This is a genomic window from Nisaea denitrificans DSM 18348 (genome assembly GCF_000426505.1).
Taxonomy (GTDB): domain Bacteria; phylum Pseudomonadota; class Alphaproteobacteria; order Thalassobaculales; family Thalassobaculaceae; genus Nisaea; species Nisaea denitrificans.
This window is the reverse complement of the sequence record NZ_AUFM01000018.1, coordinates 56519-113084: the sequence shown is the minus strand read 5'-3', so window position 1 is coordinate 113084 and position 56566 is coordinate 56519. Positions and strand designations below refer to the sequence as shown.

Annotated in this window: 56 protein-coding genes (1 of these 56 only partly in view); 25 read left to right on the top strand and 31 right to left on the bottom strand. The window is 61.2% G+C overall.

The window, feature by feature from the left end; all coding sequences use genetic code 11:
- Positions 1–74: 74 nt before the first annotated feature.
- Complete coding sequence (locus tag K328_RS25875) at positions 75–869, top strand: DUF3137 domain-containing protein (protein WP_169721211.1); 795 nt, start codon at positions 75–77, stop codon at positions 867–869.
- A gap of 19 nt (positions 870–888) precedes the next feature.
- Here the strand turns inward: K328_RS25875 and mutY are convergent, their stop codons facing one another.
- Positions 889–1947, bottom strand: a complete 1059-nt coding sequence (gene mutY, locus K328_RS0113605) for an A/G-specific adenine glycosylase (RefSeq protein ID WP_051284899.1) — start codon at positions 1945–1947, stop codon at positions 889–891.
- Between the two features lie 60 nt (positions 1948–2007).
- Here mutY and K328_RS24040 point away from each other — a divergent pair, with 60 nt between their 5' ends.
- The 9 genes from K328_RS24040 to K328_RS0113560 all read left to right on the top strand — a co-directional run bounded on the left by K328_RS24040 (position 2008) and on the right by K328_RS0113560 (position 11654).
- Complete coding sequence (locus K328_RS24040; RefSeq protein WP_051284898.1) at positions 2008–2559, top strand: DUF721 domain-containing protein; 552 nt, start codon at positions 2008–2010, stop codon at positions 2557–2559.
- A gap of 126 nt (positions 2560–2685) precedes the next feature.
- Positions 2686–3303, top strand: coding sequence for a DsbA family protein (locus K328_RS24035; RefSeq protein WP_205620663.1), 618 nt, complete (start codon positions 2686–2688; stop codon positions 3301–3303).
- A 46-nt stretch (positions 3304–3349) separates the two neighbouring features.
- Positions 3350–6823: a chromosome segregation protein SMC gene (gene smc / locus K328_RS0113590; protein WP_028466440.1), complete on the top strand. Its 3474-nt coding sequence runs from the start codon at positions 3350–3352 to the stop codon at positions 6821–6823.
- Between the two features lie 235 nt (positions 6824–7058).
- A complete protein-coding gene (locus K328_RS0113585; RefSeq protein WP_245577540.1) occupies positions 7059–7376 on the top strand; it encodes an AtpZ/AtpI family protein in 318 nt (105 codons plus the stop codon).
- An 11-nt stretch (positions 7377–7387) separates the two neighbouring features.
- A complete protein-coding gene (locus tag K328_RS0113580) occupies positions 7388–8122 on the top strand; it encodes a F0F1 ATP synthase subunit A (RefSeq protein ID WP_028466438.1) in 735 nt (244 codons plus the stop codon).
- A 77-nt stretch (positions 8123–8199) separates the two neighbouring features.
- Positions 8200–8424, top strand: coding sequence for an ATP synthase subunit C family protein (locus tag K328_RS0113575; protein ID WP_028466437.1), 225 nt, complete (start codon positions 8200–8202; stop codon positions 8422–8424).
- An 89-nt stretch (positions 8425–8513) separates the two neighbouring features.
- Positions 8514–9107: a F0F1 ATP synthase subunit B family protein gene (locus K328_RS0113570; RefSeq protein ID WP_084608314.1), complete on the top strand. Its 594-nt coding sequence runs from the start codon at positions 8514–8516 to the stop codon at positions 9105–9107.
- Positions 9107–9610, top strand: a complete 504-nt coding sequence (locus K328_RS0113565) for a F0F1 ATP synthase subunit B family protein (RefSeq protein ID WP_028466435.1) — start codon at positions 9107–9109, stop codon at positions 9608–9610. Before K328_RS0113570 ends, K328_RS0113565 begins: the two co-directional genes overlap by 1 nt.
- 199 nt (positions 9611–9809) lie before the next feature.
- Positions 9810–11654 carry a methyl-accepting chemotaxis protein gene (locus K328_RS0113560; protein ID WP_028466434.1) on the top strand — a complete coding sequence of 615 codons (1845 nt, stop codon included), beginning with the start codon at positions 9810–9812 and terminating at the stop codon, positions 11652–11654.
- Positions 11655–11666: 12 nt separating this feature from the next.
- Here the strand turns inward: K328_RS0113560 and K328_RS0113555 are convergent, their stop codons facing one another.
- Genes K328_RS0113555 through K328_RS0113535 form a run of 5 tightly spaced genes read right to left on the bottom strand, consistent with a single transcriptional unit; the run spans position 11667 to position 18783 of the window.
- Entirely contained in the window at positions 11667–13691 is a 2025-nt protein-coding gene (locus K328_RS0113555; RefSeq protein WP_028466433.1) for a CocE/NonD family hydrolase, read from the bottom strand.
- Positions 13692–13713: 22 nt separating this feature from the next.
- On the bottom strand, positions 13714–15378 hold the full coding sequence (locus K328_RS24030; RefSeq protein ID WP_036554299.1) for an ABC transporter ATP-binding protein: 1665 nt from the start codon (positions 15376–15378) through the stop codon (positions 13714–13716).
- Entirely contained in the window at positions 15375–16202 is an 828-nt protein-coding gene (locus tag K328_RS0113545) for an ABC transporter permease (protein WP_036554297.1), read from the bottom strand. Before K328_RS0113545 ends, K328_RS24030 begins: the two co-directional genes overlap by 4 nt.
- A gap of 13 nt (positions 16203–16215) precedes the next feature.
- Positions 16216–17172, bottom strand: a complete 957-nt coding sequence (locus tag K328_RS0113540) for an ABC transporter permease (protein WP_028466431.1) — start codon at positions 17170–17172, stop codon at positions 16216–16218.
- 27 nt (positions 17173–17199) lie between these two features.
- The gene (locus tag K328_RS0113535) at positions 17200–18783 is read right to left on the bottom strand and encodes an ABC transporter substrate-binding protein (protein WP_028466430.1); all 1584 of its coding nucleotides are present in this window, start codon (positions 18781–18783) and stop codon (positions 17200–17202) included.
- A 237-nt stretch (positions 18784–19020) separates the two neighbouring features.
- Between K328_RS0113535 and K328_RS0113530 the strand changes: the two genes are divergently transcribed.
- On the top strand, positions 19021–20868 hold the full coding sequence (locus K328_RS0113530; protein ID WP_036554295.1) for an ABC transporter ATP-binding protein: 1848 nt from the start codon (positions 19021–19023) through the stop codon (positions 20866–20868).
- 39 nt (positions 20869–20907) lie between these two features.
- Here the strand turns inward: K328_RS0113530 and K328_RS0113525 are convergent, their stop codons facing one another.
- The 4 genes from K328_RS0113525 to K328_RS24020 form a co-directional block, all read right to left on the bottom strand.
- The gene (locus K328_RS0113525; RefSeq protein WP_028466428.1) at positions 20908–21792 is read right to left on the bottom strand and encodes a lipid A biosynthesis lauroyl acyltransferase; all 885 of its coding nucleotides are present in this window, start codon (positions 21790–21792) and stop codon (positions 20908–20910) included.
- Positions 21793–21907: 115 nt separating this feature from the next.
- Positions 21908–22474, bottom strand: coding sequence for a peroxiredoxin-like family protein (locus K328_RS0113520; RefSeq protein WP_028466427.1), 567 nt, complete (start codon positions 22472–22474; stop codon positions 21908–21910).
- Between the two features lie 140 nt (positions 22475–22614).
- Positions 22615–23229 carry a TetR/AcrR family transcriptional regulator gene (locus tag K328_RS24025; RefSeq protein WP_051284897.1) on the bottom strand — a complete coding sequence of 205 codons (615 nt, stop codon included), beginning with the start codon at positions 23227–23229 and terminating at the stop codon, positions 22615–22617.
- Positions 23230–23545: 316 nt separating this feature from the next.
- Positions 23546–24028, bottom strand: coding sequence for a tRNA (cytidine(34)-2'-O)-methyltransferase (locus K328_RS24020; RefSeq protein ID WP_036554293.1), 483 nt, complete (start codon positions 24026–24028; stop codon positions 23546–23548).
- A gap of 198 nt (positions 24029–24226) precedes the next feature.
- On the opposite strand from K328_RS24020, the gene petA reads away from it, so the two are divergent.
- From petA to K328_RS0113485, 5 genes are all read left to right on the top strand, one after another.
- Positions 24227–24757, top strand: a complete 531-nt coding sequence (petA, locus tag K328_RS0113505) for a ubiquinol-cytochrome c reductase iron-sulfur subunit (protein WP_028466426.1) — start codon at positions 24227–24229, stop codon at positions 24755–24757.
- A 12-nt stretch (positions 24758–24769) separates the two neighbouring features.
- The gene (locus K328_RS0113500) at positions 24770–26026 is read left to right on the top strand and encodes a cytochrome b (protein ID WP_028466425.1); all 1257 of its coding nucleotides are present in this window, start codon (positions 24770–24772) and stop codon (positions 26024–26026) included.
- The gene (locus K328_RS0113495; protein WP_281169434.1) at positions 26026–26796 is read left to right on the top strand and encodes a cytochrome c1; all 771 of its coding nucleotides are present in this window, start codon (positions 26026–26028) and stop codon (positions 26794–26796) included. The genes K328_RS0113500 and K328_RS0113495 overlap by 1 nt, the downstream gene beginning before the upstream one ends.
- 125 nt (positions 26797–26921) lie before the next feature.
- Positions 26922–27809 carry an S-methyl-5'-thioadenosine phosphorylase gene (locus K328_RS0113490; RefSeq protein ID WP_028466423.1) on the top strand — a complete coding sequence of 296 codons (888 nt, stop codon included), beginning with the start codon at positions 26922–26924 and terminating at the stop codon, positions 27807–27809.
- Positions 27810–27857: 48 nt separating this feature from the next.
- On the top strand, positions 27858–28316 hold the full coding sequence (locus K328_RS0113485; RefSeq protein ID WP_084608302.1) for a tetratricopeptide repeat protein: 459 nt from the start codon (positions 27858–27860) through the stop codon (positions 28314–28316).
- Positions 28317–28535: 219 nt separating this feature from the next.
- Here the strand turns inward: K328_RS0113485 and K328_RS24015 are convergent, their stop codons facing one another.
- The 11 genes from K328_RS24015 to K328_RS25870 form a co-directional block, all read right to left on the bottom strand.
- Positions 28536–29198 (bottom strand): HAD family hydrolase, encoded by a 663-nt coding sequence (locus K328_RS24015; protein WP_036554290.1) that lies wholly within the window; start codon positions 29196–29198, stop codon positions 28536–28538.
- Between the two features lie 180 nt (positions 29199–29378).
- A complete protein-coding gene (locus K328_RS0113475) occupies positions 29379–30521 on the bottom strand; it encodes an acyl-CoA dehydrogenase family protein (RefSeq protein WP_028466421.1) in 1143 nt (380 codons plus the stop codon).
- 12 nt (positions 30522–30533) lie between these two features.
- Positions 30534–31733, bottom strand: a complete 1200-nt coding sequence (locus K328_RS0113470) for an acyl-CoA dehydrogenase family protein (protein WP_028466420.1) — start codon at positions 31731–31733, stop codon at positions 30534–30536.
- Between the two features lie 12 nt (positions 31734–31745).
- Entirely contained in the window at positions 31746–32927 is a 1182-nt protein-coding gene (locus K328_RS0113465) for an acetyl-CoA C-acyltransferase (protein WP_028466419.1), read from the bottom strand.
- 102 nt (positions 32928–33029) lie between these two features.
- Positions 33030–33821 (bottom strand): polyphosphate kinase 2, encoded by a 792-nt coding sequence (gene ppk2, locus K328_RS24010; RefSeq protein WP_051284896.1) that lies wholly within the window; start codon positions 33819–33821, stop codon positions 33030–33032.
- 52 nt (positions 33822–33873) lie between these two features.
- On the bottom strand, positions 33874–34149 hold the full coding sequence (locus tag K328_RS0113455; protein ID WP_028466418.1) for a hypothetical protein: 276 nt from the start codon (positions 34147–34149) through the stop codon (positions 33874–33876).
- A complete protein-coding gene (locus K328_RS0113450; protein WP_028466417.1) occupies positions 34149–34910 on the bottom strand; it encodes a hypothetical protein in 762 nt (253 codons plus the stop codon). The genes K328_RS0113455 and K328_RS0113450 overlap by 1 nt, the downstream gene beginning before the upstream one ends.
- Positions 34907–35962 carry a Rieske 2Fe-2S domain-containing protein gene (locus K328_RS0113445; protein WP_028466416.1) on the bottom strand — a complete coding sequence of 352 codons (1056 nt, stop codon included), beginning with the start codon at positions 35960–35962 and terminating at the stop codon, positions 34907–34909. Before K328_RS0113445 ends, K328_RS0113450 begins: the two co-directional genes overlap by 4 nt.
- A complete protein-coding gene (locus K328_RS26695; RefSeq protein ID WP_156901346.1) occupies positions 35959–36105 on the bottom strand; it encodes a hypothetical protein in 147 nt (48 codons plus the stop codon). Before K328_RS26695 ends, K328_RS0113445 begins: the two co-directional genes overlap by 4 nt.
- Entirely contained in the window at positions 36102–36338 is a 237-nt protein-coding gene (locus K328_RS0113435; protein WP_036554288.1) for a hypothetical protein, read from the bottom strand. Before K328_RS0113435 ends, K328_RS26695 begins: the two co-directional genes overlap by 4 nt.
- Before the next feature lie 28 nt (positions 36339–36366).
- On the bottom strand, positions 36367–37437 hold the full coding sequence (locus K328_RS25870; protein ID WP_028466414.1) for a methyl-accepting chemotaxis protein: 1071 nt from the start codon (positions 37435–37437) through the stop codon (positions 36367–36369).
- Between the two features lie 375 nt (positions 37438–37812).
- Here K328_RS25870 and K328_RS24000 point away from each other — a divergent pair, with 375 nt between their 5' ends.
- Positions 37813–38025 (top strand): hypothetical protein, encoded by a 213-nt coding sequence (locus K328_RS24000; RefSeq protein WP_036554285.1) that lies wholly within the window; start codon positions 37813–37815, stop codon positions 38023–38025.
- A 9-nt stretch (positions 38026–38034) separates the two neighbouring features.
- On the opposite strand, the gene K328_RS0113420 is transcribed toward K328_RS24000, so the two are convergent.
- From K328_RS0113420 to K328_RS0113410, 3 genes are all read right to left on the bottom strand, one after another.
- Positions 38035–38490: a GIY-YIG nuclease family protein gene (locus K328_RS0113420; RefSeq protein ID WP_084608301.1), complete on the bottom strand. Its 456-nt coding sequence runs from the start codon at positions 38488–38490 to the stop codon at positions 38035–38037.
- 9 nt (positions 38491–38499) lie between these two features.
- Positions 38500–40671 carry a malate synthase G gene (locus tag K328_RS0113415; protein WP_028466412.1) on the bottom strand — a complete coding sequence of 724 codons (2172 nt, stop codon included), beginning with the start codon at positions 40669–40671 and terminating at the stop codon, positions 38500–38502.
- Positions 40672–40796: 125 nt separating this feature from the next.
- Positions 40797–41312 carry a D-glycero-alpha-D-manno-heptose-1,7-bisphosphate 7-phosphatase gene (locus K328_RS0113410; protein ID WP_028466411.1) on the bottom strand — a complete coding sequence of 172 codons (516 nt, stop codon included), beginning with the start codon at positions 41310–41312 and terminating at the stop codon, positions 40797–40799.
- 554 nt (positions 41313–41866) lie between these two features.
- Between K328_RS0113410 and K328_RS0113405 the strand changes: the two genes are divergently transcribed.
- The 6 genes from K328_RS0113405 (at position 41867) to K328_RS0113380 (ending at position 48434) form a co-directional block, all read left to right on the top strand.
- A complete protein-coding gene (locus tag K328_RS0113405) occupies positions 41867–42823 on the top strand; it encodes a S1C family serine protease (RefSeq protein WP_028466410.1) in 957 nt (318 codons plus the stop codon).
- 157 nt (positions 42824–42980) lie between these two features.
- Positions 42981–44243: a polyhydroxyalkanoate depolymerase gene (locus tag K328_RS0113400; RefSeq protein ID WP_028466409.1), complete on the top strand. Its 1263-nt coding sequence runs from the start codon at positions 42981–42983 to the stop codon at positions 44241–44243.
- Positions 44244–44360: 117 nt separating this feature from the next.
- Positions 44361–45905 carry an acetolactate synthase large subunit gene (locus K328_RS0113395; protein ID WP_028466408.1) on the top strand — a complete coding sequence of 515 codons (1545 nt, stop codon included), beginning with the start codon at positions 44361–44363 and terminating at the stop codon, positions 45903–45905.
- 21 nt (positions 45906–45926) lie between these two features.
- Entirely contained in the window at positions 45927–47069 is a 1143-nt protein-coding gene (locus K328_RS0113390; protein ID WP_156901344.1) for a hypothetical protein, read from the top strand.
- Between the two features lie 2 nt (positions 47070–47071).
- The gene (locus K328_RS0113385) at positions 47072–48028 is read left to right on the top strand and encodes a PLP-dependent transferase (protein WP_028466406.1); all 957 of its coding nucleotides are present in this window, start codon (positions 47072–47074) and stop codon (positions 48026–48028) included.
- Positions 48029–48137: 109 nt separating this feature from the next.
- On the top strand, positions 48138–48434 hold the full coding sequence (locus tag K328_RS0113380) for a hypothetical protein (protein ID WP_028466405.1): 297 nt from the start codon (positions 48138–48140) through the stop codon (positions 48432–48434).
- Positions 48435–48495: 61 nt separating this feature from the next.
- On the opposite strand, the gene K328_RS0113375 is transcribed toward K328_RS0113380, so the two are convergent.
- The 7 genes from K328_RS0113375 to K328_RS0113345 all read right to left on the bottom strand — a co-directional run bounded on the left by K328_RS0113375 (position 48496) and on the right by K328_RS0113345 (position 53952).
- Positions 48496–49047, bottom strand: a complete 552-nt coding sequence (locus tag K328_RS0113375) for a biotin transporter BioY (RefSeq protein ID WP_036554283.1) — start codon at positions 49045–49047, stop codon at positions 48496–48498.
- A 27-nt stretch (positions 49048–49074) separates the two neighbouring features.
- A complete protein-coding gene (locus K328_RS0113370) occupies positions 49075–49674 on the bottom strand; it encodes an energy-coupling factor transporter transmembrane component T family protein (RefSeq protein ID WP_028466403.1) in 600 nt (199 codons plus the stop codon).
- Entirely contained in the window at positions 49671–50345 is a 675-nt protein-coding gene (locus K328_RS0113365) for an energy-coupling factor ABC transporter ATP-binding protein (RefSeq protein ID WP_036554281.1), read from the bottom strand. Before K328_RS0113365 ends, K328_RS0113370 begins: the two co-directional genes overlap by 4 nt.
- 108 nt (positions 50346–50453) lie before the next feature.
- The gene (locus tag K328_RS23995) at positions 50454–51236 is read right to left on the bottom strand and encodes an ABC transporter ATP-binding protein (protein ID WP_084608300.1); all 783 of its coding nucleotides are present in this window, start codon (positions 51234–51236) and stop codon (positions 50454–50456) included.
- Positions 51233–52297, bottom strand: coding sequence for a FecCD family ABC transporter permease (locus K328_RS0113355; RefSeq protein WP_028466401.1), 1065 nt, complete (start codon positions 52295–52297; stop codon positions 51233–51235). The genes K328_RS23995 and K328_RS0113355 overlap by 4 nt, the downstream gene beginning before the upstream one ends.
- Positions 52298–52366: 69 nt before the next feature.
- Complete coding sequence (locus K328_RS0113350; RefSeq protein ID WP_036554278.1) at positions 52367–53488, bottom strand: ABC transporter substrate-binding protein; 1122 nt, start codon at positions 53486–53488, stop codon at positions 52367–52369.
- A gap of 56 nt (positions 53489–53544) precedes the next feature.
- Positions 53545–53952: a DUF2946 family protein gene (locus tag K328_RS0113345; protein WP_028466399.1), complete on the bottom strand. Its 408-nt coding sequence runs from the start codon at positions 53950–53952 to the stop codon at positions 53545–53547.
- Positions 53953–54230: 278 nt separating this feature from the next.
- Here K328_RS0113345 and K328_RS0113340 point away from each other — a divergent pair, with 278 nt between their 5' ends.
- Positions 54231–56138 carry a PhoX family protein gene (locus tag K328_RS0113340; protein WP_051284894.1) on the top strand — a complete coding sequence of 636 codons (1908 nt, stop codon included), beginning with the start codon at positions 54231–54233 and terminating at the stop codon, positions 56136–56138.
- Positions 56139–56265: 127 nt separating this feature from the next.
- Positions 56266–56566, top strand: the beginning of a protein-coding gene (locus K328_RS0113335) for a 2-hydroxychromene-2-carboxylate isomerase (protein WP_028466397.1). It continues 326 nt past the right edge of the window; 301 of the gene's 627 nt are visible here — the first part of the coding sequence; its start codon is at positions 56266–56268; the stop codon falls past the right edge of the window.

Here is a 56566-nt window from a genome sequence, read left to right as displayed (position 1 = left end):
CAACGGGAACGGTAAAGACCTGCATCAATGGCAAATGCACGGAAAGGCCTATGCAGCCGGGCGAGGGAGCTTTCATGGGTTTCGTCATTCTGGGGGGCTTTGCCTGTTTCGGGGCGATGTTCTTGGTGGCGAAAGGGGTGTCCGACTTTGGACCATGGCGGGCCAAGGCCTGCGTGTTCGAGCATCTCGGAATTTTCTATGATCGGAGAGCGCAGAAGTTCCCGTTTCAGCGATTTGAACAGCTTTATCTCGTGCCCTCACGGGCGGATTTTCGGATCGCGGATCATATTGAAGGCGTGATCGACGGAGTGGGGGCGGAGATTTGCAAGGCGGAGAAGATCGAAAAGAAGCGCCGCAAGAGGTCGTCTTTCCGAGTCGGCGGATTCGACCTATCCGGCGCTCTCCGCAGATCTCGTGCGTCTGACAGGTTCGTGGGTGGTCTGATCGTTGCCGATTGCCCCAAGCCGTTTCATGGGCGGACTGTTGTCCTGCCGAACGATCTCCATCCCCGCAATCTGTTCTCCGGTGCCTTCCAGAATATCGGCGAGAGGGTTGAGCTTGAGTCGGACGATTTCAACAGCGCTTTCATTGTCTATTCAACCGATCAGGTGGAAGCCCGCTACCTGTTGACACCGACGATGATGGAACGGCTGCTGCGGCTCCGAAAGCCGACAGTACGGGAGTTGACCCTTGGTTTCGATGACGGGAAGGTCTGGATCGCCTTCAATGACCGGCGGGACTGGTTCCCGGACCCGGGCGTAAACGGCGATGCCGCCGATCCGGCCTATCTCGACGAGATGAAAAAAGAACTCGACTATATCGCGGTCATTTTCCGCGAGCTGGATCTGGCGACGACGAGCAAAACCTGAAAGCGCCGCTCTTGGCCTTCTACTGATGCCGCAGCGCGTGCTTGGCGATCTTCGCCATCACCGACGGCAGTCCCGCTTCCCCGATCTTCTCCACCGGATGCCAGAAACTGTCCGGCGGGCGCGTACCCGTGGCCCGGCTCCGATAGATTGTCAGTTCCAGATGGAAATGCGTGAAGGTGTGGCGGACCATGCCGGGCAGTTCCGTCCATTTCGCCTTGATCGGGGCTTCGGCGAGGGATTGGTGCAGCGGGTGTTCCGCCTCGCGCCAATCGCTTGACGGGATTTCCACCATGCCGCCGAGCAAGCCCTTTTGCGGCCGTCTTCGGAGCAGGATGTCTCCACGGCCGTTGACGATCCAGAAGGCGACGCCCTTGCGGGTAGGCTTTGGGGCTTTCTTTTTCTTCTTCGGCAGCTCTTCAGCGATTCCGGTGATCCGCCCCTCGCAGGATGCGCTCCACGGACAAGTCAGGCATTTCGGTTTGCGCGGGGTGCAGATGGTGGCGCCGAGATCCATTACTGCCTGGGCGTAGTCGCCGGGCCTTTGCTGTGGAGTGAGCGCGGCGGAGAGGCGTTTCAGCTCCGGCTTGGCGTCGGGCAGCGGGATTTCGACCGCATGCATCCGGGCCATCACCCGCTCGAAATTGCCGTCCACGGGTGTTGCCGGAATGTCGAAGGCGATGGCGGCAATGGCGGCGGCGGTATAGGCGCCGATTCCCGGCAGCTCCAGCAGGGCGTCTTCGGTGTCGGGGAAACGGCCGCCATGAAGATCGCGGACAACGCCGGCGCATTTATGCAGGTTGCGGGCGCGAGCGTAGTAGCCGAGCCCGGCCCATTCCGCGAGCACGTCTTCCTGCGGCGCTTCGGCCAGCGCGATGACGCTCGGCCAGCGCTCCAGAAACCGTGTGAAATAAGGCCCGACGACCACCACGGTGGTCTGCTGCAGCATGATTTCGCTGAGCCAGACATGATAGGGATCGGCTTGGACTCCCGGCTCGGCGCGCCAGGGCAGACGGCGGCGGTGCCGGTCGTACCAGTCGAGCAGAAGGCCGGGCAGGATTTCAGGCGTGGTCACGTGTATGTTATTTCCGTTGGGTCAGGCGCGCGAGCCCTTACATTAGTGCGCAGGGGGAGCGCGGCAATGTCCGAGAAGACGGCAGCAGACAAAACAATACAACCGTCAACGTGGCGCCGCCGTATCGGCGGCCTTGCGCGGCTTGCCGCCGTTGCGCCGACGCTCAGTGACAAGGCGCTCCGCCGCCGCGGTTTCGCCGAATCGCGCATTATCAGCGATTGGCCGGCGATCGTCGGTGAGGTGCTCTCACTGCAATGCGCGCCTGAAAAGATGGTTTTCGCCAGAGGCGCCACCGGCGGCGGCACGCTGCATCTGCGTGTTGTCGGGGCGGCGGCGCTGGAAATCCAGCATCAGATCCCGGTTCTGATCGAACGCATCAATATGGTCTTCGGTTACAGCGCCATTGCACGTATTGCCCTGAAGCAGGGCCCGCTGCCGAAACGGCGCGAGAGCCTGCGGCCGAAACTGCGGCCGTTGAAGCCGGAAGAGGTCAAGCAGGTCACGGACAGCGTCGCCGGGGTCGAGCGCAGCGATCTGAGGCAGGCGCTGGAGGATCTCGGCAAGGCGGTGGTTGCTGCCGGTGCCAAAGGGGTTTCCAGGAAACGGACTAATTCCTGACATGATTGGCCTGCAAAGTGTCCGGTCAGGGCGCCCACAGGGCGGAAAACCGCATCGTGCGGTCACATTGTTGCGGACTGGGAAAAGCCGCATTAATATTCAACATATTGTAACAGGAGGCCAATAGTGCGCCGTAGAACGCTAAATCTTGTGTTGGGTCTTGGGTTGATCGCACCCTTCACTGCCGGGTTGCCGCTGCAGGCTCTGGCTGCTGGAGTGGACATGGAGGCAGCGCGTGCGCCCCGGGTGATCGGCAACCCGGATGCTAAGGTTTCGATCGTTGAGTATTTCTCGATGACCTGCCCGCACTGCGCCCGATTCCACACCGAAGTGCTTCCGAAGCTGAAGGAAGCCTATGTCGATACCGGCAAGGTGAAGATCGAGTTCAAGGATTTCCCGCTCGACCAGTGGGCGCTCCGCGCTTCCGCCATGGCCCGCTGCCTCGACGGCAAACGCTATGTCGCCATGGTCGATCTGCTGATGAAGAAGCAGGCCGACTGGGCGCGCAGCGAAAACCCCTTCACTGAGCTGGTCAAGCTGGGCAGGCTCGCCGGGCTTTCCGAAGCGCGTGTGGAGGAATGCATGACCGACGAGAAGCTGCTGGATTACATCCTGAACGAGCGTCTCGCGGCGACCAAGGATCACGACATCAAGTCGACCCCGTCTTTCCTCATGAATGGACGCAAGCTGGACGATGTGTTCAGCTTTGAGTCCTTCGAGGAGGCGATTGCGGACGCGCTCTAGGGCGCTCTCCGCAACATGCTGGGGCTGGGTAAGGAGCGTCTAACGGTTGCATCTTTCTAAGCTACGTCTTTCAGGCTTCAAGTCCTTTGTCGATCCGACCGAACTGTTGATCGAGGAGGGCATGACGGGAGTTGTCGGGCCGAACGGCTGCGGCAAGTCGAATCTCGTCGAAGCTCTAAGATGGGTGATGGGAGAGACCTCTGCCAAGCAGATGCGCGGCGGGGAGATGGATGACGTTATATTTGGCGGCACGACTGGCCGCCCGGCGCGCAATCTCGCCGAAGTCGGCCTGTTGGTGAATAACGAGGACCGCAAGGCTCCCGCCGCCCTCAACGATGCGCCGGAGCTGGAAGTGATCCGGCGCATCGAACGCAACAAGGGCTCCGCCTACCGGGTCAATGGCCGGGAAGTGCGGGCCCGCGATGTGCAGCTTCTCTTCGCCGATGCCGGTACCGGCGCCCGCTCCGCCGGGCTGGTCAGCCAGGGCCGGATCGGCGCCATCATCAACGCGAAACCGTCGGAACGCCGCATCCTGCTGGAAGAGGCGGCGAATATCCGCGGCCTTTACGCGCGTCGGCGCGAAGCTGAGCTGCGTCTGCGGGCGGCGGAAACCAATCTCGAACGGCTTGAGGATGTCCTGAAAGCGCTGGAAGGCCAGTTGCACGGGCTGCGTCAGCAGGCAAAGCAGGCTCAGCGTTACCGCACTGTCGCCGAGCAGATGCGCTCGGCCGAATCGGTGCTACTGCACCGGCGCTGGGAAGCGACCAGGGAAGAGCGCGCTGTCGCCGGGAAGGCGGTGGCCGAAGCGGGTGACGCTGTGGCGGCGGCGACCCGCAAGGCGGCTGAGGCGAGCACCATCCAGACCGAGACAGCGGCCAGTCTGCCGTCGCTGCGCGAGGATGAGGCAAAGGCGGCGGCCGAATTGCAGCGCCTGACCCTCGCGCGGGCCGAACTCGACAATGAAGAACGTCGCATCGTCACCGCGAAGAGCGAGGCGGAACTGCGCCTGCGTCAGATCGCCGACGATCTGGAGCGTGAGCAGTTGTTGTCCGCCGATGCGGAAGAGGCGCTGGAACGGCTGAAGGCCGAACATGCCGAGATTGCCATGGCTCGCGAGGGCGAGGCTGAAGCGCAGGCCGAGGCCAGCGAGGTGCTCGCCGAGATCAACCGTGCCGCCGATGCGCTGGAAGTTAAGCTTTCCGGGATGACGGAACATATCGCGACGACCGAGGCGCGGCGGGCCAGCCTGCAACGCCAGGCCCGGATGGCGCGGGAGCAGATAGAGCGACTCACGCGGCAGATTGCAGGGCTTGAGGATAATCGGAAGCGGTTGCAGGAATCGGCGGCCGGTCCGGGAGAAGTCGAGGCGGCGGAGCTGGCCGTAACGGAGGCTGAGGCCGCGCTTGAAGCGGCGCGTTCGGCCGCTGACGGCTCTGAAGCTGCCCGGGAGGCCGCATCGGAAGCTGAGGGTGCTGCCCGCGAGGCCTTGCAACAAGTTGAAGCCGGATTGGCGAAGCTGACGGCGGAGGCCGGTGCACTCGAACAATTGCTGTCCGGTGACGGCGAAGATGGTGATGCGGCGCCGATTCTCGATTCCGTTTCTGCCGAGCCGGGCTATGAGACCGCGCTCGGTGCCGCGCTCGGCGACGATCTGACCGCACCGCTGTCCGAATCGGGCGGCGATCATGTGCGCTACTGGAGCGGAAAGTCCGGAGCTGATTCCGGAAGCTCCCTGCCGGACAGTGTCGAGCCCCTGGCAACGCGTGTGCAAGGACCGGCCGCTCTGGCGCGCCGTCTTGCGGCAACCGGCGTGGTCGCGGACTTCGAGACTGCGCAGGCGCTGCAACCCGCTCTGAGGGACGGCCAGCGTCTCGTCAGCCAGGATGGCGGGCTATGCCGCTGGGACGGCTTTGTTGTCGCTCCCGGGGCGCCGAGCAGTGCCGCGATCCGGCTTCAGCAGCGGAACCGGTTGGGCGCCCTGCGGTCTGAAATCGCGTCGGTGGAGACGGGCCGGGCGGAGGCGAGCGAGCGATTCGACGCGGCCCGAACCTCGCAGCGGGAAGCCGCGGATGCTGAAAAGGCGGCGCGCGAAGCGATGCGCTCGGCCTTCAGCGAAAGTGAAACGGCGCGGACCCGGCGCTCAAAGCTGGCGGCTTTGCTCGCTGAGATCGATTCGAAGCTCTCCGCCATCGACGATACCAAGGTGCGGTACGAGGGCGAGATCGAGGAGGCCGAGGGCCAGCTTGTGTCCGCCGAGGCGGCAGAGGTCGAGCTTGATGATGTCGCGACCCTGCGGGCCGAGAGCGCCGCGCTTCGGCAGGAGCTGGCGGACAAGCGCAACGCACTGGCGGAAGCCCGAAGCGCCCACGATAGTTTGGTACGGGAGGCGGAAGTCCGGCGGACCCGGTTGTCCGCCATCGATGGCGAGCTCCGCTCCTGGTCGGACCGGAACGAACGGGCCGCGTCGCGTAAGGAAGAGCTGACTGAGCGGCAGATCGCGGAACGGACGGATATCGCCCGGCTGGAAGCGCGCCCGGCGGAAATCGAGACCCAGCGCAAGGCTCTGATCGATCAGATCACCCAGTCGGAGGCCAAGCGTAAGCAGGCGTCGGACGTGCTGAGCGAAGCCGAGACGCGCCAGCGAACAGCCGATGAAGTGGCGCGTCAGGCGGAACGGGAGCTGGCGGAGGCGCGCGAGACGCATATCCGGGCCGAAGGCGCGCTGGAGCAGGTCAACCAGGCGACCAATGCCCTGCGTGAGAGGATCGTCGAGCGTCTGAAATGCCGCCCGGACGAGATCCTGGCGAAAGCCGGGATCGATCCCGACGGCCCGTTGCCGGATGCGGAGGAGGTAAGCAACCGGCTGGAGAGGCTCACCCGGGAGCGGGAGCGGATCGGGGCTGTGAACCTGCGGGCGGAGCAGGAAGTCGCGGAGCTGGAGCAGAGAATCGCCGGCATGGAGAGTGAGCGGGACGATCTGATCCAGGCGATCTCCCGGCTGCGCGGCGCGATCCAGACCCTGAACCGTGAGGGAAGGGAGCGGTTGCTCGAATCCTTCGAACGGGTGAATGCGCATTTCAAGGATCTGTTCAGCCGGCTGTTCGGTGGTGGCCAGGCGCATTTGAAGATGGTCGAGGATGACGATCCGCTGGATGCCGGCTTGGAAATCATGGCCAGCCCGCCGGGCAAGAAGATGCAGGTCATGTCGCTGTTGTCCGGTGGGGAGCAGGCCCTGACCGCGGTGGCGCTGGTTTTCGCCGCGTTTCTGACCAATCCGTCGCCGATCTGCGTGCTCGACGAGGTCGATGCGCCGCTGGACGATACGAACGTCGACCGCTTCTGCACGCTGTTGCAGGAAATCAGCAAGACCACGGGCACCCGCTTTCTGGTCATTACCCACCATCGCCTGACCATGGCACGGATGGACCGTCTGTTCGGCGTGACCATGGCCGAGAGGGGCGTCAGCCAGCTTGTTTCGGTCGATTTGGCGGGCGCGGTGGAGCTTCGCGACGTCGTTTAGAGAGCCGCATTGCACGCGCCTTTCTAAAAATACATCTAAATCAATATGTTAGACGTATTTTCGCAGTGCGGCTTCCGCCTTGACAGCGAAAGGACCCCTCCGTATGTTTGCGGCGCTTTCGCGGGCCTTGGCTGGCGGAGGTGGGGTACATCAACTGGCTTCGGCCAATCGGGCTCGCTCCATGACAGGTGATAAGCCTAGCGATCCTCCCTCACTCGACGATCTGGACACCAGATTGAGGCGAGCACGTGGCGAGGATAAAAATGAGAGCGGTCCGAAGGGCGGTCGCGGTGCCATGGCTTCCGAGGGTCTCGGAATGGCAATGCGGATCGGGGTTGAACTGGTTGCCGGAGTCGGTGTTGGTGCCGGTATCGGATACCTCTTGGACAGATGGCTTGGGACCGGTCCCTGGCTGCTCATACTGTTCTTCTTTCTGGGCGCTGCCGGCGGCATGATGAATGTCTACCGCGCTGCGACTGGAGAAGGTTTGCAGATGGGTTACCGCCGGTCCTCGACAGATAATCGGCCCGATGATCGGGCCGGCGGCGAATAGGGGAACGAAGCGTGGCATCACCGGTCGCACAGTTTGAGCTGAAATCTTACGGCCCCCAGATCGAGGTCGGCGGAGTCGATCTCTCCTTTACCAATTCCGCGGCCATGATGGTCGTGGCGATTGTTGGGATCGTCGCGTTTCTGACCGTGTCGATGAGCGGGCGGAAGCTGGTTCCGGGGCGTTGGCAGCTGATGGCGGAGCTCTCCTATGAGTTCGTCGCCAACATGGTGAAAGAGAATGTCGGCAGCGAAGGACGCAAGTACTTCCCCTTCATCTTCTCGCTCTTCATGTTCATCCTGTTCAGTAACCTGTTCGGTATGGTTCCGATTCCGGAAATCCATTACACGCCGACCAGCCAGATCATCGTCACTTTCGCCATGGCTTTTGTTGTGTTCATCGGCGTTACGCTGATTGCACTGGCCCGTCATGGCCTGAAATTCTTCACCTTTTTCTTCCCGTCCGGCGCGCCTGTCTACATGGCGCCGCTGTTGATCCCGATTGAGGTGATTTCCTATTTTGTTCGTCCGGTCAGCCTCTCTGTTCGTCTGTTCGCGAACATGATGGCCGGTCACACGATGCTGAAGGTGTTTGGCGGCTTTGTCGTCGCACTCGGCGTCTTTGGGGTTGCGCCCCTTGCCCTGATTGTGGCACTGACCGCCTTCGAAATCCTGGTGGCGGTGCTCCAGGCCTATGTTTTCACCATTCTCACCTGCCTCTACCTGCATGATGCGATCCATCTGCATTGAGGCCTGAGGGAACCAGAAACCGGGCCGGATCTCCGGCCTGATATGTGCACTACCTGATCCAAAGGAAGGATTTGAACATGGACGTTGAAGCCGCGAAGATGATTGGCGCCGGTATCGCTGTTATTGCCCTCATGGGTGTTGGCGTTGGTATCGGAAATATCTTCTCCACCCTCGTTGCTTCCATCGCCCGCAACCCGGCGGCGCGTAGCGAAGTCTTCGGCATCGGCATTCTGGGCTTCGCCCTGACCGAAGCCGTGGCGCTCTTCGCGCTGCTGATCGCGTTCCTGATCCTGTTCTCGTAAGACCGGTTCGAGTGAGAGCCGCCGGCCGCATGTGCGGTCCGGCTCTCTCCGGTTTAAATGAGAATACTGGAACGGAATTGGACAGCGGTATGAAGCGCTTGCTCAGATTTTCGGCTGTGCTCGGTGGCACTGGCGCTTTTGCGCTTATTGCCAAGGGAGCCATGGCTGCCAGCGAAAGTGGCGGCGGCGGTACCTTGCCGCAGCTCGATGTCGGCACGTTTCCGACCCAGATCTTCTGGCTCTTTGTTACGTTCATCGTGCTCTATATCGCGATGTCGAAGGTTGCCATCCCGCGCATCGAGTATGTGCTGGAAGAACGGCATAGCCGGATTGCTGAAGATCTCGATAAGGCCGGGAAGCTCAAGGCGGATGCTGAAGAGGTTCAGGCCAACTACGAGAAGGCTCTGGCGGATGCCCGTGGATCTGCCCAGAAGCTGATCGGCAAGACCAAGGACGAGGCTGCCGGCAAGAATGCGAAAGCAGAGGCGGAAGCCGATGCCGTCGCAGCCAAGCAGGTCAAGGAAGCCGAAGCCCGGATCGATGAAGCCCGCACCGAAGCACTCGCGAACGTCAAAGACGTGGTGAGCGAGGTTGCAGGTGATGCGGTTGCCAAGCTCATCGGCGTCAAGGTCACCAAGACCGACCTCAAGAAGGCGGTTGCACTGGCCATGGAGACGAAGTGATGGAACATGATCCGACATTGCTGGGCCTGGGCGCTACAGGCTGGGTCGCGGTTGCCTTCATTATCTTCGTCGTTGCCACGATCAAGCCGATCGTCTCGAAGGTTGGCGGCATGCTGGACGAAAAGTCCGCAGCCATCGGTGCCCAGCTGAAGGAAGCCGAAGCCCTGCGTGAAGAAGCGCAGGCCGCTCTGGCGAACTATCAGCGCCTGCAGCGCGATGCGCTGAAGGAAGCCGAAGAGATTGTCGGTCACGCCAAGGAAGAAGCCGCCCGCATCCGCAAGGAAGCGAAGCAGCATCTGGCCGAAACCTTGAAGCGCCGTGAAGAACAGGCCGCCGAGAAAATCGCGCGGGCTGAAGCTCAGGCTCTTCAGGATGTTCGCAACCAGGCCGTTGAATTGGCCATGGCGGCGACCGGTAACCTGCTGGCCGAGAAAATGACCACCGAGGTCAACGAAAAGATCGTCAAGAGCGCGGTCGCGGACCTCCCGGCCCGGCTCCAGTAAACGAACATCATGTGTTTCGAAAAACCCCGCTTCAGCGGGGTTTTTTGTTGTCATTTTTATGTAAATCAGCCGGAAATTGGCTGTTTTTTACATCAAACGGTCATTTGCACTCGGTTTCGGCTGGAACTAACCCTCAAGCGTAAAATGTCCATGACGGTATACCGCCGTCATGATCCGTATTCGGGCGCAAGAGATAGTCATGTCGGACATTGTTTTTGAACAACAGCACATCGGTTCGGAGACGGAACAGCGGGCGCCATCCTCAGGCCTCGGCTCCCGCATCAGCACGAAACTGGTTCTGTCGGCTGCCGTGATGACGGTCCTGGTTTTCGCCGGCTTGCTCGTCGCCATCTACATCATTGTGTCGATGGTTGCCGAGAGGGAAGACCAGCGGGCAGCCTTGCTTCGGGCAATGAACCAGGATCTCCGCGCCCAGGTGATGACCTTGCAGCAGAGCTATTTCGAGATCCCGAAGCGCCTTGAAGTGAATCCGTCGGCGGAGTTGAAGAACTGGGCTGTCGAGAATGGTGCTGCTGAGACCGTGCATTCCGGGCGGGACGCTATCGTCGCGCGCTACAAGAAGCGCAGACAGCGTCGGGACCTTCAGAAAGCGGCGAACTTCATTGTTGAAGATGTGGATGGCGGTGCGGCCATCTCATTCGGGGCGTTCGACGGCGGTGAATATGCGGACGCAGTGACCGAGCTGACGATCCCCGGCGTGACCGCCGACGCGGCCAATCAGAAAATCGCGGACCTCTTTAACACGGCCAGTCTCGAGCAACGTCTGGCAATCGTTAAGGGCGAGTTGGTGGATGAGGCGCTGGCGGCGGAGCAGGTCCGCAACGCGATCGTGCAGGAAAACGAAAAGATCCTGGCGAAAGAGAGCGAACTGAGTGTTTTTGAAAGCCAGGCCAGAGCCCTGCTCGCAATCCTGGCCGGTGTGGGCACTCTGCTCGCCATTGCGGCGGCCTATGCGTCAAGCCGAATCATCGTTACGCGGCCGCTTGAACGGGTGACGCAAGCGATCCGGGCCGTTGCCTCGATGGAGCAGGTGACGGTTCCCTATCTTGAACGCAAGGACGAGATAGGCACGATCGCGCGCCGTGTGGGCCAGTTCCAGTCGGTACTGAAAGAAAACGCCTTGCTGCAGGAGCGGACAAGTGCCGCGCACAACGCACAGGCAGAGGAAGTCGACCGCCGGGAGCAGATCCTGAAATCCTTCGAGAAGGAGATCGGTCTGATCCTCACCGAAGTCGCCGGGGCGACGCAGCGGATGGAAGACGTCACGCGAACGATGAAGGACTCGGTTTCCGGAGCTGCCGGCAGTGCGGAGAAAGCCCGCTCGGCGTCAATTACGGCGGCTGCCGGTGCAGGCGGAGTGTCGGAGGCTGCGGCCTCTCTCGACCGGTCGATATCGGATCTCGGGCTGGTTATCCGTGCCGCGGCGGAATCTTCCGCTCTGGCGTCCCAGCGCGCCGAGAGCACGACGGCTACCGTCGGGCAGCTGACAACACTGGCCGGTGAAGTCGGTGGCTTTGCCGATATCATCAGCACGGTTGCCCATCAGACAAACCTGCTGGCTATGAACGCAACAATTGAGGCGGCCCGGGCCGGTGAGATGGGGCGCGGTTTTGCGGTTGTCGCCGGTGAGGTCAAATCACTCGCCGGGCAAACCGAGGATGCGGCTCTGCAAATCTCCCGTCAGGTCACGGAAATGCGCTCCGTCATCGATGCTGCGGTGAGCGCGATTGGCGAGGCGATCGAGAGCGTTGCGTCGATCGACCGGAATACCCAGGACGCGGTTTCCGCCATGACCGCGCAAACCGAAGCAACACGGGAGATCGCCAGCAGTGCCGATGGCGCGGCGGCGGCAAGCAACGAGGTCAATTCCGGTATCGCCAGCCTTGCCGAGGCGACGGTGCGGAGCGAGGACGCGGCACGGGAGGTCGATGCGACCGCCGATGCCATGAGTGCGCTCAGCCGCCGTCTCCGGATGCTCAGCTCAAGCTTCTTTCAGGATATCCGGGTTGCCCCCGCCGAATAGAGAGCACGAGCTTCAGAGCATGTTCCGGGGGATCGACTCTTCGAAGTCTTTCTCGAAGATCAGCGCGCCCGACTCATAAGCCTCGATTCGTCCGGTGACATGGAAATGGGTCGCATCGCCGGTCAGCGTACAATAGGTCTCCGTTGCTACATTCCAGTCGCCGCGTGACAGGCCCTGGCTCCAGTGGGTCTCCATACGCGCACTCAGCGGGTCGCCGGGCTGGATTGAATAGGTCTCCCGGGCGGCATGCTCAGTCGTCAGATCCAATTCGACAATCCGGTCGCTCCCGAAATCATCGAAGATCGCGATCTTCTGTCTGCCGGTCTCGGCATCCGTCGTGATCGTCCGCGTGTTTGTTGCGGGGCGCAGGATATCCTTCTGCAACTGAGGAGCCGCCTCAGCCTCGGCAAAGGGCTCATAGGGCGTGTCGGTTCCGTCCGTAGGGCGCAGGGGCAGGGAGAGGCTGCTGATGCCCTCTGAGAGCGTTACCGTGGCCGCTTCCGGTGCCGGCCAGATCATCGGCCAGTAGTTCGTGGAGAGTGAAACCCGAACCTTGTGCCCCGGAGGCACGGCATAGGCGATATCGTCCAGCCGGAGTGACACGCGATAGCGTTTGCCCGGCGAGAGCGCTTCCGGGTGTTCGTGGCTGTCCCTATGCGTCAGGTTGAGGACGCCGTAGGTGATCCGGGTCGCCGATCCGTCCTGTGCGATGTCGTTCAGCCGGGCGATCAGGTGCGCCACCGGTTTGTCCGAGGAGATCTCAAGATCGAGCACTGGAGCGCCGAGAATCTCCATCCGCCCATCCAGTGGCGCGGTCTCGAAACAGACGGAGCCCGCATCGTCCACGCGCTGATCCGTCGGTCCTTCGGGGCCAAGCCAGATCATGCAGTATTCCCCGCCAGCCTGACCGACGGTCTCCGGTGAGCGGATCAGAGTTTCGGCATTGTCGCCCGAAGCGCCGGATGTCTCTTTCAGGCGCCCGTCCTGCAGATAAAGGCGCGTGGCCTCCACGTTCGGGCTCGGCCAGCTCTGCTCGCCAAGCCAGCGGCCGTCGCGGGTCTCGTAGGCAGCTTTCGGCGGCACGGACTCCTGCATATAGACCCGGAAGGCCGGGTCCTGCTCGACGCCGCGGTCGATTCCCTTCAGCCAGTGATCCCACCAGCGCAGGCATTCCTGCAGGAAGCCGATGGCCGGGCCGGGAACGGCAAAGTGCGGATATTTGTGCAGCCAGGGGCCGACAATACCGCGGACGAAGTCCGGCAGATTTTCCAGCATGCGCGGCACTGCGTTGCTGTAGGCGTCGGACCAGCCGCCGACGGCCAACACTGGCACGGTCATGCGGGCATAATCCTCGCAGACCGATCCGTGTTTCCAGAATTCATCGCGGGTCTGGTGGTGTAGCCAGTTTGCGATCAGCAGCGGCTCGGCTTCCAGCCGTTTCAACCAGGTCTCGCGCCAGCTCTCGCCAACCAGCGCCGGGTCCGGCGGCCGCGAGGAATATGACAGCATGGTCGAGGACCAGCCCATATTCTCGTTGAGCATCGCCCCGCCCTTGTAATGGATGTCGTCCGCATAGCGGTCATCCGTGGAGCAGATGGTGATGACGGCCTTCAGGGCCTCGGGCTGGTGGTAAGCGACCTGCAATCCGTTGAAGCCGCCCCAGGAGATCCCGATCATGCCGACGGCGCCACTGCACCAGGGCTGGCTGGTGATCCAGTCGATCACCTCCAGCGCGTCGTCCTGCTCCTGCGGCAGGTACTCGTCTTCCATGATGCCGTCGGACTCGCCGTTGCCGCGCATGTCGACGCGGATGGCGGCATAACCATGGCCGGCGAAATAGGGATGGGTCAGCGCATCGCGGGCCGATGTTCCGTCCCTCTTGCGGTAGGGGAGATATTCGAGGATCGCCGGGACGGGGGCATTCTCGGCGCCTTCCGGCAACCAGATCCGGGCGGCCACGCGGCAGCCGTCACTGAGGGTAATCCAGCAGTTTTCGATTTCCCGCACCGCATGCGGAAATTGTCCGACAGTTTGCATGGAGACTCCAGGCGCCTTCGGTTTAGTGGTCGGCCGCTTTCAGAACCCGGCCCTGCTTCGCCAACTCGGCCCGTTCGGCCAGCAGGTCGTCGAGCCAGTCCGGATCCATTTCCGGCACGGAAGACAGCAGAAGGTCCGTATAGTCGTGATGCGGCGGCTTGAACATTTCCGTCTTCGAGCCGTGTTCCACGACCTCACCTTGCAGCATCACCACGACCTCGTCCGCGATGGCGCGAACCGTCGCAAGATCGTGCGTGATGAACATGTAGGACAGATCGAGCTCGTCCTGCAGGCGTTGCAGCAGTTTCAGGATCTCTTCGGCGACAAGCTGGTCGAGCGCGGAGGTGACCTCGTCGCAGATGATCAGCTGCGGCTCGGCCGCAAGGGCGCGGGCGATGCAGATCCGCTGCTTCTGGCCACCCGAAAGTTCCGTCGACAGCCGGTCGATATAATCGTCCGGCTCCAGCTCGATCAGGGACAGCAACTCGCGCACCCGGTCTTCCAGCTGCTTGCCGCTCAGCCCGAGATAGAAAGCGACCGGCCGGCCGATGATATCCCGGATACGCTGGCGCGGGTTCAGCGCGGTATCCGGCATCTGGTAGATCATCTGCATGCGGCGGAGCTGATCCTTGGAGCGTTGCCTGTAGTTCGGCGGCAGGATCTCGCCGTTATAGCTGACCGCGCCGCTCGCCGCCGGCAGCAGGCCGGTGATCACCCGTGCGAGCGTACTTTTGCCGGAGCCCGATTCCCCGACGACAGCAACTGTTCGCTTCTTGTGGATATCGACGGAGACGCCGTGCAGCACCGGGATTTTTCCGTAGGCGGCAGTGACGTTGTCGACTCTGAGCAACGGCTCTTCGCCGACCGGATTGGCCATTTCGGCGCTCTTGAAACTGCGCACGGCGAGCAGGTTCTGCGTATAGGTCTCTTTCGGGTCCGCCAGCATCGAGCGGGTCTCGCCTTCCTCGACCAGATTTCCATGCCGCAGGACCATGATCCGGTCCGCCATCTGTGCGACGACGGCGAGATCGTGGGTGATGTAGATGGCGGCAGTCCCGAATGCTTCGACGGCATCGCGGATCGCCGCCAGCACCTCGATCTGGGTGGTCACGTCGAGCGCTGTGGTCGGCTCGTCGAAAATAATCAGGTCCGGTTTGCAGGACATGGCCATGGCGGTCATGGCGCGCTGTAACTGCCCGCCCGAGACCTGGTGCGGATAGCGCTGTCCGATCCCGTCCGGATCCGGCAATTGCAGCCGGGCGAACAGCTCGCGGGCTTCAGCTTCCGATGTGGCCTTATCCGAAAGGCCATGCTGCACAGGGGCTTCGGTGAACTGGTCGATCAGCCGGTGTGCCGGGTTGAAGGCGGCGGCCGCGCTCTGTGCGACATAGGAAATGCGGGAGCCCCAGAGATGCCGCTTCTCGGAATCCTTTGCCGCGGCCAGATCCATGCCGTCGAACAGAATTTCTCCACCGGTGATGCGGCAGCCGTCCCGGGCGTAACCCATGGCGGCGAGGCCAATGGTCGATTTGCCGGCACCGGACTCGCCGATCAGGCCGAGAACCTCGCCCTTGCGCAGGTCGAGATCGACCCCGTGCACGATCTCCTGCCAGCTATCGCCGCTCATGCCCTCGATACGCAGCCCGCGGATGCGAAGGAGGATGTCTTGGTCGCTCTGCTCGCTCATTCTTTCAATCCGCTTGCCTTGTGGAGGAACCAGTCGACGACGAAGTTCACCGCAACGGTCAGCAGCGCAATGGCTGCCGCCGGCATCAGTGGCGTGATGTCGCCGAAGGTGATGAGGGTCGCGTTGTCACGGACCATGCTGCCCCAATCTGCGGTCGGCGGCTGGATGCCGAGGCCGAGGAAGCTGAGCGCGCTGATGAACAGGAATACGAAGCAGAACCGCAGGCCGAACTCCGCTACCAGCGGCGGCAAGGCATTCGGCAGGACCTCACGGCTCATGATCCACCACAGGCCTTCGCCGCGCAGCCGGGCCGCCTCGACATAATCCATGACCACAATCCCCATCGCGACCGCACGGGCCAGGCGGAACACCCGGGTCGATTCAAGCACGGCGATGACCAGCACCATGTTGGTGATCGAGGTCCCGACGATGGTCAGGACGAGAAGGCCGAAGATCAGGGCCGGGATGGCCATCAGGACGTCGACAACGCGTGACAGAAGCTGGTCGACCCAGCCCGAGATCGCCGCGGCGAGGAAGCCGGTGACCGAACCCAGCAGGAAGGCAAGTATCGTCGTCAGGAAGGCGATACCGATGGTGTTCCGCGCGCCGTAAATCAGCCGGGTCAGCATGTCCCGGCCCAGGCTGTCCGTGCCGAGGATGAACCCGTCGCCCCACAGCTCGAACTCAGCGCCGACGATTTCCGTTTCGCCATAGGGCGTCAGCACCGGCGCGAAGATGGCGACGAAGGCGTAGCCAAGAATGATGAAGATGCCGAACTTCGCGCTCCAAGGTGCGCTGGCCAGCAGTTTGAGGGTGGCGTTCATTGGACTTCCTCCCTCATCGCGGATGCAGCAGGCGCGGATTTGTCAGGATCGACAGAATGTCCGCGAGCAGGTTGAGCAAGACGTAGGTGCCGGCAAAGATCATGGCAGACGCCTGCACGACCGGAAGATCGCGCTTGGAGACCGAGTCGACCATCAGCTGGCCCAGGCCCGGATAGACGAACACCACCTCGACCACGACCACGCCGACAATCAGGTAGGCGAGGTTGATCACCACGACATTGATGATCGGAGCCAGGGCGTTCGGCAGGGCATGCTTGACGATGACGCGCGCCCGGCTGAGGCCCTTGAGGTTCGCCATCTCGATATAGGGGCTGGCGAGCAGATTGATGATCGCCGCCCGGGTCATCCGCATCATGTGTGCGACGACGACGAGGGTGAGGGTCAGGGCGGGCAGCAGGACCTTGTAGACCTTGTCCCAGAACGGCGTCGCATCGCTGATATTGGCGATGGACGGGAAGATCGGGAAGGTCACGGAAACCAGGAAGATCAGGATATAGGCAACAAAGAATTCAGGAAACGAAATGGAGCTCAGCGTCACCACGTTGACCGCGCGGTCGTAGAAGGAATGGCGGTACAGTGCTGCCAGAACACCGAGAGTGAGGGCAAGCGGCACGGAGATCGCGGCAGCGGTCACGGCAAGGAACAGCGTGTTACCGAAACGCAGGCCGATCAGCTCGGAGATTTCGCGCTTGTTGGCGAGGGAGCGGCCCATATCGCCCTGGAGCATGCCCCAGAGCCAGTCGAAATACCGTATGTGGGCGGGAACATCGAGACCGAGCTCCTTGCGGAATGCGGCAACGGTCTCTGGCGTGGCGCTCTGGCCGAGAATTTCTTCCGCGATATCGCCGGGAAGCAGCTCGATACCGAGAAAAATAATGAGTGAAACAATAAAAAGGGTCAGGAAGCCCAGCGCAAAGCGCTGGGCAACCATTTTGAGGATTTGTGACATGGGGCTGACCTACGGTGTCCCCTGCCCTTAGGCGAAGGACCACCGTTCCGCAAACTTGGAACCGTCAAGCTCCCAGTTACCGGCCATCTGTTCGGAGGGCAGGATTTTGTCGGTTGCGGCGAACACATAGTTCGCGAACATCGGCACGACCACGCCACCGTCGTTGCTGACGATTTCCTGCATCTCGTAATACATGGTCCGGCGCTTGTCGCTATCGAGCTCGGCACGGGCGGCGAGGAGCAGTTCGTTGAACCGGTCGTGCTTCCAGAACGTGTCGTTCCAGTCGGCACCGGCGGCATAAGCCGTTGTGAACATCCAGTCTTCGGTCGGACGGCCGCCCCAATAGCAGGCGCACCAGCCCTTTTTCATCCAGACGTTCGACCAGTAGCCGTCGTTCGGCTCACGCACGACTTCGATATCGATGCCTGCCTTGGCCGCGTGCTCCTTGTAGAGCACGGCAGCATCGACAGCGCCCGGGAAGGCGGCGTCTGCGGCGGAAAGCTGGATCGTTGTGCCTTCCATGCCTGCCTTCTTGAAGTGGAACTTCGCCTTGTCCGGATCATACATGCGCTGGGCGAGGCCTTCGGCATGATACTGGTTGGTCGGGCTGATCGGATGGTCGTTACCGACAACACCGTGGCCGCGCAGGATCTTTTTCACCAGCTCTTCACGGTCGAGGGAATATTTGAGCGCCAGACGCAGGTCGTTGCTGTCGAACGGCGCCGTGTCGGTGCGCATCGGCATGGTGTAGTGCTTGTAGCCCACCGTCTCCATGACGTTGATGCCCTTCTGGCGTTTCAGAAGGTGAACCGTCTTCAGGTCGGCCCGGTCCATCATGTCGATTTCGCCGGTGGTCAGGGCGTTCTGACGGGCGGCAAGGTCGATGATGGTGATCAGTTCGACCTGGTCGAAATGGCCCCGGTCGGACTTGAAGTAGTTCTTGTTCTTGTTGGCCATCAGTCGGACACCCGGCTCGTAGTTCTCGAGCGCATAGGGGCCTGTGCCGATGCCTTCGGTCGGGTCGATCTTGCCGTCCTTGGCCGGTTTGATGGCAATGTGGTAGTCGCTGATCACATACGGGAAGTCGGCATTGCCGGCTTCGAGCTCGATCACGACCTCGTTCTTGCCGTCTGCCTTCATCGACTTGACCTGCTTCAGCAGGGATTTCGCGGCGGACTTGGTGTCCTCGCCCATATGGTACTCGATGGACGCGATCACATCGGAGGCTTCAAGGGTCTTGCCGTTGTGGAACTCAACGCCCTGGCGCAGCTTGAAGGACCATGTTTTGGCATCCGGGGAGGCTTCCCAGCTTTCCGCCAGTTCCGGCTTCACAGTGCCGGTATGGTCGACTTCGCCGAGATGGTTGAACAGGGTGTAGTCAAGGGCGAGAGAGAAGCCGTTTTCGTAGGTCGCCGGATCGAGCGAGTCAGTGGTCGATCCGTGTGCGATGCCGGCCCGCAGATGGCCGCCCTTTTTGGCCGCATAGGCCTTTTTTCCCATCAGTGCCGAAGTAGACGCTGCAGTCACGCCGAGTGCCGCGGTGCCGCCGAGAAATCCTCGACGGGATACGTCAGTGTTCATCGCTGACGAGAGCTTGTTGTCCGATTTCATACGAGCCTCCTGTTTTGCCAAAGTGTTGCGCCGATTATTATTCTTGCTTTGTTAGGCGCCAATCCGATTGATCGGATGAATTTGAATTCAAGGCGGTAATAGTACGGGATACCGAATTTAAATCAACACGGTCCGGTCGGGATTGTGGGTATTGGCGCGATTTTGGCAGTGCAAATCGGTGGCGGTCAGACGGTGCCATGCTATATGCAGAGCGCCGAATTGCTTGGACTGGACTGAATGGCTAATAAACCTGACCGGACTAAAATCAGCCTCACGGACGAGGCCAGCATTTCACTGCTGAGGCGTGTGGTCCGCGATCTTGTGAGGCCCTATACGGGACGTCTGATCCTGGCCGGGCTTTGCATGGTGCTGGTTGCCGGCGCGACTGCGGCCTCAGCCTGGCTGATGGATCCAATGGTGAACAAGATTTTCATCGAGAAGGATCTGTCGGTGCTGTGGCTGGTTGCCGGCGCCGTCGTCGCGACCTTCTTCGTGAAGAGTGTTGCGACTTATATCCAGGAAGTGCTCGTCGGCTATGTCGGCCAGCGGGTTGTCGCGGATACCCAAGCCCGGCTCTACCGGCATCTGATCCATCTCGATCTCGGCCTGTTCCAGGACCGGCACAGCGGCACCCTGATTTCGCATTTCACGTTCGACATCAATGCAATGCGTAACGCGGTGGCAAATGCCCTGGTCGGTCTCGGCCGAGACACCCTGTCCGTCATCTTCCTCGTCGCCGTGATGTTTTATCAGGAGTGGATGCTGGCCTGCATCACCTTCATCGTCGCCCCGATCTCCGCCTATCCGATCCGCCAGCTCGGCAAGCGGATGCGCCGCGTCTCGGCCGAGACGCAGGAAGAAATGGGCGCGATGACAACCCTGCTGACCCAGGGCTTTCAGGGCATCCGCATGATCAAGTCCTTTGGGCTGGAGGAGAATGAGACCGGCCGGATCCAGGGGTTGGTGGAGCGGATCTTCCAGTTGAACTACCGGGGTATCCGAGTGAAGGCCGCGCCGCAGCCGATCATCGACTTCCTCGGCGGTGTCGCCGTGGCGGCGGTGATCGCCTATGGCGGCGCCCGCGTGATCGAGGGGCATACGTCTCCCGGCGCCTTCTTCTCGTTCATCGCAGCCACTCTGATGGCGTATCAGCCGATGCGGGCGCTCGGCAAGATCGCCACCAATATCCAGGAGGGCCTTGCCGCAGCGCAGCGGGTGTTCGCTCTGCTTGATCAAGAACCGAAGATCAAGGACGCACCGGGTGCCGGACCGCTGCCACGGGCTGCCGGTGCGGTGAAGTTCGATGCCGTCCGTTTTGCCTATGGCGCGACGGCTCCGGCTGAGGATGTGACCGCTGAGGACGGCATGGCGCCGGATGCCGCGCTTAACGGCGTAAGTTTCGAGGCGCCGGCCGGCAAGGTCACAGCATTGGTCGGCCCCTCCGGCGCTGGAAAGAGCACGGTGCTTTCCATGATCCCGCGCTTTTACGATCCGGCGGACGGCTGCGTCATGGTCAACGGGCTCGATATCCGGACCGTGACCCTCGAAAGTGTCCGCGAGGCGCTTGCCATTGTCAGTCAGGACGTCGTGCTATTCGATGATTCCGTCATCAACAACATTCGCTTCGGCCGGCTCGATGCGAGTGACGAGGAGGTCCGGGCCGCGGCCAAGGCGGCGGCGGCGGATGGCTTCATCACTGAATTGCCTGATGGCTACGAAACCGTGATCGGCGAGCAGGGCACGAAGCTCTCCGGCGGTCAGCGTCAGCGGCTTGCGATCGCTCGCGCTATTCTGAAGGACGCGCCGATCCTGCTTCTGGACGAAGCCACCAGCGCGCTGGATACCGAGTCGGAGCGGCAGATCCAGAATGCCCTCAAGATCCTGATGAAGGGGCGGACAACCATCGTCATCGCGCATCGGCTGTCGACCATTCAGCATGCGGATGTGATCCATGTCTTCGATGGCGGTCGTGTGGTTGAAAGCGGCACCCACGATGCGCTGATCGGCGAGGCCGGGCTCTATGCGCATCTGCACGCCTTGCAGTTCGGACCTAGCGATGCCGCGCACAGGGATCGTGCGGTCTAAGGATCAGCCCGCCAGAAGCGAAGCGGCGAGTCAGGCGCCTTAATCGGGCCAGCGCCGGTGTACCCAGAACCACTCCGACGGTCGTTCCCGCACCCATTCCTCGATCATGGCTGTCGCCGTCTGGGTAAGGATGCGCACGGCCTCTTTACGGTCTGTCGTGTCAGGCTTTTCCAGCGGCGGGTAAATGGTTGCCCGGAACCGGGCGCCCGGCAGTCGCTCGACCCTGGTCGGATAAATCTCGCAATCGAGCATCTGGGCGAGCTCGGCGAAGGCGCTCGGGGTCATCGCGTCCCGCCCGAAGAATTTGACGGGGATGCCTTCCCGTAGCTTCTGATCGATCAGCAGGGCAACGGAGCGGTTCTGTTTCAGGATCTTGATCAGCTCCCGCACGGCACGCGGCCCCTTGGCGACTAGTTCGACCTCCGGGTGAGGCCTCCGGGCCTCGAATAGATCTTTCAGATAGGGATTGTTCGGACTCCGGAACACCGGGTTCACCGGAAGGTCGCGCAGGGCGGAGACGATAGGCAGCACTTCCCAGTTGGCGAGATGGGCTGAGAAGAATACGGCCGGGCGCGGATTGGCGGCGATATTCTCAAGCCGCTCTCCGCCATGCACTTCCAGACGCTCTGAGGCTTCGGCCTTGATTGTATCGTGGTGCGGATATTCGGCGGCCGTCCGGCCGAGATTATTCCACATGTCTCTCAGGATGCGGCCAATCTCGGCACTGTCCTTTTCCGGGAAGGCGCGCTCCAGGTTCTTGCGGGCGGTGCGGTGCGCCGGCAGGAAAGGCCCGACGATTTGCAGGACCTTGCCGCCGATCCAGGAGGCAGCGGTGAGAGGCAGCAGGCGCACGACGAACAACAGCACCGCCAGGAGGGCGGCTTCGAGACGGAAGCGGAGTGTCTTCAGCGGATGATTTGTCACGCTGCCCTAGTAGCCCAAGGCCGGAGCCGGTGCCAGTGGAATTCGGGCCTGGAGGCGCGGTGTGTTGCCAGGGCAAGGCCGGGGAAGCCGCTGGGCGACTTCCCCAAAGGTCCGGTTACTCGGCGGCTTGTGCCAGGTGGTCGACGATCTCGCCGCGACCCGGATAGTCTTTCGCTATAACGAAATCGAGGGCTTTCAGGATTGCTGCGAAATCGGGGCGCGCGAACGGCATTGTCTGGACGCTGGCGAAGTACAGCTCGCCGTTCGGCCGGACCACGAACAGGCCCGGTTCGACAAACAGCTTCGGCTCTTCGATACCGACGGAGGTCTTGCCGCGTCCGGCAGAGATGTAGAGGCCCCATTCACGCGCCTTCTCAAGCGTCAGCCCGTAACCGAGTGTGAGGTTCTCGATCTTCCAGTCGTCCTTGGCCTGCTTGGCGCGGGCTTCATCGTCGCTGGAAAGCGCGATCACGTCGACGCCGCGTTCCTTGAAATCCGCGAGCTTGCGGTCGAGGTCCTTCAGATACATGCCGCAGATCGGGCAATGCAGGCCGCGATAAACAACGATCATCGTGAAGTTCTCGGGCTTCGCGTCGGAGATGCTCCAGGTCCCGCCGTCGAGTGTTTTGACGGAAAGGGCCGGTACCTGTTGGCGCGGAAAGAGCGGGGTAAGCTGAGTCATGGATGTTTTCCCGTGGATGGATTTAATGAGCATGAATATGGAACAATTGTTCCAGAATTCAAAACGAATAGCCTCTCCTCAAGAAAACGTGTCCCAAGGAAATCATCCGGTGATGGACGCAAAGGTTCTGTTCGGGGCTTCTATTCGGCCGCGACGGGCAGTTCGGGGTGTCGACCCTCGATCACGGACAGCGCGCTGTTGACCACATCGCGCAAGGTTTCTGCGTCGGCGTCGGCACGGGCGAATACGCGGATTCCGTTCGCTGTCGCTGTCATGAACCGGGCAATCGCCCGGGCATCGATCTGGGAGGGGATTTCGCCTTCGTCCTGCGCGCGCAGCAGGGTCTGGTGGAAGACATCTTCCACCCGCGCGAAGCTGCCGCGAAGGGTCTTGCCGATGGTGGGGTCGTGCGGGGCAAGTTCAACAACGGAGTTCGTAATCAGGCAGCCGAGCTTGCGGCCATCGCCCACAGAAAAGGAAATCAGATCCTCAAAATAAGTCCGGATCGCCACCAGGGGCGATTCTGTTTCCAGCATCTTGGAAAGGCGCTTGGCGCTGACGTTTGAAATGTAAAAATCAACCGCAGCCTGAAATAGCCCGCGCTTGTCGCCGAAGGTGTCGTACATGGAGCCGCGGTTGATGCCGGTCGCATCGACCAGATCCTGAACGGAGGTCGCCTCGTAGCCGCGGCGCCAGAAGGCCTGCATGGCTTTCAGCAGGACATCGGATTGATCGAATTCTTTTTGTCTGGCCATGATTTCAGGATGGTTGCTGTGTGAAGAATGTCAAGTTCTGGACTGGTGTAGCCCGAGGGTTTGGACTGGTCTAACGAGAAGAATGATGTGATTTGCCTAAAATATGGTTAATCGAAAGCGCTTTTCTTTAACTAGAAAAAGCGGATGGCTGGCGTTGTGAAAATGAAAGCGCTGGATTTGTTTGCGAGATGCTTTGAAGACAAGGTTATGCGGCGCCTTTTGGCGCTCCGGTGAAGAATATATCGACTTCATGATTCCCCACAGTGGTTGCAGCTTGAACGGGCGCTCAGCTGGCATTGATTGGCGACCGGAGACCTTAGGCCAGGTCTCCGCCTGTATGAGGCGGGACGTCGTGGCCAAAACCTGTCTGGCGAAGGGCTTCCCAGGCTGCGATGGAGGCGCTGACCGCCAGGTTGAGTGATCTGAGGCCGCTTTGCATCGGGATCGCGACGCGGGCATCGGCACGGTTGTGAACCTCTTCCGGCACACCGGCGGATTCTTGGCCGAACAGGAGTGTGTCGTCCGCCTTGAATGTGAAGTCCTGCAGGGATGAGTCTGCTTTCGTCGTCAGCAGGACCAGGCGCCCTGACCTTCTCTGCTCCAGAAAACGCTCCCACGAATTGTGCCGCGTCCAGTCCACATGATCGATATAATCCATGCCTGCACGGCGCATCCGGGCATCGCTCAGGGCGAAGCCACAGGGCTCGATTATGTCCACCGGAAAGCCAAAGCAGGCGGCAAGACGGAGAATGGTACCGGTGTTTTGTGGGATATCCGGTTGATAGAGCGCAATTCGCACGGGCAGGGGCCTATTGCTGGCGGGGAAACTAGGGAGGCTTTGCAATTGGTTTCTGGGTGCAGTATAGGACGATGCAATAGCGTCAGAGCAGAGCTTTTGCCTGCCTGTAGCGCGCGACCCTGTGTCGCACTCACAGCGGCGGGGGACAAGATAAGTTCCTTGACGAATCAATAAGTGGGCGAGAGGTGCTGATTTACAATGGCTGAGGTAGAAGAAGGCGCGACACGGCGCGACTTTATCAATGTCGCCAGCGGCGCGGTTGGCGTGGTTGGTATCGCGGCGGCGGCTTGGCCGTTCATCAATCAAATGAACCCGGCGGCTGACACGCTGGCTCTCTCGAGCACGGAGGTGGATATCTCCGCGGTCGAGGAAGGCATGGCGATCACTGTCGTCTGGCGCGGAAAGCCGGTCTTCATCCGTCACCGCACGGCGGCGGAAATCGAAGAAGCGAATAATGTCGATCTCGGCGAGTTGCGGGATCCGACACCGGACGCGGATCGCGCGGAGAAGCCGGAATGGCTGATCCTGATCGGTATCTGCACCCATCTCGGCTGTGTGCCGCTGGGGCAGAAAACGACGGAAGCGCGAGGCGACTTCGGCGGCTGGTTCTGCCCCTGTCACGGTTCGCACTACGACACCTCTGGACGAATTCGCAAAGGTCCGGCTCCGCTGAACCTTCCCGTACCGCCATATGTCTTCACCGGCGATACCGCGATTAAAATCGGTTGAGGAGCGTGATCGATGAGCACTGCTAATTTTACCAATCCGGTCGTCCGGTGGATTGATCACCGTCTTCCGATCTTCAGCTTCCTGCACCATGAAGCGCATGAATATCCGACCCCGAAGAACCTCAGCTACTGGTGGAACTTCGGCTCGCTGGCCGGAATCATGCTGGTCATCATGCTGGTTACGGGCATCACACTTGCGATGCACTACACGCCGCATGTCGATTACGCTTTCGCTTCGGTCGAGCGCATCATGCGCGACGTCAATTCAGGCTGGCTGATCCGCTACATCCACATGAACGGCGCCAGCTTCTTCTTCATCGCCGTCTACATCCACATGTTCCGCGGCCTCTATTACGGGTCCTACAAGGCCCCGCGTGAGCTGCTCTGGATGCTGGGCGTGGTGATCATGCTGCTGATGATGGCAACCGCCTTCATGGGCTACGTGCTTCCCTGGGGTCAGATGAGTTTCTGGGGCGCCACCGTCATCACCAACCTGTTCTCTGCGATCCCGCTCGTCGGCGAGCATGTTGTCACTTGGCTGTGGGGTGGCTTCTCGGTCGACAACCCGACCCTGAACCGGTTCTTCGCGCTGCATTATCTGCTGCCGTTCGTGATCTTCGCGGTCGTCGTGCTGCACATCGTGGCGCTGCACCGCTTCGGCTCGAACAACCCGCTGGGCATCGATGTGAAGGGCCCACAGGACACGATCCCGTTCCATCCGTACTACACCGTCAAGGATGCGTTCGGCCTCTTCGTTTTCCTGATCCCGTTCGCCTTCTTCATCTTCTTCGCGCCGAACTTCCTGGGCCATCCTGACAACTACATTCCGGCCAACCCGCTGGTCACGCCGGCGCACATCGTGCCCGAATGGTACTTCCTGCCGTTCTACGCGATCCTGCGTGCGGTTCCGGACAAGTTGTTCGGGGTTCTGGCCATGTTCGGCGCCATTGCGGTGCTGTTCATCCTGCCCTGGCTCGACCGGTCTCCGGTGCGCAGCGGCAGCTTCCGGCCGGTCTTCAAGATCTTCTTCTGGCTGCTGTTCGTCGATTGCATCGCGCTGACATGGCTCGGCGGCAAGCCGGCTGAAGGCTGGTACGTCACCGCGTCCCGGATCGCGACGGTCTATTACTTCTTCTACTTCCTCGTCGCGCTTCCGCTGCTCTCGATTTTCGAGACACCGAAACCGTTGCCGAAGAGTATCAGTGAGTCCGTGCTCGGCGGCTCTGGTGGCCCCGCTGCCGCGCCTGCTGCCGCGAAGGAGAAAGCATAATGCGTATGAAATCTCTGATCGCGGCGACGGTTGCATTCGCGGCCCTCGCCATGAATGGTCCGGCTGCACACGCCGCCGGTGACGCCATTCACCTGGAAAAGCAGGACTGGTCTTTCTCCGGCCTGTTCGGAACCTTCGACCGGGCGGCCGCACAGCGCGGTCTCCAGGTCTACCGGGAAGTCTGCGCGACCTGTCACTCGCTGGACTACATCGCCTTCCGGAATTTGGCCGACCTTGGCTATTCGGAAGCCGAAGTGAAAGCGATCGCGGCCGAGTATGAAGTTGTCGATGGCCCGAACGACGAAGGTGAGATGTTCACCCGTCCTGGCACACCGTCTGACCGCTTTGTGGCGCCTTTCGCAAACGACAACGCGGCGCGGGCCGGCAATGGCGGCGCGCTGCCGCCTGACCTGTCCCTCATCGTCGAGGCGCGGGCTGGTTTCGAGGATTACATCTACGGTCTTCTGACAGGTTACGGCGAGGCGCCGGAAGGCGTTAATGTCTCGGAAGGCATGAGCTACAACAAAGCCTTCCCTGGTTTCCAGATTGCCATGGGACAGCCGCTCTATGAGGACGGCGTGACCTATGCGGACGGCACCAAAGCCTCTGTCGAGCAGATGGCCAAGGATGTGACGACGTTCCTGACCTGGGCGTCCGAGCCGAACCTGGAAGAGCGCAAGCGGACCGGTGTTGCGGTGATCCTGTTCCTGATCGTCGCCAGCGGCCTGTTCTATGCCTCCAAGCGGAAGATCTGGGCCAACGTGCACTGATCTGAGCGAGCATATTCTTTAAGAGGGCCGCGTCTTTGGACGCGGCCTTTTCTTTTGCCGTTGGCAAGCACGCGGCCATCCGCTAGGCAGAGAGCCGAATTGTTTCTGCAGGAAGGTTGCATCCCATGACGGCACTGACGCGCGACGCGGTTCTCGGCTTTATCGGTGGCAGCGGGATCTACGAGATCGATGGCCTCTCCAACACGCGCTGGGAAACGATGTCCTCACCCTTTGGCACGCCGTCGGACCAGCTGCTCTTCGGAGAGCTGGATGGTCAGAAACTGGTCTTCCTGCCGCGCCACGGTCGGGGTCACAAGCTGAACCCGAGCGGGATCAATTACCGCGCCAACATCGATGTCATGAAGCGGGCCGGGGTGACCGATATCATCTCGCTCAGCGCTGTCGGCTCTCTCAAGGAAGAATACGCGCCCGGCCATTTCGTGCTGATCGACCAGTTCATCGACCGCACCTTCGCCCGCGAGAAGTCCTTCTACACGGACGGCTGCGCCGCGCACGTCTCGTTCTCCCATCCGGTCTCTGAACGCATCCAGGCAGCGCTGGCGGAGGCCTGCAAGCAGCTCAGTTTGCCGTACAGCGTGAACGGGACCTATATCTGCATGGAAGGCCCGCAATTCTCTACCTTCGCCGAGAGCACGCTATATCGCTCCTGGGGCTGTGACGTGGTCGGCATGACCAACATGCCCGAGGCGAAACTCGCGCGTGAGGCAGAGATCCCTTACGCCACCGTCGCCATGATTACCGATTACGACTGCTGGCATCCGGAACATGACAGTGTCACCGTCGAGCAGGTCATCAAGGTGCTGACCGGAAACGCTGAGAAGGCCCGCGATCTGGTCCGTACCGTCGCGCCGATGCTGGCGAAGCGGCCGGAGGTAGACGAGCAGGGCGGCGACAACGCATTGCAGTACGCCCTGATCACCCACCCCGAAGCCCGCGATCCCGAACTGGTCGCCAAACTGGATGCCGTCGCCGGGCGCGTGCTGGGTGGCTGACGCTCGCCTGTGGTGCTATCGGCTGAGGCAGGTTAAGGTGGTCTCGTCATGGAACGGACCTCGCAAGACAGCCAGTCCCGAGTGGGGCGGGTGGTGAACATCGGCACGGCACGGCTGGAGAACCTTTATCGGCGGGTCACGAAAGACCAGCCGGAAAGCCCGCGCTCGCTCCACGTCAAGAGTATCCTGGCGATGCAGAACGGCCGGCATGACGAGGCGGCCCGGCTGATCGGTCAGGCCGCCGTGCTTGACCCGGAGGATGCGGATCACCAGCGTCAGCTCGGCATGACCTGCTTCCAGGCCGGCTGGCTTGAGCCCGCCGCCAGTGCCCTCAACCGGGCCATCTACCTCAATCCCTCGGATCCGGATCCCTGGTTCACGCTCGGCCAGGTCTACGCTGCCGCCGGCAACAAGGATCACGCCCGGACCTGCTACGAGCAGTGCCTCGCCCTGAACCCGCGCTTCCACGACGCCCGCATCGCGATGGCGGAGATGGAACTGGGGTAGTACCGGGATTTATCCCAACAACCTCTTTTGCCTGCTAATCCGGTTTCAAGCGGTTCCGACGAGCTGACCTAGGCTCCCTGGGTCCCCGCGTTCGCGAGGATGAGGGCGAGGATGAGGGTTTTTGAGTGAGGCTGGATCTTCTCCGGTCCTCATTCCCTGCGAAAGCAGTGACCTGGGGAAGGCCTTCTCGTTCGTCATAGGTGAGGCATCGGAAATGACTCAGCCAAGCCGCTGCCGGATCTCGTCGTGATGAGCGAAGATCTCGCTCGCACCGGCCGTCCGGAGCATGTCCGGCAGGTCCGGGTCGCCGCCGCTTTCGCCGACATAGCCCCAGACCGTCATGCCCGCCGCAGCACCCGCCGTGACGCCGGTCATGCTGTCCTCGATGACGAGACACTCCCGAGGTGCGGCACCGAGGCATTCCGCAGCGTAGAGGAACATGTCCGGGGCCGGTTTGCCGTTTTCGACGTCTTCGAGGGAGATCAGGTGCGGGGCGAAATGCTCGATAAGCCCTGTATGGCGCAATTTACGCTCAAGCGACGCGGCATGGCTGTTCGAGGCAACAGCCTTCGGGCGGGTGATGCTGCCGAGCAGAATGTCGATGCCGTCGGTGGGGCTCAGCGACCGCTGGTATTCCGCCCAAGTTCCTTTCTTGATGCCGTCATAGCTGCCTTCGGGCAGCGGCCTGCCGAAGGTCTCCCGATATTCTTCCTCGAGCAGCGCCTGGAATTGCGGCCAGGACTTGCCCTTGAAGTGCTGGCTGTAGGCATGCGGTTCGTAATTTAGGCCAAGCCCGGCGAGAAAGCGCCGGTAATAGTCTCTGAGAATCGACTCGGAATTGATGAGGACGCCGTCGCAGTCGAAGATGATGGCGGAGAACATGAGTGCTTCCGGTCAGGAGAAGGGAGCTTCGGTCTACGCAATTTAGAGGGTGCTGTCACCGCTGGATGGCCGATGCCTGAAAGCTAAAACAAAACCGTCATCTCCACACCAAACCGTCATCCCAGTTTCCGTCATCCCGGCTCTCCGGCCGGGATGACGGTTTGTGTGGAGAGCGCGGCTTTAAGCCGCCGCGTCGGAGAGGGCGGCGAAGCGTTCCTGGTGGTGGTCGGTATCGCCGAACAGGTGGTCAAGCATGACCAGCCGCTTGGTGTAATGCGCGACCGGGACTTCCCAGGTCATACCGATGCCGCCATGCAGCTGGATGGCCTGCTCGCCGACAAAGCGGGCGTGACGGCCGATGCCGGACTTGGCGGCGCTGACCGCAAGCTCTCGCACGTCCCGGGGCTCGCTCAGACGGGCGGCAGCCAGGATGGCCAGCGACCGGGCTTCCTCCAGCGCGATCCGCATTTCGACGGCCCGGTGCTGCAGCACCTGGAACTGGCTGAGAGCCTTGCCGAACTGCTTCCGGGTCTTCAGGTATTCGACCGTCGTATCGACCGCCATGTTCATGGCGCCGACCGCTTCGCCGGAGAGCAGGATGACGGCGCGGGCCAGCACTTCCTCGATGGCGTGGAAGCAGGCGCCCGGCGTGCCGAGTACAGCGTCCTCGGCGATCTCGACACCGTCGAGTGCGATTTCGGCGACACGGGTGCCGTCGATGGCCGGTGTGCTGTGCAGCTTCAGGTTGGCCGCGTCCTTGCCCACCAGGAACAGGCCGATGCCGTCCTCGTCGTCATGAGCGCCGCTGACGCGGGCGGAGACGATCAGCGTGTCCGCCTCACCGCCATTGAGCACCACGGACTTGCGCCCGGTGAGTTTCCAGCCGCCGCCGACTTTCTCGGCCGTGGCGCGGACATGGGCGGTTTCGTACCGGCCATCCGGCTCGCCATGGGCGAAAGCCAGCAGTTTCTCGCCACCGACCACAGCGCCGAGGATCTCCTCCTTCTGGGCATCGGAGCCGAGCAGCTCGACCAGCCCGCCGCCGAGCACCACGGTCGCGAGATAGGGCTCCACCACCAGGCCCTGGCCCATCGCCTCGCCGACGATCATCAGGTCGATGCCGCCGCCGCCAAGGCCGCCGAAATCTTCCGGGAACGGCACGCCGAGCAGGCCGAGCTCGGCAAGCTGGCCCCAGACTTCCCGGGAGAAGCCTTCCTCGCTGTCGGCAATCTTCTGCCGTTTTTCGAAATCATAGGTCTCGCGTACCAGGCGCTCGACCGTGTCCTTGAGCATCCGCTGCTCTTCGCTGAGCGAAAAATCCATGTTCCTGATCCCTTAGAGTCCGAGCCCGGCCTTGGCGATGATGTTCTTCTGGATCTCGTTCGATCCGCCATAGATGCTGAGCTTGCGCATGTTGAAATACTGCTGGGCCTTCGGTGCCGCGTAATCCGGGCCGACAGGCTCTCCGTTGAAGCCGCCGTCGAGCGCTTCAGACTGGAACGGCAGCGCGTACGGGCCGAGGGCCCGTCGGGCGAGGTCGGTCAGCTCCTGGCGGATCTCGGTGCCCCTGATCTTCAGGATCGAGCTTTCCAGACCTGGCGCGCCGCCGGACTGGACTTCGGCCAGCACACGGAGATTGGTCATCTCCAGTGCCATCAGGTCGATTTCCACCTTGGCCAGGCGGTTGCGGAACAGCGGGTCCTCGATCAGCGGGCGGCCGTTCTTCATCTGGTCGCGGGCGATTGCCTTCAGGTGCAGCATGGCCGCCTTGGAGGCGCCGACATTGGCGATGCCGGTCCGCTCGTGGGTGAGCAGGTACTTGGCGTAGGTCCAGCCCTTGTTCTCTTCGCCGACAATATTTTCGGCCGGCACTTTCACATCGTCGAACCAGACCTCGTTCACCTCATGCTCGCCGTCGAGCAGGATGATCGGGCGGACTGTGATGCCCGGTGTCTTCATGTCGATCAGCAGGAAGGAGATGCCTTGCTGGGGCTTGGCCGCATCCGGATCGGTGCGGACCAGGCAGAAGATGTGATCGGCATACTGGCCGAGCGTGGTCCAGGTCTTCTGACCGTTGACGATATAATGATCGCCTTCACGTACGGCGCTGCAGCGGAGCGAGGCAAGGTCGGATCCGGCGCCTGGTTCGGAATAGCCCTGACACCACCAGTCGGTCAGGTTGAGGATGCGCGGCAGATAATAGTCCTTCTGTTCCTGGCTGCCGAATTTCATGATCACCGGGGCGACCATGTTCACGCCGAACGGCAGGATGCGCGGGCCGCCTGCGGAGTAGCATTCCTCGTCGAAGATATGCTTCTGCACGGGCGTCCAGCCGGGGCCGCCATATTCCTTCGGCCAGTTCGTAGCCAGCCAGCCGCGCTTGGACAGCGCCTGGTGCCAGCGGAAATAGTCGTCTTTGACGAGGCGTTTGCCGCCTTTCATCTTGGCCCGGATATCGTCCGGAAGATCGGACTGCAGGAAGGCGCGTACTTCTTCACGAAACGCCTGTTCCTCCGGGGTGAAATTCAAGTCCATTTGCCTGCTCCCTTATGCCACTTCAAAGAGCCCGGCGACGCCCATTCCGCCGCCGACGCACATCGTGGTCACTACATATTTCGCGCCGCGGCGCTTTCCTTCGATCAGTGCGTGCCCGACCATGCGCGATCCGGTCATCCCGTAGGGATGGCCGATCGAGATCGAGCCGCCGTTCACGTTCAGTATCTCGTCCGGAATACCGAGTTTATCGCGGCAATAGAGAACCTGCGAGGCGAAGGCCTCGTTCAGCTCCCAGAGGCCGATATCCTCCAGCTTGACGCCGGTCCGCTCCAACAGACGCGGGACGGCAAAGACCGGGCCGATGCCCATCTCGTCCGGCTCGCAGCCGGCGGTGGCGAGGCCGCGGAAAATGCCGAGCGGCTCAAGTCCGCGCTGCTCCGCAAGCTTGCCGTCCATGATAATGCAGGCAGACGCGCCGTCCGAGAGCTGGCTGGAATTGCCGGCAGTAATGAAATGCCCGTCGCCGCGCACGGGCGCGAGGCCGGCGAGGCCTTCCGGCGTGGTGCCGGGCCGGTTGCATTCATCTTTCGTCAGGGTGACGGTCTCCCGGCTGACGTCGCCGGTTTCCTTGTTCTTCACCAGCTTATCGACGGTGATCGGGACGATCTCGTCATCGAACCTGCCGGCTTCCTGGGCCGCTGCCGTGCGCTGCTGGCTCTTCAGGGCATAGGCGTCCTGATCCTCGCGGCTGACACCGTAGCGGGAGGCCACCAGGTCCGCTGTCTCGATCATGGAATGATAGAGCTCGGGCTTGTGCTCCATCAGCCAGGGTTCTTCCAGCCGGGTCTGGTTCAGGTTGGCCTGGGTCAGACTGATGGATTCAACACCGCCTGCCGCCATCACCGGCACGCCATCGACGATGACGCGCTGGGCCGCCATGGCAATGGCTTGCAGGCCGGATGAGCAGAACCGGTTTACGGTAACGCCACCGGCGGTCACCGGCAGGCCGGCGCGGATCGCCGAGAGCCGCGCGATATTCTTGCCCGTTGCCGCTTCCGGCAGGCCGCAGCCGAGGACTACATCCTCGATCTCGCCCGGTGCGACCCCGGCGCGCGTGACGGCATGTTCGAGCGCATGCCCGGCCATGGTCGCGCCGTGGGTGTCGTTGAAGGCGCCGCGAAAGGATTTTGCCAGCCCCGTGCGGGCGGTCGAAAGGACGACTGCCTCTTTCACTCTTCATTCCTCCCAAGTTCTTTTCCTATGTCATATCGAACAGCCGGGGAGGCCGACAAGTTTTTTTCGAAATTCGATTTCGCTTGGCGAAACTGATGGCGATCAGAAGGGCGCCTGGATCGTTGTGCCAAAGCGCGGCCGGCCCGGCGGGGCATCCGGCAGGTGCTCGCGGGGGGACAAGGTCGGTGCTTCGAATGGAATTCTCTCATAATCGAACTGGGCGAGCAGATGTGAAATACAGTTCAGGCGGGCGCGTTTCTTGTCGTCCGCATCGACGATGAACCATGGCGCCTCAAGCGTGTGGGTGGCGCTGATCATGTCGTTATAGGCGACTGTGTAATTATCCCAGAGGCGATAGGACTCAAGATCAATCTGGCTGAGTTTCCAGTGCTTGAGAGGATTAGTCATGCGTGCAAGGAAGCGCTTTTCCTGCTCATCCTTGCTGACATGCAGGAAGTATTTAATCAGCGTGATGCCTTCCGAGACGATCTCCCGTTCGAAATGGACTGTGCTTTCAAGGAACCTCTCGACGGCGGACTGATCGGTGAAGCCCATCACCCGTTCAACCCCGGCCCGGTTGTACCAGGAGCGGTCGAACAGCACGATCTCACCGGCGGCCGGGAAGTGCCGGATATAGCGCTGGGCGTAGAGCTGGGTTTTTTCCCGTTCGGTCGGTGTTGGCAAGGCGACGGTGCGGAAGACCCGGGGGCTGACCCACTCGGTGATTCGCTTGATCACACCGCCTTTCCCGGCGGCATCGCGCCCTTCGAAAACGACAATGGCACGCTCGCCGGAGGCCTTGAACCAAGCCTGCAGATGGCAAAGTTCGACCTGTAGATCGTAGAGCGCGTTTTCGTAGACCTTTCTGGAGAGGCCGCTGTCTTTCTTACCCATAAGTCCTTCCCGGACGATGAGGGCGGATTAGACCACGCCATCAAGCTGTTTGTCAGCCCTCGCCCGATGGCGGGAAGAGCGCCGTCAGCCGCTGCCAGATCCGCTCGGCGATCCAGAGGCCCAGTGCAGCATAGAGTGGCACGGCGATAATTCGCAGGTCATAAAGCCAGCTTACCCGGATCACTTCCTCGGCTCCGGGCCAAAGATCCTTCAGCCAGCGCCCGCGCAGCAGCGATGCTGCTTCGTCTGAATAATCGTAAAGTAGCCATCCGACTGCGGCGGCATAAGCCAGGCCGAGGAAAAGCCGGAAGAGAGCGGCCGGGCGCATCAGAGGAACCCGATCCGGCTGGCATCGGTGCGCAGCATCAGCAGATCACCCCGGCGGAACAGCTCGCCCTCGACGGACACATAAGGTGCGACATAATCGAGAATCTCGGCATCGAAGGCTTCGCCCGCCGCATTGGTCAGCAGCAGCAGGGTCGGGGCCTCGTTTTCGTGAAAGACCGCCAGCATCGGCGGAATGCCTCCCATCAGGCAGAGGTTGGCGCAGGCCCTGTGCACCTTGCCTTCACCGGGCCGCATGGCGCCGAGATAGCATTTCGTATCGACGATCTCGCCGCGCAGCGTCACCGGGCCGAGCGGGACGTCCGCGGCGGGGACAAAGCCTTGGATGGACTCGGGCTCCTTTGCCGGGCGGATTTTTGCGGCACCGCCGACCTGGAGAAGGCGCGTCCCCTCGCGGGTGATGAAGACTCCGCCGACATCGACGATCTGGCCGTCATGCTTTGCCGCTCGTTTCTGTGCACCACGCTTGCCGGGGTTGGAGAGCAGGATGGTCCGGCCGTCGGGATGAGCCTCATCCGGCGGAAGCCGCAGCATCGGATAGGGGGCCGCCTGCAGCACGCCGAGATGCTCCTTGTAGCCGCCCTTGAAACCGCCATCACCATAATCGGGCTGTCCGGCCAGCAGGGCAAAGCCGCCACCGATACCGAGGCCGACCAGCAGCACGCTCACGACTGTCAGGAAGACCGCAAGCTTCGGCGGGGTCTTCAAGTAGCCGACGAAGAACTCGTTGGAAGATCTGCTCATGCACCTTGCTCCAGCTCGATAGGCGGCACCGGTGTGCCCGGCGGCAGTGCGTTTGCGTCTATCAGCAGGCGGTTGCCGTCCCGGCGCAGTCGGTAGGTCGCCACTTTCTCGGTGAAGGGCGCGGGCGAGCATCCGTCTTCCGGCCGGTACTGGTAGCCGTGCCAGGGGCAGGTGACGCACCCGTCGATGATCCGGCCTTCGGCCAGCGGTCCGTTCTGGTGCGCGCAGGCGTTGGAGAGCGCGGATACCTTGCCGTCATAGCGGAAGAGGGCGGCTTTCTCTCCGGTGGGCAGGAAAACAGTGACGCCGCCCTCGTCGGGCAGATCGCCGATATAGGCAGCGTGCACCCAGTGTCCTTCTGAGTCGTTGATGGAGGGGGCTACCGATGTCTCCTGTTCGCGCAATCCCGCCGCGATATGCAGAGCGGAGACCAGACCGACACTGACGCCGGTCAGGCCGAGCAGCCAGGGGGAGTGTTCGGCTTGCAAAACACCCAGGGCTATATGACCGATAATCGCGGCATAGGCCGCGTATACGGACATGTGGATCGCTTTCCAGAGCGGGGCGCCAAGGAAGGTCAGCCAGAAATCATGGCTGGTCGCGGCTAGGGTGAAGAGGATGCCGAGGGCGAAGATACCGAGATACTCGAACGGAAAGGCCTGCCAAGAGGTGACGGCGGTACTCGACGCGAGCAAGGCGACATAGCGGTCGAGCGGGCCGAAGGCCTGGTACCAGCCGGTCACGGCAAGTGCGTGCGCCAGCGCGACGAAGAAAATGGCGACGCCGAAATGTCGGCGGTTGTAGAGCAATGGCAGGAAGCGGATGTCCAGCCGGGCCAGCGGGCCGATGCTGAGCACAATGGTCAGCAGCAGGAAAGCGCAGGTGCCGAAGGCGCGCATGCGCAATTGCGGGCCGCTGATCCGGGAACTTTCCAGCCAGCCCGGCGCATAGCGCAGGAACAGGATTATGAAGGCGGCGATGCCGAACCCGAGCACGAGATCGTAGGTGATTTTGTTCCGGGTCCAGGTCACGGGCCTGTACTGCACGCTCATTGTGTGCCCCCCGTGCCAAATTGCAGGGGCGGCTCGACCGGGTGGTCCTGGCGCTGCAGCACAGTGACCAGCAGAAAGCCCGGCAGCAGGATGGCCAGCGCGATCCAGATCCGAAGATGCCAGCGCTGATGACGGCGCTTCATGGCTTCGTCTCCGCCCGGACAGCATTCGCCCAGCGCCACAGGATCACCGGCCAGAACACCACCGACGCCGGGATCAGGAACAGCCGGAAGAGGTAGCTCCCGCGCGTGCTCGGATCGATCCGGTCAATTCCGTAGAGCAGGAAAGCAGCGGCTACCGTGATGCCGACATAGCCGTAATAGCTGGCAGCAGCGAAAATGCTTTGAGCCGTTTCGACGGCCGGGACTTCAATCATCCGCTTGCTCTCCCCTGTTCGGCGCTCGTCAGCCGTAGTGCTGACGAATGCCCGAGATCGATTCGTCGATTTCCTGCCCGAGCCGAGCCATGCGGTCCGCGATCTCTCCGGTTGCCCGGTGCTGTTCTTCAGCCGCCGTGCCGTTTTCCTCTATGGAGCGGACCATGGTCGATACCCGTTCGGTGATCTCCGCGAACCCGGTCTGGACCATGCCAAGTGTCTCGCTCAACCGGTTCGTCATTTCCGCGATGCCGTCGGCTGCCTCCCGGCTGTCCGTGGCCAGCATCTTGACCTCGCGGGCAACCACGGCGAACCCGAGCCCGGCCTCACCCGCGCGGGCAGCCTCGATGGTCGCGTTCAGGGCCAGCATGTTGGTCTGCCCGGCAATCGACTTGATGCCGTTGAGCAGCTTGAGGATTCCGTCGATGGCGGCGGACAGCTCGGACAGTTTGGAAACCGCTGAATCAACCGTCCCGGAGATGCCGGTCGCGAGATCCAGATTGCGGCCAACATTCTGGCTGATCGTGGCCATGCTGGAGGAGAGTTTGTCGGAAGCACCGGCCACTCCGCCGATGATGTCGCCGACATTCTGCCCCATCATGCCGGTGAGCTCTTCGATGGTGGACTGGTTCTTTTCGGTCTGCGCCTCGCTATAGGCGGAGGAAGCGATTGTCGCTTCGGCGTTCATCAATGTGCCGATCAGGATTGCGGCTTCATGCGATTCCGCCGAGCCTTGCCCGGTCTTGAGGATTCGGGTCGTCAGCTCGCGTCCCAGACCGGCAAAAAACTGCCCGTAGACCGCGGGATTCATGGCGCTTTCAAGATCGCCGCGCGCGAATTCCCGGACCTGGTCGACGTGCGCAGATCCGATCCCGGTGCAGAAGACGGATTCCCAGCGGCTTTTCTGATTCGCGACCCAGGACGCTTCGTCCTGACCCCATAGAAAGCCTGTCAGGCCGTCATATGAGTTGCAGAATTTGTGGGTCGCAATCAGGGCGTCATCCAGTTCTCGTTGGACATGGTTTTCCCATACTCCCGGTAGTGCCTTGGCCTTCTCCCGGTCCAGGCCGCAGCCGGCGATCAGTTCAGTCACATCCATTAAGCCACATTCCCGTATAATCGTACTGTTCACGCCTGCGTTGAAGGCAACCTAAAGCCAGATTGGGAATGGGATCTGTATTCAAACATCGCATCAAGGAGTTGTGATCACTTGTCAGGGGACGGTCACGGTATGACGATATCGGAGAAACCCGGAATAAGTGCGTCGAGGTGGTGGGGCTGATCGCCGGATATGAGAGGCCGAATTCTCGTCTCGCGAGCGTGCAAGTCTTCTCAGGAAACTCTCGCGGCGCATCCGTTCCTGAAAGTCAAAAATGTCTTTTGAAAAAGTGAGCATTTTTCGCAGGTAAACGCGTTGCATTGCCTGCCGGGAATCACTAGGCCTTGAGGTGATTCATTCCAATCAGAGGCCATCGTGGACGACAGCACCAGAAGTATGATCGAAGACGCCTACCACGAAACGGTCGAGGAATCTTTCGAGCGCGGGCTTTCGCCGTTGAAAGCCCATATGGAAGGCGTTGTCGCGGCGGCAATGCTGTTGTCCGCCATGGTCGGTGTCGAAGACGAGGACGCCCGCAAGCAGGTCATGGATCTCGGTCTGCGTCCGCGAACGGAAGATGACGACTAGGCCTGGACCCTAGCCTCCGCTGAACTCCAGAAAATGTGTGGGGCAGCTTTTACAGTCGCTGCTGCCGAACCCGGGTACCGGAGCTGAAAATCGGCCACTGGCGAGAAGCCGCTCGCTCAATTCGCACTCCGTATTCTCCTGAAAACAGAGCGCCCGCATGGCACGGGCCGCCATTGTGACCTGGTCGATGTGCCAGTGCTGTTTCTTTTCCTTGCGGAAATGCCGGGTCAGCCTGGCTTTCAGCCCGCCCGCGCCGTGGGCGCTGCCCGCATAGACAAAGAGACCGGCGGGCAGGCGCCAGTCTCTTTTCCTGATGGTGATTGTCTGGGGCTCTGCGATTTCGAGCAGGAGCAGGTAACTCCCCGGTACCGGCTGGGCGGCATCGCCACTCAGGAGTTCCGGTGCCGGTATTCCGACAAGATCGTGAACGATGGGGGCAAATTCCCCCAACGCCGGATTGGTCATGCCGCCTCTCTACGCTTTCGCTTTCACTTCCAGCCGGCGGCCGTGCAGTACCGGTTCGGTATAACCACTCGGCTGTTCCCGTCCCTTGAAGACAAGATCGCAGGCTGCCTGGAAGGCGATGCTTTTGTCGAAATCGGGGGCCATCGGCGAGTAGTCCTGATCGCCGGCATTCTGGCCGTCGACCACCTTGGCCATCCGCTTCATGGTCTCCTCGACCTGGGCCGCGTCGCAGACGCCATGATGCAGCCAGTTGGCGATATGCTGGCTGGAGATGCGCAGGGTCGCACGGTCTTCCATCAGACCGACATTGTTGATGTCCGGCACCTTGGAGCAGCCGACGCCCTGATCGACCCAGCGAACCACATAGCCGAGAATACCCTGGGCATTGTTGTCGAGTTCCTGCTGGATGGTCTCCGCGTCCCAGTTCGGGCGCGTGGCCACAGGGATCGACAGGATATCGTCCAGATTGGCCCGGCCGCGGGTCTTCAGCTCGTCCTGCCGCTGCTTCACGTTCAGTTCGTGATAGTGCGTGGCATGCAGTACGGCAGCAGTTGGGGACGGCACCCAGGCGGTGTTTGCGCCTGCTTCCGGATGGCCCTTCTTCTGCTTCAGCATTTCCGCCATCAGGTCCGGCATGGCCCACATGCCTTTGCCGATCTGGGCATGGCCCTGCAGGCCGCATTCCAGCCCGATATCGACGTTCCAGTCTTCGTAGGCCTTGATCCAGGAAGAGGCTTTCATGTCGCCCTTGCGGATCATCGGGCCCGCTTCCATGGATGTGTGCATCTCGTCGCCGGTGCGGTCGAGGAAGCCGGTATTGATGAAGACCACGCGGTCCTTGGCTGCCCGGATGCATTCCTTGAGGTTCACCGTGGTCCGGCGCTCCTCGTCCATGATGCCCATCTTCAGGGTGTTCGGTGCAAGGTCGAGCAGCTTTTCGGTCTCGGTGAAGAGTGCTTCGATGAAAGCGACTTCTTCGGGGCCATGCATTTTCGGGTTCACGGTGTAGACGGAACCGGCCCGGCTGTTGCCGCCCTTGTTTTCGCCGCGCAGGTCATGCAGGGCGATGGCGGCGTTGAACACACCGTCCATAAGGCATTCCGGGATTTCCTTGTCGCCATCATAGAGGATGGCCGGGTTGGTCATCAGCAGGCCGACATTGCGGACCAGCATCAGGCTGCGCCCGTGCAACCGGACCTCGCCGCCATCGGGGGCGGTGTAGATGCGGTCCGGGTTCAGCGTGCGGGTGACTTCCTTGCCGCCCTTCATGAACTTGTCGGCGAGATCGCCTTTCGCCAGGCCAAGCCAGTTACGGTAGGCCAGCACCTTGTCCTCTGCGTCGACCGCGGCGACCGAATCCTCGCAATCCATGATGGTCGTCAGTGCCGCTTCGACAATGACGTCGGCGATACCGGCCGCATCGTCCTTGCCGATCATGTGGCCGCGATCGATGACGATTTCGAAATGCAGCTCGTTATTGCGCACCAGAATGCCGCTCGGCGCACCCGCATCGCCCTTATATCCGGCGAACTGGATCGGGGCTTTAAGGCCGGTCTTCGTGCCGTCTTTCAGCGAGACGGAAAGCTGGCCGTCTACAACGCTGTAGCCGGTGGCATCCGCATGGCTGCCGCTGGAGAGCGGTGCAGATTTGTCCAGGAAATCGCGGGCCCAGGCGATGACCTTGGCGCCACGGGCTGGGTTGTAGGCGCCGCCGGCGGCAGCGCCGCCCTCGTCCGAGATCGCATCGGTGCCGTAGAGCGCGTCATAGAGGCTGCCCCAGCGTGCGTTTGCCGCATTCAGGGCATAGCGTGCGTTCATCACGGGAACAACAAGCTGCGGTCCGGCGACGGTGGCGATCTCCGCATCGACATGATCTGTGCCGACGGAGAAGGCCGGGCCTTCAGGCACGATGTAGCCGATGTCTTTCAGGAAGAGCTTGTAGGCCTCGAGATCGAAACCGGCGCCACGATTGGCTTTGTGCCAGGTGTCGATCTTTTTCTGCAGCTCGCCACGCTTGGCGACCAGTGCCCGGTTCTTGGGGGCGAATTCGCCGACGATGCGCTCGAACCCAACCCAGAAGCCTTCCGCAGCAACGCCGGTGCCGGGGAGAGCTTCGTCATTGATAAAATTGTAGAGCGTCTGGTCGATCTGCAAGTTGCCGATCTGGATCCGGCTGGTCATCGCGAGGCCCTTTCCGCGTGGGTTCTATCGTTCATGAATCGCGGCGCATCCTCTTGATCCGCCATCTTGCACGCAAGCGCCGGTTCCGCAATGCGGAAACCGAAACCATTTTATTGTGCGGCCGCTCAATTCGGGACCGGAGGCAGCAAGCCGTTCACAAACTCCAGCAGATTGCCGCCTTTAAAGAGATGGCCCGGAAGACCTGCCGCCTCGGCGGCTTCCATGTCGGTTGTCTTGTCACCGATCATGAAAGAGCGGGAGAGGTCGACATCCCAATGAGCGAGAAGATCGAGCAGCATTCCCGGCTTCGGTTTGCGCCAGTCCGCGAGGTCGGTGAAACGGCCATCGTCGAAATCCGGATGATAGGGGCTGATCCGGAAAGCGTCGATCGACCCACCGTGTTCTTGCAGCCGTGCATTCATCCATCGATGCAATGTCTCGACGTCGGCCACGCTGAAATAGTCGCGGGCAATCCCCGATTGGTTGGTGACGACAAAGACAAGGTACCCACGCGCTTTGAGCAGGGCGACTGCGTCAATGGCGCCATCGACCCATTCGATCTGGTCCGGGCGATGCGGAAAACCCGTGTCGCGGTTAAGGACACCGTCGCGATCGAGGAAGGCTCCGGGTTGTTTGCTCATTCTTTAGCCATTGTGCTGATCATTTGGTCAAAAAATTCCCGGGCACCGTTCTTTCCAAATCTCATAGCAACAGGAGTGACATTGTTCACAACCCGTCCGCAATATGCGCTTTTTAGTCAACGGCCCCGGTTTCTTTACGATATTTTCATCCCTATATCGCATTCTGAGCAACGTGATGCAGCGGTCATCTCTTGGCCCGTCGATTGCATTGCCATGAAACAGTTCAAACCCGGATCGGGCAGGCCAGCCGCAAGAGCGAATGCGCCGGACCCATCCAGCAATCGGAGTTGGACGGAATGGTCCGCTTTATGAAAATCGTTCGCAAGTCGGTACATGCCTTTTTGCATCCGTACCGTCCTGAGCGGCGCTATATGCGCGGCCGCTAGGCCGGACGCAGTGCCCAAGCACTGACCTTTGCCCATAGAGTCCCCATGTCTCTTTGAGACGGGATGATGCTCTGTCACTTTGAGACAGGGCGATACTCTTCCAACAGCGAAACGTCCCTGTATACTGAGCGCAAACAGGGACGACACGGTCGCAGTGCCAGGACATTGATGGAATACGAAAGCGGAAACGCACCCAATCAGGAAGACTACGCATACGACCTTGATCGTATCTACGCTTCTCTGGTCGGTATTCGCACAGCAATCCCCGACGACGCCTATACGGCCAACCTGCTTGGCACGGAACGTAGTGGCAATGGTGTGGTTATCCGGGAAGACGGTCTGGTCCTGACCATCGGTTATCTTGTCACGGAAGCCGAGCAGGTCTGGATCACGGACAATTTCGGCCGCGCGGTCGCGGGGCATGTGCTGGGCTATGATCAGGAGACCGGTTTCGGCCTCATCCAGGCCCTAGGCCATCTCGACCTGCCGGCCTTGCCGCTTGGCGATTCGGATATTCTGAGCGAAGGCGACCCCGTTGTGCTCGGCGGTCTTGGCGGTAGCAAAGGTGCGATAGCGGCCGAGGTCATGGCCATCCGCGAGTTTGCCGGATACTGGGAATATCTTCTCGATAAAGCGATTTTCACAGCGCCGGCACATCCGAACTGGGGTGGTTGCGGGCTGATTGGGCCGGATGGCAGCTTGCTCGGGATCGGATCGCTGATGGTGCAGCAGACCGGTGAGGATACTGCGGTCGACGGTAATATGGTCGTCCCGATCAATCTGTTGAAGCCGATCCTTGAGCAGCTGTCGACCTACGGGCGGGTGGAAAAGCCGCCGCGCCCCTGGCTTGGCCTTTTCGGGACGGAAATTCAGGATCAGGTGGTGGTCGCGGCGCTCAGCGAAAACGGGCCCGCGGAGGATGCCGATATCAAGGTCGGCGACATTGTCGTCGCGGTGGATGATGAGAAGATCAAGTCGTTGGCGGAGTTCTTCCGGCATGTTTGGTCCCTTGGCGAAGCCGGGGTGACCGTGCCTTTGTCTCTCGTTCGCAACGGCGAAATGTTGAGCGCCAATGTCCGGTCGATCGCGCGGGACGCGCTGCTGAAGTCGCCGGCTCTGCACTAAGTCGGCGTCGGCACATTCCGACAGGCGGGAATGGCTGCGCGCTTTCTTTGGTGCAATGCAGCAATTTGAGTGTCAGTATTGTGCAGTAATTGAACGGACCTTATGGCAGGCGCTTGTGCCCGGCCGTATTTATCCGTCGGAACGCGGAGCTTAAGCGATGCTGTATCATATGTATGAAGCGACCCGCATGGCGATCATGCCATGGCGGATGGGAGCGCAGGCTGTGCGTAACACGGTGACGGCGCCCTGGAGTCCGCTTTCCTATACCCCGCTGGGCAAGCAGATCGATTCCGCCGCCGAAATGTTCGAGCGGGTTACCCGGCGCTACGGCAAACCCGACTGGGGTTTCGAGAAGACGGTGATCGACGGCAAGGATGTCGCGGTCGAGGAAGAGGTCGTTATTCACCGCACCTATTGCAGCCTGGTGAATTTCAAACGCGATACCAAGCGCAACGACCCGAAGTTGCTGGTGGTGGCGCCGGTTTCAGGGCACTACGCAACATTGTTGCGGGGTACCGTGGAAACGATGCTGCCAGACCATGATGTCTACGTGACAGACTGGACCGATTGCCGCTACGTGCCGATCACGGCCGACCGGTTCAATCTCAGCGATTATATCGATTACATCATCGACTTCCTGCATTACCTCGGCCCGAATACCCACGTTTTGGCAGTCTGCCAGCCGAGTGTGCCGGCGCTGGCCGCCGTTTCCATCATGTCAGGCTGGGGCGATATCTGTGCACCAGCCTCAATGACACTGATGGGCGGTCCGATCGACACCCGACGCAACCCGACGGCGGTGAACAAGCTTGCCAAGGAACATACGATCGAATGGTTCGAGCGCCATGTCGTAACCGTGGTCCCGCCGCCCTATCCGGGCATGGGCCGGCGCGTTTATCCGGGTTTCATTCAGCTCACCAATTTCATCTCGATGAATCTCGACAAGCATATGATCTCGCTTAACGAGCTGTTCGATCACCTTGTCCAGGGCGACGAGGAGGAGGCTGACAAGAAGAAGGCCTTCTACGATGAATATCTGGCGGTCATGGATCTTCCGGCGGAGTTTTATCTGGAGACGGTGGAAACCGTGTTCCAGAAACATTCCCTGCCGAAAGGCGAGATGATGGCGCGGTGGAATCCGGTTAAACCCGAGCAGATCACCAAAACCGCTATTCTGTGTGTCGAAGGTGAGCTCGACGACATATCCGGTGTGGGCCAAACCCAGGCCGCGCTCGATATGACGCCGAACCTGCCGGACTCCATGAAGCATTATCATCTGCAGAAGAATGTCGGTCATTACGGCGTCTTCAACGGTGGTCGCTGGCGCCGGGAAATCGCGCCGGTGGTGAAAGGCTTCATCCGCGAGCACGATCATGAGCTTGGCGGCAAGGCCCGTAAGGTGCATGCAATCGCGAGCTGACGGCTTTATCCGTCGGCAATCGGAACGAATGGCATGAGGCGACTGCGCTTGCGCTTTGCAAGGCGCGGCGCCATCATCGCCGTTCTTTTTTCGACTCCCTGATCCCAGAGGATAAAAATGAACGGCGCTGAGAGCCTGGTGCGGACCCTTGTCGCGTCCGGAGTGGACGTATGTTTTTCCAACCCCGGTACGTCGGAGATGCACTTCGTCGCTGCGCTCGACCGGGTCGAGGGCATGCGTTGCGTGCTCGGCCTGTTTGAGGGCGTCGTCACCGGCATGGCGGACGGCTACGCACGGATGGCGCTGAAACCGGCCTCGACCCTGCTGCATCTCGGCCCGGGCCTCGGCAACGGTCTTGCCAACCTGCACAATGCAAAGAAGGCCTTCACGCCGGTCGTTAACATCGTCGGCGAGCATGCGACCTATCATGTCGAATATAATGCGCCGCTGACCGCCGATATCGAAGGCATTGCTCGTCCGGTCTCCGACTGGGTGAAGACCTCGCGGTCCTCCAAGGACGTTGCGGCCGATGGCGCCGAAGCGGTGGCCGCTTCCATGGGCGTACCCGGTCAGGTGGCGACGTTGATCCTGCCGGCGAACACCGCCTGGGAAGAGTCCAATGGCCCGGCCGCCCCGGTTGCGTCGGTTGCGCGTCCGAAAGCATCAGCCGAGGCTATTCGCGCGGCCGCAGCGGCGCTGACCTCCGGCGAGGAGTGCATGATCCATATCTCCGACACCGCGCTGATGGGCGAGGCGCTGGAGATGGCTGGTCGCATCATGGCGAAGACGGGCTGCCGCCTGAGCTGCAAGACCAGCAACAGGCGTTGGGAACGTGGTGCTGGCCGGGTGCCAGTCGAGCGTATCCAGTATCCGGTGGATATCGCCCTGAAGCAGCTTGAAACGGTCAAGAACCTGATCCTGCTGGGCGCGCCCATACCGGTGGCGTTCTTTGCTTATCCGAACAAGCCCAGCGTGCTGATCCCTGAAGGCTGCAATGTCGTCGATGTGGCGCCGGAAGGGTATGACCTGCTGGACGCCCTGACCGCCATTGCGGAGGAGCTCGGAGCGACCGATATCGAGCCGATCCGTCAGAAGGCGGAAAAGCCGGCGCTGATGAGCGGCGCGCTTACGCCGGAGAGCATCGCGGCGGCGATCGGCCACCTGATGCCGAAAGACGCCATTATCGCCGATGAGTCCGTGACGTCCGGCCGGGGGCTGATGCCCTTCACTGCCGGTACCGAACAACATGACTGGTTGTCGCTGACCGGTGGCTCCATCGGCATCGGCATGCCGTTCGCGACCGGTGCGGCGATCGCCTGTCCGGACCGCAAGGTGATCTGCCTCGAAGGCGACGGCAGCGGCATGTATACGTTGCAGGCGCTCTGGACCCAGGCGCGCGAGAAGTGCAACGTCGTTAACGTTATCTTCGCTAATAGAACCTATGAGATATTGAAGGGCGAACTGATGAATGTCGGCGCCGAAAACCCGGGCCGCAAGGCCTTCGACATGCTGGAGATCGGCCGTCCGGACCTGGATTGGCGGCAACTGGCTGGCGGTATGGGGGTTTCGGCAACCCGGGCAACGACCGCGGAAGAGTTCAACGAACAATTCAAGCGCGCGTTGAACGAACCGGGGCCGCATTTGATCGAGGCCTGGATGTAATTTTGGTATAAAATTCTTGTAATGGGTCATACGCGTAAACGTGTTTCGATAGAGCGGCTAGCCGTTGAGCAGCTGTCGCGCATGTTGCAGGCCGGGTCTTCCCGGGTTTTCAACTGCGCGGCATTGCATCGCAACGTTCTTGCCGAAGGCGGTGCGCCGGGGCAATTCCTGTTCAAGACGCGGGATCTGAACAACGCGATCTTCATGAAGGAAACCTATCCCGACGACGATATGCGGGAATCGGCGACGAAGCCTGTCGGAACCAAGGTTTTCTTCTCCTACAGCGAGAAGGCGGATCTCGACGGCGGCCGGTCCATTTTCCTGAATGACCGGAACCTGCGGACCGCGCTGCAATTCCAGGCCGGCATGTCGGATTCCCCGGATTCCGCGGAAGCCGAAGCCGATCTCAAGATTCTGAAAATCCTGGATGATCTGCCCTCAGTCGACCCGTTCCTGTTTCGGGAGCGGATGGAGGCCGAGGGGTTCGATCCGCATCCGGGTTATTTCGAGATGACCGCCGCTGAATTCGGTCGTGTACGCGACCATGTCATGAAGCAGTTCCAGCCGATCGTGGAAACGGCATTCGAAGGCGTCACCGATGCTAACCGCGCCAGCTACCTGAAGACGCTGGTCAACAAGCTCTGGGACGCCACGGACATGGAGGCCCTGAAGCCGTTGCTCCAGGCCATGCAGATCCAGGATAGCGACGCGTCGGACACTTTGTACGCCTGGAAAGGCGTCATCTATTACGAGCATATTTTTGCTCGCCGGCAAGAAATCTGGAAAGATTTTGCGAACTGGCTCAATACAGAGTCTCGCCCGCTTGACAGCATGCCAGCGGCCGCGCAGGCGACCCTGAATGATCAGGTCGGTCAATGGCGTAAGCTTTACCAGAAGCGCTGGAAAGCAGTGCATCTTATGCTGGCCGAATATCGCAATTCGTATGAAACACTTTTCCGCGATCACAAGAGTCCGGAGCCGTTCATCGAATTTCTGCACAAGTCCGGGAAGCGCTTTTTCCAGATTGGCGATTCCATGAGTCGGATCGACCATTCCATCGATCTTTGGCGGACCTATGTCGGGGATTCCTCGATGCGGTATCTCCGGTACGAGCAGCTCAGTTCCCTCTCGCGTGTCAGCGTTCGTATCCTAAGCGGAAGCTAATAATGTTCCGGATGGAAAAACCGGCTGAGCTGGTCGCTCTCGAGCGGGCATTCGCAACGGCGAATGGCGGCGGAAACGGATATGCTTTCGTCTCGGCTCCCGTGGCGGTTTCTACGGTGCTTGATGTGTTGGATGGAGGCGCCCATCTGGTTCTCTCCGACGGAGCCCATCCCGATACCTACCGTGTGATCGAATCCGTCCGCCGTCGCTCCGCCGGTCTCAAGGTCGGTTTCGCTGATATGGCGGACCTCGACGCGTTGGCGGTGGCTGTCACCGGCGAGACGAGGCTGCTTTGGGTCGAAACCGTATCTGGACCCAGGCTTTCCCGCGCGGACCTCGCGCGCGTCGTGGAGTTTGCGAAAGCCCGCGACATTATGGTTCTGGCTGATAACTCGGTGCTGGGCCATGAAGCGGTCATGCCGCTTGCGGAGGGATGTGACATGGTTTTCACATCCGCACCCGCCGGTGACGTTCGCGGAGGACTGGTCGCTTTTTCCGAGAATTCCGGATTTGCCGAGGATCGCTTCGCTTATCTGCAGAGAGCATTTGATGCAATGCCGGGTCCGGCAGAGGCTGAAGCGCTGCGGCAGGCTTTGAGCGCCGTACCCGGACATATCGTCGCGCGTGCGGAGGCGGCGGCGCAGCTTGCCGCTTCCCTCAAGAATCATGCGTGCGTTGCAGAGCTTTTCTACCCCGGCGGCGGCTGCCCCGATCTGTCGGTTACCTTTCGAGGCCGGTCGGAAGAAGTGGATGCGGCTCTGGCGCGTCTGGCCTGGTTTCGGCCAGGGTTGGTTCCGGGCCAGCCGGGAACCTTCTGGCACTATGCACACAGGGATTATGAGGCTGTTCCGGAAGAAATCCGCCGCGTCCTCGGAATTCCGGACGGGCTTGTCCGGTTCGGTATTCCGGCAGAAGACCCGGATGGTCTGATTGAGGACTTTCAGGCGGCGCTCGGTTGAATGGGGCTGCCGAAATGCCCGTAATCAGACTTGAATTGAAACTTCGAGCGAATATCTCTATTCTATGAGTAGGAATAGGATCGGTTCCTAATGTCGGTTGGAGGCTAACATGGCTGTTGGGCCAGCAGTAAGCGCATCGGTAGCAGACCTCAGAAACGTCAATCAGACGCAGCAAGAGCCGGTTACGCGGCCTGTGGCCGAAGGTGATGAGGGCGAGCAGCAGATCGGCGCAAACGGCGCCAGTGTCGATGCTACCCCTAGCGAGCCGACTGTGGTGAACGTGACGGACACTTCGGCTGATCGTGGCGAGAACCAAAATCCGGGTGCGGCGGCGCTGGGCAATGATGATCGGTTGCCGGGTTCCGGTGATCCGAACAGGGGTACGACCCTCGATATCGCAGTCTGAATTATTCTTCAGACTGAAATGAAAGCGGCCCTTGAGGGCCGCTTTTTTATTTCTGAATCTCTCAAGCCGTCCGGCCGAGTGGATGTTGCTGGTACCGCTTCAGGGCGACAGCGGCCGTGGCTGCGGCGATGACCTTGAGTGCATCGCCCGGAATAAACGGCAGGGAGCCATAGAGCGCCTTGTCGAGCGGAATGCCGGCAACCGCTACCATCCAGGCGATGCCGCCGGCATAGACGATCAGGATGCCGCCGAAGACATTGATCGAGACCGCGTGGATAAGCGCGTAACGGTCCCAGGCCTTTTCCGTCAGCCATCCGATCACGAAGGCCGCAACCGGCCAGCTGAACAGGAAACCGGCCGTCACGCCCGAGAAGACCGCCGCGCCGCCGCGTCCGCCGGCAAGCAGCGGCAGGCCGACAGCGACCAGAACCAGAAAGACGACCAGCGCAAGGCCGCCGCGCCGGGCGCCGAGGATGGAGCCGGCCAGCATGACGCCAAGCGTCTGCGCCGTCACCGGCACTCCGGTAATCGGAAGCGTGAGGGCCGGGAACAGCCCGAGCACGGCGGTGATCGCTGCGAAAAGCGCGATCAGGACAAGGTCGCGTGTGGTCATGATTGAGAGACTCCGAAAGTTTTGGTGTTAGAGATCGACACCGCGCGCCTCGATGGCGTCGCTGATCTGCTCGGCGCGGCGCAGGGTCAGCACCGTCATCGGGATCAGCAGGGCGAGCGGATTGCGGTCCATGCCGCGGGCCTGTTGTGCCACGCGGACAGTTTCCCAAGTTTCAGCCAAGACCGGAATGAAGCGGATCGTCATGGCGAAAACAAGGCTGGTCTTCTCCGGATTGAGTCCGAGCGGCGCAAGCGGCCGAAGCGTGCGCTCAAGCACGGACATCAGATCCGAGACGCGTGTCGTCAGCGTCAGCAGCAGGCTGCAGGCGATCATGATGGCGAACCGTAATGTCAGGACTGTTCCGGTATCGATCGAAGTGAACATGGCATGCGCCGCATAAAAGATCGCGAGGACAATCAGCAGCGGGCGGGCCTGATGGATGATTTCCGATAACGGCAGTCGAGCCAGCGGAAACCCGATCAACATTATGGCGAGACCGGCGCCAAGCAGCCGTGCGTCGTCGGTGAAAAGAATCAGCAGCCCCGTCATGAGCAGCAGGCTGAGCTTCCAGCCGGCGGGCAGGGCATGAACCGGGGAGTCCCGGCGGACATAGAGCGACAGTTTCACTCTGCCATCTCCCTGTAAGCCGCGATGGCATCCGTCGCGGCTCCGTCGAAAGCGATACGGCCGTCCGCCAGCACCAGCACACGATCGGCGGTCGCTGCGATCTCAAGATCATGGGTGACGCAAATCACCGTCTGCGACAGTTCTTCGATGGCAGTCATCACCCGCTTCCGGTTTTTCAGGTCGAGCAGGGTGGTCGGCTCGTCCAGCACCAGATAGCGCGGCTCACGGAGCATTGAATTGGCGAGCGCGAGCAGCTGCTTTTCGCCGCCACTCAGGCTGTGGGAAGGCTGATAGCGTAAATGGGTCAGCCCGTAGCTGTCGAGGATGCGCTCGATCCGCTCGTCCTCGTCCGCCGGGCTGAGTTTCAGAGCCTTCAGACTGAAGCGGAGGTCTTCTTCCACCAGAGGCATGACGATCTGGTTGTCCGGATCCTGAAACAGAAAGCCGACTTGCCGACGGACTTCCTTCGCGGCCTTCACGGTATCGAGGCCGTCCACGGTGACGGCTCCGGTGCTTGGCCGGCGCAGGCCGTTGATCAGCCGGGCGAAGGTCGATTTACCAGACCCGTTGGCGCCGATCACGGCAATCCGCCGTTCCCGCAGCGTCAGGTTGATGTCCGCGAGAACGGTCCGGTCTCCCGCCGTCACGCTGACAGTTTCGAATGCGATCAATGCAACTTCCTCTTCGCCGGTTCTCAAAACCAGGGCGCGTGCCGATATGCCGCGCGGTCATAAACCGGATAGGGAGTGCAGGGCTTCTGCCTGAGGAGGCGCGGAAATTCAAGCCGAAACGCGCTCTTTCTGGCTGCCAGGCGGGTTTGAAAGCCCGGTCGGTGTGATGGCAAAACCGCCAGAGGCAGTACGGGTGATCTCGGCGGTGACCCCATAAAGCGTTTCGATCGTCGCGGCTGTCAGGACCGCTTCGGGCGTGCCGGTCGCCAGGATACTTCCATCCGACAGGCTGATGATCTGATCGGCAAAGCGGGTTGCCAGACCAAGGTCGTGCATGGCTGCGATGGCAAGGATTCCGTGCTCCCGGCAATGTTTGTGAACGATGTCGAGGACAAGGATCTGATGACGCAGGTCGAGAGCGGCAGTCGGCTCGTCAAGCAGCAGGACGGCTGGCGCGCGAACCAGCGCCTGGGCCAGGAACACCAGTTGGCGCTGGCCTCCACTGAGATGCCCCAATGTTCGCAATTGCAGGTCACTGAGTCCGAAGACGGCAAGCGCTTCGAGAGCTGCCTCCCGGTCTTTCTCGGCGACCCTCATGCCGAGGCTTCGCAGGCGGCCAAGCAGCACAACCTCGAGAACGGTCAGGGCCGAAGCTGTTCCGGTATCCTGCGGCATATAGGCAATGGCATCTTCCGGCCGTTCGCCCGAGAGCATAGAGACCGTTCCGCCATGCGGTTGCAGGCCGGCAATGGCCCTCAGAAGACTCGATTTTCCGGTGCCGTTCGGGCCGATCAGCGCGGCGCGGCACCCGGCCGGAAGGCTGAAGGTGATATTTCGCAGGATCTCCGTTCGGCCGTAGCTGAGGGACAGGTCTTTCACGAGCAGTGTCACCAGTATGCCCTCCTTTGCTTAAGGATCAGCCCGAACAGGAAAGGCACGCCGATAATCGCGGTGACGATGCCGATCGGAACAACGGCGCCGGGTGCGATGAGTTTCGAGGCGATCGATGCGCCGATCATGATGCCCGCACCTGCGACGCCGGACAGGGGCAGCAACAGGCGTTGATCCTCGCCGACCAGCATGCGGGCGATATGCGGGGCGACCAGGCCGATGAAACCGATTGTGCCGACAAAGGAGACGGCGCCCGCCGTCAAGAGGGCAACGATTGCAAAGACCCTGAGCCGGAGCGGTTTGACTTTCACACCCAGGCTGGCCGCGCGCGCTTCGCCGAGGCGGAGCGCCGTCAGGTGCCACAAATTCGGAAGGATCAGAAGGCACCCGAGGATCAGGATCGAGCCGGAAACCCGGACACTGGTCCAGCCGGCTTTCAGCAGGCTGCCAAAGACCCAGAACACGATCTCCTGCAGGATTTCCGGCGCAGCCATGTACTGGATCAGGGATTGCAATGACTGGAACAGAAACAGGGTCGCGATGCCGGCCAGAACCATGACCTCCGCGCTCATGCCGCGCCGCCAGGAAAGTCCGAGAACGAGAATGGCCGCGAGTGATGCGGTGCTGAAGGCTGCGACTGGAACGCTGAAAGCGGACAAGGGGCCGAGTGAGAAGCCGGTCAGGATGGCGATCGACGCGCCGAGGCCAGCCGCGGCGGAAAAGCCGAGCGTGTAGGGGCTGGCGAGCGGGTTGCCCAGGATGGTCTGCATCAGCGCGCCGCCAATCCCGAGCGAAGCCCCGACGATCAGGCCCGTCAGGGTCATCGGCAGGCGAATATCGTGCACGATCACGACTGCCATCGGATCGCCGGCACCGTCGGCATCAATCAGGGCCGCGAGGACATCGAAGACATTCAGGAAAGACGGCCCGATCAGCATGTCGGCAATAGCGGCCATGGCAACCAGCATGAAGCCGGCGAGGGCCACACCGAACCGCCTGTTTGTCAGTGAGCTGTAGTCTTTCTGGTCCTGGGGCCTGTTTTTCGGGATCGAATGCGTCATGCTTTTCTCGCGATAGGAGGAAGCTGGCGGGCCCCGGCGGCTCGGATCGTTTGCCGGGGCCGCAGGGCGTCAGTCAGCCTTCAGCATGAAGCTTCCGGTGGCTGCGACAGGCAGCCATCTCTCGTAGAAGCGCCGGTGGTTTTCCTGCGGGTCGACATCGGCAAATGCTTCCGGGTGCAGCGCCTTGGCGATGAATTGCAGGAACGTGTAGTCGTACAGGGTCCGCGCGCCGCCGTGATAGACGGCATAGATCTCGTTGTTCCGGATGGCCGGTAGGTCCGGCCACCCGGGACGGGACCGGTATGGAGCCACGCGCGCACGGGTCTGTTTCTCGTCAATGCCGAAGCCAAGCAGAACCGCCTTGTCCCGGCCTTGCCATCCGGAGCCTGCAAGCAGGACCATTTCCGGCTTCGAGGCGAGCACATATTCAGGGCTGAGGGCGCCCCAGTTTGTAATCTGGCCGTTGGCGATATTGTCTCCACCGGCGAGGTCGATCACACCGCCCCACATTCGTCCGGCATAGCTGTTGTCGTATTCCGAAGCCCCCTTGCGGGCGAGCTCGACATAGACCCGCTTTTTCGGACCGGTGGCCTCTGCCACACGGGCGAGAACGTCGTTGAAGGCGGCTTCATATTCGCCGGCCAACTGTTCAGCGCGGTCTTCGGAGGCCATGACGGTCCCGATCAGCCGGGCGCTCGCCAGGTGCTTTTCAAGGGTCTGGGCATTGAAATCGGCGGCAACCACAGGGATGCCTGCCTTCTCCAGCTTGTCGACGGCGTTGCCCATGCTGCGGAACTGCCAGGCGGCGACGATGGCGACGTCCGGTTTTGCCACCAGCGCTGCCTCTATATTGAACGTTCCGGAATCGACCTCGCCGATATCGACGAGAGTCTCGAGGCGAGGCTCAACCGCGCTGTAGGCTTTCCACTGCAAATTACGCCAGCCTTCCCAGGTATCGCGGGAGATGGCGACGACACGCTGAAAGGCGCCGGGGCCGACGATGGCGTAGAAATCCTCGAAGTAGAAACCCAGGAGAACGCGTTTTGCGCCGTGCGGCACGGTCACGGTTCGGCCCAGAGTATCCGTCACGGTGACGGTTTCAGGAGCGGCGAATGCCGTCATCGGGACGGCAACAAGGGATGCAGCGGCGAGGGCCAGACCGGCCCCGGCCGCACGAAGAGTGCGGAACATGGGATAAAACCTTTTGTGAGAACTGATCGCGGTGCCGGAGCACCTGTTGGGGTGGATCAGCTCACAGAAGGAGGGGCGCGCGTCGGGTGACGACTCTGGGACGCCGTTAGGCGGTGGCTTTGCGTATCCGGTATTGATTGCCGGGTGTGTCCGGAAGACAGGCCGAGCGGGATACCGTCAACGGCCGGTGCCGGCAGAATGAAGGAACCGAAGGACTGGCACCAGTCGCATGTCTTTGCGCCGCTGGTCTCCTGAACGGGAAGACCCTGTGCATCGAGGGCGATGGTCCGGAGGCTGCCGTCCGGGGAGCAGATTTGTACAATTTGCTCGGCGTGTCCGGAGTCGAGCGCGGCATAGGCGGCAGAAGCCGGCGTGGAAAACACGCCGGTCATGGCGAATTGCACCGCGATCCAGAGGATCGCGGGAAGCAGCGCCAATGTCCGTTTCTGCCTCAGAGACTGCATGGCCTCACTGGATGCCGGTTAAGATCGGCGGGCACAATGTCGCGCTGATGGACGAAAGGCAATGTCAAAACCGTGCAATACGGAACCGGGCGGTTTCAGAAAGTAACACTTATCCGGAGAAAACATGACACGCCCGGCCTCTGTCATATTTGAATAACGTACCATCGATACCTTCCACCCTCGCTGGAACGTCTCGGCCTCAAACAGGAGGCTGATGGCAGGGCACAGTCCGCGAAACGGCTGGCCGATCAACCAACTCAATGGTGTGAGGGTGAGATATGACAAACGGTACGAATGAAACTGCGGTCGTGCAGGACCACGATCTCTCATTTGACGACTGGGACGACGTGAATTCTCCGCGTCCGGAGCTTTGCGATTTCGATCATGTGGTCGACAAGGCGATGAGCCGTCGTGGCTTTCTCGGCGCGTTGACCGTGTTCGGTGCCTCAAGCTTCCTGATGGGTACCTCAGCGCTGACGCCGGCCGAGGCGGCTTCCCGCCTTTCCTTCGAGCAGGTGGCGGCAAACACGCTGGACACCATCACGCTTCCGAAGGGGTACAACTGGAACGTTGTCACCACCTGGGGGCAGCCGCTCTGGTCTCACGGCGCCGATTTCGATCAAGCGACCCGGGGCACGGGCGAGACACAGGAATTCGCTTTCGGCGACAACAATGACGGCATGGCCCTGTTTGTTTCCGGCGGCAAGAATGTCCTCGCTGTGAACAACGAATACACCAACCGCTCGATCATTTACGGTGGCCGGGAGAGCAAGCTGCCGGAAAACGCCGACGATGTGCGCAAGGGCAAGGCCGCGCACGGCGTCAGTGTCATGGAAGTCGAGGAGCAGGATGGCCGCTGGAACGTCGTGATCGATTCGCCTCTGAACCGACGCATCACTGCCGATACGCCAATGGAGCTGACCGGTCCGGCACGCGGCCACGACCTGCTGAAGACCGCCGCCGACCCGAGCGGCACCACCTCGCTCGGTACCTGGAACAATTGCGGCAACGGCCGTACCCCGTGGGGCACCTATCTTGCCTGTGAGGAGAACTTCAACGGTTACTTCTCCTCCAGCGACGAGAACTACAAGCCGAGCGCGGAGTTGAAGCGCTATGGCGTGAAGACGAAGGACTGGGGCTACGCCTGGGCGACCGCAGACGAGCGCTTCGATATCTCCAAGCACCCGCATGAGCCGAACCGTGCTGGTTATATTGTCGAGATCGATCCGATGGATCCGACCTCGACGCCGAAGAAACGCACTGCCCTCGGTCGCTTCAAACACGAGAACGCCGAAGTCGTGGTCGCGGCGAACGGTCAGGTTGTCGTCTATATGGGCGACGATGAGCGCGGCGAGTTTCTCTACAAATTCATCTCGGACGGTACCTATGCGGTGGGTGGTGACAATTCCGACCTGCTCGATACCGGTTCTCTCTTCGTCGCGAAGTTCAACGAGGACGGCAGTGGCGAGTGGCTGGCGCTCACCCCGGAAACCACAGGCATGTCCGCACCCGAAATCGCAATCCATACCCGGATCGCGGCTTCGAAAGTCGGAGCGACCACCATGGATCGGCCGGAATGGGTTTCCTCCCATCCGAAAAAGGCCGAGGTCTATTGCTGCCTGACCAACAACAAGAACCGTGGCGTGAAGCCGAATGCCGGTGGCGACGACACCTCCGCCAACGGTCCTAACCCGCGCGACAAAAACAATTACGGTCAGATCGTGCGCTGGCAGCCGACCGGCGGCGACCATGTCGCGAGCGGTTTCAACTGGAACCTGTTCGTGCTTGCAGGCAACCCGACGGTTCATTCCGACGCCTATGCCGGCTCCGGGAACGTCAATGCCGACAACATGTTCAATTCCCCGGACGGTCTTGCCTTCGACAGCACCGGCCTGCTCTGGATCCAGACGGACGGCAACTACAAGAACGAAGGCGACTTTGCCGGCATGGGCAACAACCAGATGCTGGTCGGCGATCCGGAAACCGGAGAGATAAAGCGTTTCCTCGTCGGCCCCAAGGAGGCCGAGGTTACCGGCATCACCTGGAGCGCCGACCGCAAGACGCTTTTTGTCGGCATCCAGCATCCGGGCGAGAAGGGCAACAGTCACTTCCCGGGCGGTGGTGGCTCGGTGCCGCGCTCATGCGTCATCGCCATCAAACGCGACGATAACGGCCTGATCGGCTAGTCTTGCCGAAGCCTGAATCTGACGGCCGGTCGCATCTGCGACCGGCCGTTTGCTTTTCATATCCTTCTCGAAGCGGGACGCGTTGCCGGTTAGGGTATGTGTCCTTGAGCGATTTTCCGGACTTCCCATGAAACGCATTGAATATTTTTACGCGGCCTATTCCGGCTATGCCTATATCGGCTCGTCTCTCTTGCAGGAGATCGCGGTCAAGGCGGGGGCAACAATCGTGCACCGGCCGTTTTTCCTCGGCGATCTGGTGCGTGCCCGGGGTAACGCGGGACGGGTTCGTGAGGAAACGTACAGCGCCTATTGGTTCGGACGCGAAATCGAGCGCTGGGCGGAGTATCGCGGGGTCAGAATCATCAAGCGACGGCCGACATATCACCACGAATCCTACGAGATGGCGAACCGGATGCTGATCGCCAGCG

Coding starts and splice junctions, on each gene's coding strand:
- K328_RS0113415 (WP_028466412.1), bottom strand. CDS start 40,671: ATGACCAGCCGGATCCAGATCGGCAACTTGCAGATCGACCAGACGCTC.
- K328_RS0113445 (WP_028466416.1), bottom strand. CDS start 35,962: ATGAGCGTGCAGTACAGGCCCGTGACCTGGACCCGGAACAAAATCACC.
- K328_RS0113475 (WP_028466421.1), bottom strand. CDS start 30,521: ATGGATTTTTCGCTCAGCGAAGAGCAGCGGATGCTCAAGGACACGGTC.
- K328_RS0113385 (WP_028466406.1), top strand. CDS start 47,072: ATGTTCCGGATGGAAAAACCGGCTGAGCTGGTCGCTCTCGAGCGGGCA.
- K328_RS0113400 (WP_028466409.1), top strand. CDS start 42,981: ATGCTGTATCATATGTATGAAGCGACCCGCATGGCGATCATGCCATGG.
- K328_RS0113390 (WP_156901344.1), top strand. CDS start 45,927: ATGGGTCATACGCGTAAACGTGTTTCGATAGAGCGGCTAGCCGTTGAG.
- K328_RS0113420 (WP_084608301.1), bottom strand. CDS start 38,490: ATGACCAATCCGGCGTTGGGGGAATTTGCCCCCATCGTTCACGATCTT.
- K328_RS0113565 (WP_028466435.1), top strand. CDS start 9,107: ATGGAACATGATCCGACATTGCTGGGCCTGGGCGCTACAGGCTGGGTC.
- K328_RS26695 (WP_156901346.1), bottom strand. CDS start 36,105: ATGAAGCGCCGTCATCAGCGCTGGCATCTTCGGATCTGGATCGCGCTG.
- K328_RS24030 (WP_036554299.1), bottom strand. CDS start 15,378: ATGAGCGAGCAGAGCGACCAAGACATCCTCCTTCGCATCCGCGGGCTG.
- K328_RS0113485 (WP_084608302.1), top strand. CDS start 27,858: ATGGAACGGACCTCGCAAGACAGCCAGTCCCGAGTGGGGCGGGTGGTG.
- K328_RS0113520 (WP_028466427.1), bottom strand. CDS start 22,474: ATGACTCAGCTTACCCCGCTCTTTCCGCGCCAACAGGTACCGGCCCTT.
- K328_RS0113340 (WP_051284894.1), top strand. CDS start 54,231: ATGACAAACGGTACGAATGAAACTGCGGTCGTGCAGGACCACGATCTC.
- K328_RS25870 (WP_028466414.1), bottom strand. CDS start 37,437: ATGGATGTGACTGAACTGATCGCCGGCTGCGGCCTGGACCGGGAGAAG.
- K328_RS0113455 (WP_028466418.1), bottom strand. CDS start 34,149: ATGCGCCCGGCCGCTCTCTTCCGGCTTTTCCTCGGCCTGGCTTATGCC.
- K328_RS0113350 (WP_036554278.1), bottom strand. CDS start 53,488: ATGTTCCGCACTCTTCGTGCGGCCGGGGCCGGTCTGGCCCTCGCCGCT.
- K328_RS0113355 (WP_028466401.1), bottom strand. CDS start 52,297: ATGACGCATTCGATCCCGAAAAACAGGCCCCAGGACCAGAAAGACTAC.
- petA (WP_028466426.1), top strand. CDS start 24,227: ATGGCTGAGGTAGAAGAAGGCGCGACACGGCGCGACTTTATCAATGTC.
- K328_RS0113575 (WP_028466437.1), top strand. CDS start 8,200: ATGGACGTTGAAGCCGCGAAGATGATTGGCGCCGGTATCGCTGTTATT.
- K328_RS0113470 (WP_028466420.1), bottom strand. CDS start 31,733: ATGGACTTGAATTTCACCCCGGAGGAACAGGCGTTTCGTGAAGAAGTA.
- ppk2 (WP_051284896.1), bottom strand. CDS start 33,821: ATGGGTAAGAAAGACAGCGGCCTCTCCAGAAAGGTCTACGAAAACGCG.
- K328_RS0113490 (WP_028466423.1), top strand. CDS start 26,922: ATGACGGCACTGACGCGCGACGCGGTTCTCGGCTTTATCGGTGGCAGC.
- K328_RS0113545 (WP_036554297.1), bottom strand. CDS start 16,202: ATGAACGCCACCCTCAAACTGCTGGCCAGCGCACCTTGGAGCGCGAAG.
- K328_RS0113375 (WP_036554283.1), bottom strand. CDS start 49,047: ATGACCACACGCGACCTTGTCCTGATCGCGCTTTTCGCAGCGATCACC.
- K328_RS0113435 (WP_036554288.1), bottom strand. CDS start 36,338: ATGATTGAAGTCCCGGCCGTCGAAACGGCTCAAAGCATTTTCGCTGCT.
- K328_RS0113560 (WP_028466434.1), top strand. CDS start 9,810: ATGTCGGACATTGTTTTTGAACAACAGCACATCGGTTCGGAGACGGAA.
- K328_RS24015 (WP_036554290.1), bottom strand. CDS start 29,198: ATGTTCTCCGCCATCATCTTCGACTGCGACGGCGTCCTCATCAATTCC.
- K328_RS0113380 (WP_028466405.1), top strand. CDS start 48,138: ATGGCTGTTGGGCCAGCAGTAAGCGCATCGGTAGCAGACCTCAGAAAC.
- K328_RS0113410 (WP_028466411.1), bottom strand. CDS start 41,312: ATGAGCAAACAACCCGGAGCCTTCCTCGATCGCGACGGTGTCCTTAAC.
- K328_RS0113555 (WP_028466433.1), bottom strand. CDS start 13,691: ATGCAAACTGTCGGACAATTTCCGCATGCGGTGCGGGAAATCGAAAAC.
- K328_RS0113540 (WP_028466431.1), bottom strand. CDS start 17,172: ATGTCACAAATCCTCAAAATGGTTGCCCAGCGCTTTGCGCTGGGCTTC.
- K328_RS0113535 (WP_028466430.1), bottom strand. CDS start 18,783: ATGAAATCGGACAACAAGCTCTCGTCAGCGATGAACACTGACGTATCC.
- K328_RS25875 (WP_169721211.1), top strand. CDS start 75: ATGGGTTTCGTCATTCTGGGGGGCTTTGCCTGTTTCGGGGCGATGTTC.
- K328_RS24040 (WP_051284898.1), top strand. CDS start 2,008: ATGTCCGAGAAGACGGCAGCAGACAAAACAATACAACCGTCAACGTGG.
- K328_RS0113495 (WP_281169434.1), top strand. CDS start 26,026: ATGCGTATGAAATCTCTGATCGCGGCGACGGTTGCATTCGCGGCCCTC.
- K328_RS0113405 (WP_028466410.1), top strand. CDS start 41,867: ATGGAATACGAAAGCGGAAACGCACCCAATCAGGAAGACTACGCATAC.
- K328_RS0113345 (WP_028466399.1), bottom strand. CDS start 53,952: ATGCAGTCTCTGAGGCAGAAACGGACATTGGCGCTGCTTCCCGCGATC.
- K328_RS0113500 (WP_028466425.1), top strand. CDS start 24,770: ATGAGCACTGCTAATTTTACCAATCCGGTCGTCCGGTGGATTGATCAC.
- K328_RS0113395 (WP_028466408.1), top strand. CDS start 44,361: ATGAACGGCGCTGAGAGCCTGGTGCGGACCCTTGTCGCGTCCGGAGTG.
- K328_RS0113450 (WP_028466417.1), bottom strand. CDS start 34,910: ATGAGCAGATCTTCCAACGAGTTCTTCGTCGGCTACTTGAAGACCCCG.
- K328_RS0113530 (WP_036554295.1), top strand. CDS start 19,021: ATGGCTAATAAACCTGACCGGACTAAAATCAGCCTCACGGACGAGGCC.
- K328_RS24025 (WP_051284897.1), bottom strand. CDS start 23,229: ATGGCCAGACAAAAAGAATTCGATCAATCCGATGTCCTGCTGAAAGCC.
- K328_RS0113570 (WP_084608314.1), top strand. CDS start 8,514: ATGAAGCGCTTGCTCAGATTTTCGGCTGTGCTCGGTGGCACTGGCGCT.